We start from the raw sequence: 57671 nt of genomic DNA, 5'->3' as shown, positions 1-57671 counted from the left end.
CCTGCCGTGAACCGATCTCGCGCGCAAGCGTTCGACTAAAGCCCTCAAGGCCCGCTTTAGTCGCGGCATAGTTAGACTGTCCAGCATTACCCATCTTGGCGACTACTGAGCTGATATTGATAATACGGCCACGGCGCGCTTTCATCATACCGCGAACCGCACGTTTGCTCATCCGGTATACCGAAGTCAGGTTCGTGTCGATGACACTCTCCCAATCTTCATCTTTCATACGCATAAGCAGGCCGTCTTTGGTAATACCGGCATTATTGACGAGCACTTGTACTGCGCCGTAAACACTCTCAATCTCTTCAAATAACTTATCAATTTGCGCAGAATCACGAACATCTAACACCCGGCCGATGCCGCCCGAATCATGTAGATAATCATCAATAAGGGCCGCGCCCTTCTCAGTCGTTGCCGTGCCAATGACAAAGTGGCCTTCTTTAGCGAAGCGCTTGGCAACCGCCTTGCCTATCCCTCGGCTAGCACCAGAAACTAAAGTAATCGTGCGACTCATGATAATACCTCCATTAATTTATCAAGGCGGGCAGGCTTATCCGTTGGATAGCTCGTAATCGGCTGCGCTTGACGCTTGGCCAAATTACTCAGTACGTTACCGCTGCCACATTCAATTAGAATATTGATTTGTTTATCCGCGAGCTCTTGCATAGTCTTTGACCATAACACTGCTTCACTGAGCTGCTCAGTCAAAGCTTGCTTAATGCCGGATGAACTGGTTTCAACCCGTGCATGGCGATTTTGAATCACCGGAATCGTCGCTTGATCAAAACTAATAGCTGCTAAAGCTTCGGCTAACGCTTGACTGGCAGGCTCCATTAATGCGCAATGCGAAGGCACGCTTACCTTTAAAGGAATAGCCTTTTTACCTGTATTTTGTACTTTGTCGATAACTGCAGCAACCCCTAACGCATTGCCTGAAATCACCACTTGTCCTGGACTATTGAAATTTGCAGCGTTGACGATAGCGTCATCTACATGCTCAGTTGCTTGCTCACATAAGGTTTCAACTCGGCTATCTTCAAGACCCAATACCGCAGCCATAGCGGTATCGATACCTGCGACCGCTTCTTGCATTAACTGACCACGTTTATGTACCAGCTGTATTGCATCAGCGAAACTAAGCACTCCAGAAGCACACAGTGCACTGTATTCCCCAAGAGAATGTCCGGCCAAATAGTGAGGAGTGACATTAGCCTCAGTCAGCTTTTCTTGTAAGATACGCCAGATGGCAATACTCGCTGCTAATAGAGCGGGCTGAGTATACTGCGTCTGGTTTAGCTTTTCCTCATCTTGACAAATCGCCCATAGGTCCTCTCCCAGCGCGGTGCTGGCCTCAGCGAAAGTACCACGAATCTGTGGATAGATTTCGCTGAGCTCTGCGGTCATACCGACTGCTTGCGCACCTTGCCCAGGAAAGACAATTGCAATACGGGGCTTTGTTGTTATCGTATCAGGCGTTAATGCCATAGCCAATATTCCTTAGTGATTAAAAGCGCTTTTAACAATAAGCAATTATAATAAAAATTCTAGTTATCATAACTGGTTTTTAGCAGCTCATCGTCTGTCTTAGTAGCTTATTTATGATTAGCTCTCTTATGAATATCATAAACGTTAACAAACTATACACTGCTCTGCTTCATTATCATAGTTAACAACTGTACTCAGACTATTACGACTATCATGAGTCATCTCGATTTAAGATAATCTTTTAAGATAGGCTTAAATTAGATTGTAATCAAATAGTCTGTCGAATTTCAGATAACGAAAAGCCAAGCCACCACGCTATACAATATATGATAGCAAGATAACTTGGCTTTTTTACAACCTGTTCGTTCAATAGTAAATATCATTATTAATAATAGCTATTGTCATTATAGCCAGCTACTATATTTTAATGCGTTTACTTATTAAACAATAGATTAAGCGTCTTGAGCGACTTTGAACAACTGACGACCACGATAGAACCCGTCTTTAGTCATATGATGACGACGATGTTTCTCACCAGTAGTAGCATCTACGCTCAGCTCAGCCACTTCCATACGGTGGTGTGAACGGCGCATGTCACGACGAGAACGGCTTTTACGACTTTTTTGAACAGCCATGATATAGCTCCTATACTTAAAAAGGGGTAAGCTTAAAATTCAGCTTTAAACGATACTGACTTAAGCTTATGATCTATCAAACATCAACCACGAAAACTTAACACAGTACTAAATTAATGAGTTTGCTATCCATATAACCTGCCGATTAAATCTAACTAACTCTTTAATTAAGACAAGGTTAGCGAACAGCAGCGGCTTACTAGAATGCAATAAACGGGACATTATACGCGGGTTTGTCAGATTAATAAAGCCCTGTGACAAACTCTTCTATGACTAAGTATAAAAAAGGCTATTCAAAGATTATAGCTTGCCTTTTAGCGCCGATAAAGCAGCAAAAGGGTTTTCGCCTTCTTCCTCTTCTGGAATCTCTCCAAACTGCTCAACACTCATTTCACAATCGTCATGTTTTGGTGCTAAAGGCATCTTTAGCAGCAGCTCATCTTCAATAAGCTTCTTAAGCGGTAATAGCCGCTCAGGGGTCTGGTTATCAACTATTTCCTCAAGGAGCAAATAGTCTTGCTCTTCATCCATTGAGCTTGCCTGACTCTCATCATCCAACAGCGCAATATCATAATCATCTGTTAGAGCGGTAGCCACAGGTTGCAAACAGCGTTGACAAGTCAGCCACACCTCGCCTTTTATCTCAAAGGATAAATGCAAAACATTATTACGACGATACAGATGCGTGTGCAGTGGCAAATTAGCTTGTTGATGCTCATCCGTCAATGAAGCTGCTAAGCGCTCAAAGGACTTAGGATTAACCTCACCTTGCCATTCAAAGCCAGTATCTTCCCACTTAGTTAGAGAAATGTATTCAGGTATGCGCGCAAGAGATGACGCTTGATTATCATTAGTAGCAGCCTTTGATACAGAATTAGTTTGAGAAGGTGACATAAGCGGCCTCGCTGATCAAAATGGGGTATAATATTGCTTGCCATACTAACTGAAAGCGCAGCGGGACACTAGCGCAAGTATGTTACTGTATTTGCAGCATTAAAATTGCGATTTATTAGCGCTATCAACTGTTTTATTAGCCATCACTTTTTCGCCTTTTAGATCTTATTTTTACGGTTTGTTTATCTATATAATTATTTTTCTATGACATTGCCAATTTCTACAACTGACACTCATACTGATTTCTCTACTTTGTTGACTAACGATGACGCTAATACGCTATTAGCGGCGCTCAATAAATTAGCTGTGGACAACAGTCATAAGTCTGGCTTATGTAATAATAGTTTTGAGATTAATCTTGATGGCTTTGACGCTAATGATCTAAAGCAACTAGCAGACGATTATAAAGCCACTAAAGCTTTGATAACGCTATTTAATCAGATATTTATCGATCAGCAAGTACAACTGGTGCTTGGAGGCCATGAGCCTGAATATTTCCCAGCCCATAACGGTAATCTGGCTCGTATTGAGTTCGCACATGGTTTTTTTAATAGTGCTTTGCATGAGCTAAGCCATTGGTGTATCGCGGGCAAAGCTCGTCGGCAGCTTAGCGACTTCGGTTACTGGTACGCTGCAGACGGACGCAGTGAAGCTCAGCAGCGCGTATTTGAGCGCTTAGAGATCAAACCGCAAGCTTTGGAGTGCCTATTCACCTTAGCCTGTCAGCGGCCTTTTCAAGTCTCTCAGGACAATCTATTCGCTGAGTTTGATACCAGTCACAGCACTTTTGCTAGTGATGTTTATCAGCAAGCTCAAAGCTATATTATTCAGCCGCAAAGCTTACCTAGGGATGCTCAGACTTTATTACAGACACTTTTGAGCTTATTTGTTAAAAATAGTCCCTTAACTTATTAATAAGAATAACCGTTTAACGATTTCCCATCATTTGTAACGTCTCGCAACTACTATCTAAAACCCTTTTGATTTTATACTGAATATTAAATATTCATTTATTCTAAATAAGTGAAAATGATAATAAAAAACAACTATAAACTAGGAGCTACTATGCAAACGCTGTATATTCATCCTGACAATCCGCAACCTCGGCTTATAGAACAAGCCGCTGCTATGCTGCGTGATGATAAGCTGATCATCTATCCAACCGACACAAGCTATGCGTTTGGCTGTCGTTTAGGTGCTAAAGATGCTTTAGAAAAGTTAAAACACATACGCGCGCTTGATGATAAGCATCAATTCACTTTATTATGCCGTGACCTAAGCGAGATTGCCACTTACGCCACAGTTGATAATATCCAATTCAAACAGCTCAAGGCACACACCCCTGCTCCGATAACTTTTATTTTAAACGCCACCAAAGATGTTCCTAAGAAACTAGCACACGCGAAGAAAAAAACCATTGGTATTCGCGTACCAAGCAACCCTATCGCACAAGCATTACTGGAAGCGATGGATGAGCCTATCTTGACTAGCTCACTTATTTTACCTGATCGTGACGACATCTTAGATGACCCTTTCGATATCGAAGAGCTATTAGACAATCAAGTTGATGGTTTGATTAATGCCGGTATTAAAACCACTAAGTTGACCACTATTGTTGACATGACAAGTAGTCAACCTGAGGTCATCAGACAAGGCGCAGCTGACGTGAGTGACTTACTCCTTTGAACCATATAAGCTCAAATGATTAAGCACAAAAAAGCGCCAATCAATTGGCGCTTTTTTTATAAAATTCAGATTGCCTATAGATTAGTCACGATCAACTAATTCTACATAAGCCATAGGGGCATTATCACCATCACGGTGACCGCATTTAACAATACGTAAATAACCACCTGGGCGCGCTTGGTAACGAGGACCTAGCGTGCTAAATAGTTTACCTACCATAGCTTTGCTACGCATACGGCTAAATGCCAAGCGGCGATTAGCAACGCTATCTTCTTTTGCTAAAGTGATTAATGGCTCGGCAACGCGGCGCAATTCTTTAGCTTTAGGTAAAGTTGTTTTGATCAGTTCATGCTCAAATAATGAGTTAGTCATGTTCTGGAACATTGCTTTACGATGACTGCCGGTACGACCCAGCTTGACTCCACTCTTACGATGGCGCATAGTCAAATATCCTTAATGTTTAACGGCTGCGATAAGAGAAGCGATCATCAACCCGCAGGTCAGCTGGTGGCCAGTTATCTAGGCGCATACCAAGCTCTAAATCTTTAGACGCAAGAACGTCTTTGATTTCGGTTAATGACTTCTTACCAAGATTTGGGGTTTTTAGAAGTTCAGTCTCTGAACGCTGTACCAAATCACCGATATAGTAAATGTTTTCAGCTTTTAAGCAGTTGGCTGAGCGAACCGTTAGTTCAAGATCGTCCACAGGGCGTAATAGCACCGGGTCAACCTCTTCTTTTTCTTTCACAGGCTCAGGCGCTTCTTCAGCTTCTAAATCAACAAAGATAGAAATCTGTTGTTGTAAAATAGTGGCCGCTTTACGAATTGCTTCTTCTGGATCAATAGTGCCATTGGTTTCAAGCTCAATGATAAGACGATCAAGATCGGTACGCTGTTCAACACGAGCGTTCTCTACTTGATAAGCAACACGTAGCACAGGGCTAAAGCTTGCATCAAGCTTCAAGCGGCCAATTGCTTTAGTATCACCATCTTCACGGCGCTGATTTGCTGGCTCATATCCACGACCCATCACTACGCGCAGACGCATCTTAAGATGACCGCGCTCACTCAATGTACCCAATACTAAATCTGGATTAATAATGTCTACATTGTGCGGCAAGTCAATATCTGCAGCAGTAATGGTGCCTGGACCTTGTTTATCCAAGGTCAAGAATACTTCATTTTGGTCATGAAGCGTCAATGCCAAGCCTTTTAAATTCAAAAGCAAGTCAAGCACGTCTTCCTGCAGACCCTCTAAAGTTGAGTATTCATGGTCAACACCATCAATCTCAGCTTCAATGACTGCAGCACCAGGTAATGAAGATAACAAGATGCGACGCAGGGCATTCCCTAAAGTATGACCAAAGCCGCGTTCTAACGGTTCGAGCGTGACTTTCGCAATCGTCTCGTTAACCGTATCCACATTAATGGCGTTCGGCGTTAGAAACTCAGTTGCATTTAGCATCATGATGTCACCTCGATTTGTTTATCTGGGTTAATTAACGTTAATGGCCCAATGCTATAGACATAACATTGAGCAGTACGTTACTTACTTAGAGTATAGCTCAACGATCAAGCTTTCGTTGATTTCAGCAGGTAGATCAATACGATCTGGAGCATGTTTGAACGTGCCCTGTAGTTTGCTGTTATCAACATCAAGCCATTCTGGAATGCCACGTTGTGACGCTAGTTCAATAGCGTTTTTAATACGTAGCTGTTCGCGAGACTTCTCTTGAATAGCAATGACATCACCATCTTGCAACTGGATTGATGGAATGTTCACACGAACAAACTCATCACGGCCAGCTCTTTTTACCATAACAGTGCGATGGCTGACTAGCTGACGTGCTTCAGCGCGAGTTGAGCCAAAGCCCATGCGGTATACCACGTTATCCAAACGACTCTCAAGCATAGCTAGTAGGTTTTCACCCGTAGCACCGCGCTTACGCGCCGCTTCTTTGTAGTAGTTGGCAAACTGACGCTCTAGTACACCATAGATACGCTTAACTTTTTGTTTTTCGCGTAGCTGTAGAGAATACTCTGAGCTTTTGTTACGGCTAACGCCGTGCTGACCAGGTGGACGACCAGCTTTCTTTGTTTTAACATCATACGGCTTAACACCAGACTTAAGGCCTAAGTCAGTGCCTTCGCGACGTGATAATTTGAGTTTTGGTCCAATATAACGGGCCATTGTTCTGTCTCCTTTAAGCTCTTATTATTAAAAGCTTCGTCTCTAATATTAGACGCGGCGCTTTTTCGGCGCACGGCAACCATTGTGTGGGATTGGGGTTACATCAGAGATGCTGTTAATTTTATAACCCAATGCACCTAGTGCTCTTACCGCAGACTCACGACCCGGTCCTGGTCCTTTGACCAAAACATCGACATTCTTAACACCATATTCTTGAGCCGCTTTACCAGCGACTTCAGCTGCAACCTGAGCTGCAAATGGTGTAGATTTACGTGAACCACGGAAGCCTTGTCCACCTGAAGTGGCCCAAGCCAATGCATTACCTTGACGATCGGTAATCGTTACAATGGTGTTATTAAAAGACGCATGGATATGGGCAACGCCCTCCGATACTGAACGACGAGTCACCTTTTTGCGACTACGAGTGTCTTTAGCCATCTTTTAGCTTCCTAAGTTAATTATCTTTTGAGAGGGCGTGTCGGACCCTTACGAGTACGAGCGTTGTTTTTGGTATTTTGACCACGAACAGGCAAGTTACGACGATGACGGATGCCACGGTAACAACCTAGATCAACCAAACGCTTGATATTCATTGACACTTCACGACGAAGATCACCTTCAGTCATGTATTCTGCAACTTGTGCACGGATAGCATCTAACTGTGTATCATCTAACTGACTGACTTTAGTAGTAGGGGCAATGCCAACTGCTTCTAAGATTTTCTGAGCAGTGGTACGACCTACACCGAAGATGTAAGTTAGTGAAATAACAGCATGCTTATTATCCGGAATGTTTACGCCGGCAATACGAGCCATTGATTTCTCTCCATTAAAGAAAAATATGCATTATTTATCATAAATAGTGCATTTTTTCAGATTTGTTGCTGTTAACACCAAACTTCTATTTTTTCTACTTTAAAAATTTTATTGTCTTTAACAGACAATAAAATAGCATTAAAACGAAAGTAATAAAAGTTTATGGTATGAACTACGGCAAGTGGCGGATGATATCGCATCCGCCACTTTTTTTCAAGTATTAATTTAATAAACTGTTTAGGCCTAGAGCCATAACAAGCTATCAATTAACCTTGGCGTTGCTTATGGCGCGGCTCTGCTGTGCAGATAACATGTACACGACCTTTACGGCGTACAATTTTGCAGCTACCACAAATCTTTTTTACTGAGGCTTGAACTTTCATGGAATGCTCCTTGAATAATCACCGCACTCGCTTATGGCTGAGTGGGCGATTGAATTAACGTCTGATCATGGTATTGATGGGTCATCAAATGCGCTTGAATTTGCGAGATGAAGTCCATTACCACAACCACCATAATCAGTAGCGACGTACCACCAAGTTGGAACGGCACACCAAATGAGGATTGAACGACCATCGGCATCAAACAAATAACCGTCATGTACATCGCGCCTATGAAGGTCAGTCGATTTAAGACGTGGTCAAGATAACGCTGAGTTTGTTGTCCGGGGCGAATACCTGGAATATACGCACCACTACGTTTAAGGTTTTCAGCAACCTCGCGTGGACTAAAAACCAATGCCGTATAAAAATAGCAGAAGAAGATAATCATCGCGCCGAATAGAACTAGATAGAGCGGTTGTCCAGGAGACAACACTAAAGCTATATTCTGTAATATCTTTTGGGTAAAAGTAGGATCAGCGGATTGACCAACCCACTGCCCTAAACTCGCTGGAAACAGTAATAAGGAGCTGGCAAAAATAGCGGGAATAACCCCTGCCATATTTAGCTTAAGCGGCAAATGCGACTGCTGCTGAGCATAAATTTTGCGACCTTGTTGCTGTTTTTGCGCGTAGTTTACGGGGACACGGCGCTGCGCACGTTCGATATAAACGATACCCGCAGTTACCGCGATACCTAATACTACAAAGATAAAAAGTACAATCAAGTTCATCTGACCTTGATTGACCTGTTCGATCGATTGCGAAATCATACCTGGTGTACCGGCGACAATACTCGCAAAAATGAGCATTGAAATACCGTTACCTACGCCGCGTTCTGTAATTTGCTCACCAAGCCACATTAAGAACATAGCGCCTGCAACCAATGAGGTCACAGCAGGAATGTAAAAGGTCAAACCGCTAGATAAAGTCAGATTCTGACTGATCAGGCCGGCGCACATCCCTAATGACTGCACTAGTGCTAAAGCAAGCGTCCCTTGACGGGTATACTTGTTCAGCGTGCGTCGACCTGCCTCCCCCTCTTTTTTGAGGGCTTCAAGCGAGGGTACGACGGCGGACATCATCTGTACAATAATTGACGCTGAGATGTACGGCATGATACCTAGTGCCATAATCGACATACGCTCAAGCGCTCCACCTGAGAACATATTGAACATGCTCAAAATAGTGTTTTCGTTACGCGAGAACAGATCTGCCAAATTAACGGGGTTAATACCCGGTACCGGAATATGCGACCCTAAACGATAAACAATCAATGCGCCGATCAAAAATAACAAACGCGTCCAAAGCTCATCATACTTACGTATAAAAGCAAAAGGATTGAGCGGAATACCACTTGAGGTCATTGATTGTTTTGACACGTTACTACTCCTCGATGCTACCACCAGCAGCTTCGATTGCTTGCTTAGCGCCTTTCGTTACTTTGATACCTTTAAAAGTATAAGCTTTAGTAACTTCGCCTGATAGCATAACACGGGCACGTTTCATGTCGTGACGGATAAGATTAGCTGCTTTTAGAGTCTCTAAGCTAACCACATCGCCTTCAACTTTATTCAGCTCAGACAAACGTACCTCAGCGGTAGTCATTGCCATTTTACTGGTAAAGCCAAATTTAGGTAGACGGCGATATAAAGGCATTTGACCACCTTCAAATCCTGAACGAATGCTAGAACCTGAACGTGATTTTTGACCTTTAACACCGCGGCCACCTGTCTTACCAAGACCTGAACCGATACCACGACCACGACGCTGGGCGGTTTTTTTCGCGCCAACACCTGGTGATAATTCGTTTAATCTAAGTCCCATTACGCTTCCTCCACTTTTACCATGTAGTTGACGCGATTAACCATACCACGGGTTGAAGGCGTATCTTCAACTTCTACAGTATGATTAATACGGCGTAAACCCAATCCTTTCAAGCTCGCTTTGTGGCTCTTGAGGCGATGGGCACCTGATTTAAATTGAGTGACTTTCATTTTTTTCATCGTAACTCACCTAGTCTAAGTTAACCCAAGATTTCGTCTACAGATTTACCACGTTTCGCTGCCATCTTTTCTGGAGTTGACATATCACGTAAACCGTTAAATGTCGCGCGAACGACGTTAGCAGTATTGGTAGAACCATAACATTTAGTCAAAACATCTTTGACACCAGCAACTTCTAATACCGCACGCATTGCGCCACCAGCGATAACGCCAGTACCTTCAGATGCAGGCTGCATAAAGACTTTACTTGCACCATGACGTGCTTTGATCGGATGATATAAGGTAGCTTCGTTCAGCTCAACCGTAATCATATTGCGTTTTGCTGCTTCTAAAGCTTTTTGGATAGCAGCAGGCACTTCGCGGGCTTTACCACGACCGAAACCAACGCGACCATTACCATCACCCACTACTGTCAAAGCAGTGAAAGAGAAGATACGACCACCTTTAACCACTTTTGCAACGCGATCAACGGTAACTAGGCGTTCTACTAAACCATCGCTTTGTTCATTTTTATCATTTCTATCGTTTCTAGCCATGATTAAAACTCCAATCCATTTTCGCGAGCAGCTTCAGCTAAAGCTTTTACTCGACCATGATATTTAAAACCACTACGGTCAAAAGCAACTTTAGTGATACCAGCTGCTTTTGCGCGTTCTGCGATCATTTGTCCTACAGACGTCGCTGCATCAGCGTTACCAGTCGCGCCTGAACGCAAGCTGCTGTCTAAGGTAGATGCCTGAGCGATCACTTCACCACCGTTCGGAGAGATAATCTGGGCATAAATGTGCTTTGGTGTGCGGTTCACCGTTAGACGATTAACGCCTAAATGACGGATATGTGCACGGGTTTTCTTAGCTCGACGCAGACGAGCTGCTTTTTTATCAAACATGTCCTCTCACCTTATTTTTTCTTGGCTTCTTTGCGAATCACCTGTTCGTCACTATAACGAATACCTTTACCTTTGTAAGGCTCTGGTGGACGGAAACCACGGATATTAGCCGCTGCTTGACCAAGCTGCTGTTTATTGTTTGATTTCAAAACAATTTCAGTTTGCGTTGGTGTTTCAGCTGACACGCTTTCAGGCAATGTATATTCTACTGGATGTGAATAACCTACGTTTAAGGTTATTTTATCGCCAGCAGCTTGTGCGCGATAACCAACACCGATTAGCTGAAGGCGCTTCTCGAACCCTTCACTAACGCCAGTAACATGATTGTTAAGCAAGGCGCGAACGGTGCCAGTGTGCATCATGGCTTCTTTTGAGTCGACTGTAGGTGAGAGAATGATAGCATCATCTTCCTGTTTCAGCTCGACCAATTCATGCAGGTGTAAAGACAAAGTACCGTTTTTGCCTTTCACTTCGACCTGCCGATCGTTCAAAGTAACACTTACGCCGCTAGGCAGTGTCACTGGGGCTTTAGCCACACGAGACATAGGAATATTCCTTAAAAAAATTAAAACTTCTATTAGTCAGCCTTAATAAAACCCAAATAATTATGGATCTTTATTATAGCGAAAAAACTAACAGGCCAAAAAGCGTGTTAGTTTATCATAATTGACCCAATTTAGCACCTATCAATTTAATAAAATTATTAGGTTCTAAAGTTAATCTTAGACTTATAGTCTGTTATGTGAAAAGCAACTACATACAAATAACTATAAGTCTAATAAGGTCTAAACAGACTTCATTGCTTTATTACTTAATGCATTGCACGCTAAAAAAGCGTAAAAAATGCTGATTAAGCAACAAAGGCAACGATTTCACCACCGATACCAGCAGCGCGGGCAGCACGATCACTCATGATACCTTGACTGGTTGATACGATAGCAACACCCATACCTTGCTTAACAGTAGGGATGTTATCTTTACCGCGATGCTGGCGTAGACCAGGACGGCTATAACGTTGAATCGTTTCGATGACAGCTTTGCCTTCGAAGTATTTTAGCTCAATAGTTAATGTCGCTTTGTTGTTCGCTTCTTCGCTAACTTCAGCGCTGGCCACATAACCTTCGCTAACCAATAGATCAGCGATAGATTTACGTAGTTTTGAGCTTGGCATAGCTACGGACACTTTATTAGCCATTTGTGCGTTACGAATACGGGTTAGCATATCCCCAACAGTATCTTGCATACTCATGTGATTACTCCTTACCAGCTTGCTTTACGAACACCAGGCACATCGCCTTGCATGACACGCTCACGCAGAATATTGCGTGATAAGCCAAACTTACGGAAATAGCCATGAGGACGACCAGTGATAGCACAACGGTTACGTAGACGTACTGGCGATGAGTTGCGTGGTAGGGCTTGTAGCTCTAACATCGCGTCCATACGCTCTTCGTCACTTGCGTTGATGTCACTGATAGTTTCTTTTAGCTTCACACGCTTTTCAGCGTATTTAGCAACCATTTTTTCGCGCTTTAATTCGCGGTTGATCATGCTCTTCTTTGCCATAACGTCTTTACCTTATTTAAATGGGAAGCCGAATGCTTTGAGTAACGCACGACCTTCTTCATCAGATTGAGCTGACGTAGTAATTGTCACATCCATACCACGGATACGATCAATCTTATCAAAATCTACTTCTGGGAATACGATTTGCTCTTTAATACCCAATGAGTAGTTACCACGTCCGTCAAAAGCCTTAGGTGAAAAACCACGGAAGTCACGAATACGAGGAATCGCAATAGCAATGAGACGATCTAAAAATTCGTACATTTGCTCACCGCGAAGCGTTACTTTACAGCCAATTGGCCACTCTTCACGAATTTTGAAACCAGCAACTGATTTGCGTGCTTTGGTAACCACAGGCTTCTGACCAGCAATAGCGGTCATATCTGCTACGGCACCTTCAAGTAATTTCTTATCTTGTGATGCGCCGCCGACACCCATGTTTAATGTGACTTTAGTGATTTTAGGCACTTGCATCACATTTTCTACACCGATTTCTTTTTGAATCTGTTGCTTGAGTTCATTGTTATATAAAGCTTTTAATCTTGCCATTACTATTACACCCTTAGTGTCTTACGCAGTCGCCACTACTTCACCATTTGAGCGATAAACGCGTTGTTTAACGCCTTCATCATTCGTCTGATAAGTAATACGGTCTGCTTTTTGGGTTTGCGCATTTAAGATTGCGACATTTGAAATATGCAAAAAGGCTTCTTGCTTAACGATACCGCCTTCAACACCAGTCGCCTGATTTGGCTTTTGATGTTTGGTGACGATGTTAATGCCTTCAACTTTGATGCGATCGTTTTTAACAGCTTGTACAGTACCTTGCTTGCCTTTGTCTTTACCAGCAATCACGATAACTGTATCGCCTTTACGTAATTTAGCCATGGGTTACCTCACAATACTTCTGGTGCTAGGGATACAATTTTCATAAACTGATCACCACGTAGTTCACGAGTTACCGGTCCAAAAATACGAGTTGCAATAGGTGCTTTATTTTGATTGAGCAATACCGCAGCATTGTCATCAAAACGAATCACTGAACCATCAGGGCGACGAACGCCTTTTTTGGTACGTACAACTACCGCATTCATCACGTCGCCTTTTTTAACACGACCACGAGGAATAGCTTCTTTAACCGTTATCTTAATGATATCGCCGACAGATGCATAACGACGATGAGAACCACCCAGTACTTTAATGCACTGAACTCTTCTTGCACCGCTATTGTCTGCAACTTCCAGCATAGATTCGACCTGAATCATAGCGTTACTCCACACGTATGAGCAATAAAAGCCAGTTGCTGCCGCTAGCACAGTATGAGTAAGCGGCAGGTTTATACTAGTAGCCGCATTTTACTCATAGGTGTGTGATAAACGCTCGGCGCAATCAGCATCCCTAAAAAGGCGGATATTTTAACAGCTTCTGACTTTCAATGCAATTTACTTAAATTTTTTCTACAGTTTCAACCACGTCAACTAAAGTCCAAGACTTCGTTTTTGAGATTGGACGCGTTTCTTTGATGCGGACAAGGTCGCCTTGTTGGCAAACATTGTTCTCATCGTGGGCTTTGATTTTAGTAGAACGACGAAGCTGCTTGCCATACAAAGGATGACGAACCAGACGCTCAATCAAAACCGTGATGGACTTATCCATCTTGTTGCTGACAACACGACCAGTTAGGACGCTAGCATTGGTAGTTGCTTGATTGTTATCGCTCATGAGTCGCCTCGTTGTTTCTCGTTGATCAAAGTCTGAAGCTGAGCAATCGTACGACGATTGCCTCTGACTTCATGGGTATTCCCCAACTGACCGGTTGCTTTAGCCATACGAATACGGAAAGCATCAAGTTGCTTTTCATCAAGTAACTGGGTCAGTTCTTCTAATGATTTATCACGTAATTCACTGATCTTCATTACATTATCGTCCGCTTAACAATGGTAGTTTTAAAGGGCAGTTTTGCTGCTGCAAGCGTTAAGGCATCGCGAGCAAGCTCTTCTGAAACCCCTTCGATTTCATATAGCACTTTACCAGGTTTGATTTCGCAGACCCAATACTCGACAGGACCTTTACCTTTACCCATACGTACTTCGAGAGGCTTATTAGTAATCGGCTTGTCTGGGAATACACGAATCCAAATCTTACCGCCACGCTTAATCTTACGGGTGATGGTACGACGTGCTGCTTCAATTTGACGGGCAGTCATACGACCACGAGTCAACGATTTTAGACCAATTTGTCCGAATGCAACGGTGCTTCCACGATGAGCGAGCCCTGTGTTACGACCTTTGTGCATTTTACGAAACTTGGTACGTTTTGGCTGTAACATAGTTTAACCTCTGTCTGAGTTTCGACGGTTTCCGTTTCCGCGACCACGGCGTTTTGGCGCACGAGTCTGCTCTTCTTTGACCGGATTATAAACACTGTTCATACCGTCAAGGATTTCACCGCGGAAGATCCAAACTTTTACACCGATAGTGCCGTAAGTGGTTTCCGCACGTACTGATGCATAATCAATGTCAGCACGTAGTGTATGCAAGGGCACACGACCTTCACGGTACCATTCAGTACGAGCAATCTCAGCGCCGCCTAAACGACCAGAGAGCTCAACTTTGATACCTTTAGCACCAGAACGCATGCTGTTTTGTACCGCGCGCTTCATAGCACGGCGGAACATTACACGGCGCTCAAGCTGGCTACCGATACCATCTGCTACCAGACGGGCATCAAGATCAGGCGAGGTGATTTCTTCAATGTTGACCTGAGCAGGTACGCCCATAATTTTGGTCAATTCTTTTTGAAGTCTTTCGATATCTTCGCCTTTCTTACCGATAACGATACCAGGACGCGCAGTAGCGATGGTGATCTTAGCGGCGCCAGTAGGACGCTCGATCGTGATGTTGCTGATCATAGCGTTATCTAGCTTTTTACGTAGATATTCACGAACTTGAATGTCATTGATGAGGTATTCTGAGTATTGCTTTGGATCAGCATACCAGTTTGCGTTATGCTTTTTGACAACACCAAGACGAATTCCGATTGGATGTACTTTCTGACCCATAGCTTATTCTCCTACCTTTATAGTGATATGACAGGTACGCTTACTGATACGATCAGCGCGACCTTTAGCACGTGGTAGGATACGCTTTAGCGTAATGCCTTCATCAACGTAGATAGTCGCGACTTTTAGGTCATCGATATCTAAGCCGTGATTATGTTCGGCATTGGCGATGGCTGAGTTAAGGCATTTCTTAACGAACACAGCGCCTTTTTTATTGCTATACGTTAGGATATCCAAAGCACGCTCAATCGGCTTGCCACGAACTTCATCAGCAACGAGTCTAACTTTTTGTGCCGAGATGGCGGCACCGCGTAATTTTGCAGTTACTTCCATGGTAAGCACCTTATCTTTTTGCTTTTCTGTCAATGCCGTGACCACGATACGTACGAGTCGGGGCAAATTCACCTAGTTTATGACCAACCATCTGCTCGCTGATAATGACAGGTACGTGAGTACGGCCATTATGAACAGATAACGTTAAGCCAACCATTTGGGGCAGAATCATCGAGCGACGCGACCATGTTTTAATGGGCTTGCGTGAGTTGGTGTCAATTGCAGTCTCAACTTTGGCAAACAAATGCGCATCAATGAATGGACCTTTTTTCAATGAACGAGGCATGAAATTCTTCCTTATTTCTTCTTGGCGCGGCGGCGACGGATGATCATATTGTCAGTACGCTTATTATGACGCGTTTTAAGTCCTTTAGACTTCTGACCCCAAGGGCTAGTTGGATGGCGACCTTTAACACGACCTTCACCACCACCATGTGGGTGATCAACCGGGTTCATAGCGACACCGCGGACAGAAGGACGAACACCACGCCAACGTGAGGCACCGGCTTTACCAAGTGACTTCAAGTTGTTTTCAGTGTTTGATACTTCACCGATAACCGCACGACACTCAACGTGTACACGGCGAGTCTCGCCTGAACGTAGACGTAGAATGGCGTAAATACCATCACGACCTAGTAATTGTACGCTTGCACCCGCTGAACGAGCCATCTGTGCGCCTTTACCGATTTTAAGCTCGATATTATGGATCACAGTACCCAAAGGGATGTTTTTAAGCGGCATACAGTTACCTGGGCGAATCGGAGCAGTATCGCCCGATATTACAGCATCACCAACTTTTTGCTTCTTAGCAGCAATGATATAACGGCGTTCGCCATCAGCATACTTAAGTAGAGCAATATGAGCAGTACGGTTAGGATCGTATTCGATACGCTCGACCGTGGCTGGAATATTATCTTTAGTACGTTTGAAGTCAATGATACGATAATGATGCTTGTGACCGCCGCCAATATGACGAGTGGTTATGCGACCATTGTTATTACGACCACCTGACTTACCTTTTGATTCGACAAGTGCTGCATAAGGACGACCTTTATAAAGGTGTGGATGCACCACTTTTTCAACAAAACGACGGCCTGGTGATGTTGGCTTTGCTTTTACGATAGGCATGAGTGTAATCCTTATTCGTTGTTCGCTGTTTCACTAGTAGAATCAGTCGTGTTTGCGACTTCTTCACCAGCATCAGCCATTTGTACATCTTGACCAGCTTTTAAGGTAACATAGGCTTTTTTGAAGTCATTACGACGGCCGATGCTTCTACCAAAACGCTTTGTCTTACCTTTAACATTCAAAGTGTTCACCTTAGTGACTTCAACACCTTCAAACATCAACTCAACTGCTTTTTTGATTTCAAGCTTAGTGGCATTAGAATCAACTTTGAATACTTGCACACCAAATGAATCACCAAGCATTTGAGATTTTTCTGAGAATACAGGCCCTCTTAAGACCTGATAAAGTCTTGCGTTATTCATGCTAGTGCTTCCTCAAATTGTTTCGCAGCTTCAACTGACATGATGACTTTGTCAAAGGCGATCAGGCTCACTGGATCCACTTCAGATGTACCTAGTACATTGACGTGTGGAATGTTGCGAGCGGCTAAATATAAATTCTCGTCAACTTCTTTGGTGACGATTAATGCACGAGGTGCATCTAATTCATTTAGCTTTGCGATCAGCTCTTTGGTCTTAGGTGCAGAAACACTTATCTCTTCAACCAAAATCAAACGCTCTTGGCGAATGAGTTCAGCTAGGATGCACTGCATAGCACCGCGGTACATTTTGCGGTTAACTTTTTGTGACCAGTCTTGTGGTTTCGCGGCAAATGCACGACCACCAGAACGCCAGATTGGGCTACGAATAGAGCCTGCACGAGCGCGACCAGTACCTTTTTGGCGCCATGGCTTAATGCCACCGCCAGAAACTTCGGCACGGGTTTTTTGCGCACGTGTACCTTGGCGAGCACCAGCTAAATAAGCGGTGACGACTTGATGCACTAATGCTTCGTTGAATTCACGACCAAAAGCCGTATCAGAAAGCTCAACCGCCGCACCTGTAACTGTTTTTAAATCCACGTTAATCCCCTTGCTTAGGCTTTGACTGACGGACGTACGATGACGTCGCCACCGGTGGCACCAGGGATGGCACCCTTGATGACAAGTAACCCTTTTTCAGCATCAACCGAGACCACTTCTAGGCCCTGAACGGTGACGCGCTTGTTACCCATCTGACCTGGCATCTTTTTGCCTTTAAATACTTTACCTGGTGACTGGTTTTGACCAGTAGAACCAAGGGCACGATGAGAGACTGAGTTACCATGAGTGGCGTCTTGCATGCTAAAGTTATGACGCTTTACGCCGCCTTGAAAGCCTTTACCTTTACTCTGTCCTGTGACATCAACAATCTGACCTTGTTCGAACAAGTCAGCTAGGATCTCACCACCAATCTCACGACCTTCAAGATCGCTATCATTAGTACGAAATTCCCAAACACCACGGCCCGCTTTAACGTTAGCTTTTGCGAAGTGACCTTTTTGAGCTGCAGTTACGCGGCTGTCACGACGAGTGCCTGTGGTGATTTGAATGGCTTGATAACCATCTACGTCATTACTTTTTACTTGAGTAATGCGGTTTGCATCGACCTCAATCACAGTAACAGGGATAGAAACACCTGCTTCTGTGAAGATTCGGGTCATGCCGCATTTTTTACCGACTAAACCGATCGCCATTTTAAACCTCTTTATATCTTCTATTAATGGATTGGGCGTTGTTGCGTATTAACCCAAAGCAATTTGGACGTCAACACCTGCCGCTAAATCTAACTTCATTAACGCGTCCACAGTTTTGTCAGTAGGCTGAACGATATCAACCATACGCTTGTGAGTACGGATTTCGTACTGATCACGAGCGTCTTTGTTGACGTGTGGCGAGGTTAAAACGTCGAAGCGCTCAATGCGAGTCGGCAACGGTACAGGACCACAAACTTGCGCACCGGTGCGCTTTGCTGTATCAACAATCTCTTGTGCCGATTGATCAATCAAACGATGATCAAAAGACTTAAGACGGATACGGATTCTCTGGTTAGCCATGCCAGCAAGCTCCTAATATGTGCTTTGTTCATTCTTGCGCTGCAAGTGGATAAACATAAGCCGTTTGGTTAAAGATCTACTTTAAGCGGCTTCCCATTCTGTCTCAGAATTGTCTCTTGAAGAGAACCAGCAGCGTGCTAAAAGCAAAATAATTTAAAGCCCCACCGATTCTTCCAGTTATCGGAAAATCAGCAAAGCCATAATGAAATAGTGCTAGAAACGATGCTCTAGCTGTCATAGCGCCCACTGTTTTATGGCGGCGCATATATAATTCAGTGGTGTGTATTATACACACCTTGTCGCTCATTGCAAGGCTAATCTCTATTAATCTCTAGCTTATTCTGCATTGCGAGTAGCTCAATAAGCGGGCTATCGGGTCGATTTTTTACCTGATATGCTTATTTTAATCGCTACTTTTAAAGTTAGTCCAAAACGATATCGTACTGCTCTTGAGTATATAAATTCTCCACCTCAAAGGTAATAACGCGACCTAATAGGTATTCTAAATCAGCAACAGTATCAGCCTCTGTGGTTAATAACAAATCTATCACTGCCGCATGCGCGACAACGATAAACTTCTTCGGTGAGTTGTAGGTGCGCGCGCAGCGCATAATCTCGCGAAATATCTCAAAGCAGACGGTCTCAGCGGTTTTGACAAACCCGCGTCCCTCGCAAGTAGCACACGGCTCACACAGCTGTTGGCCTAATGACTCACGCGTGCGCTTGCGGGTCATCTCAACTAAACCCAGCTCACTGACTTGGGTGATATTAGTTTTGGCATAATCTTCGGTCAATTGCTGTTGCAGGCTACTTAGGACATCATCTTTATGCTCTTGCTCAAGCATGTCGATAAAGTCGAGAATAATAATACCGCCTAAGTTACGTAGACGCAGTTGGCGTGCTATGGCGTGCGTCGCTTCAAGGTTAGTTTTATAAACCGTATCTTCAAGCGATCTACCACCAACGAAGGAGCCAGTATTGACATCGATAGTGGTCATCGCCTCAGTTTGATCGATAATCAGATAGCCGCCTGATTTTAGATTCACCCGGCGTTTGAGAGCATCGCTTAGATCATCTTCAACACGATGTACGTCAAATAAGGCGGGCTCAGCGGTATAATGGGTAATGCGGTCATAAACAAAAGGCACAAACTCTTTGGCAAAATGACGCAGTTGCGCGTAGATTTGCGCGTTATCAATAATGACCTTTTCGGTATCAATATGGACTAAATCACGAATGGAGCGCAGCGGCAACGACAGCTCTTGATAAATCAGCTCTGAGCTTTGATGATGGCTCATTTCTTGCCGGCGAGCACCAATAGTACGCCATAGCTGCAACAGATAGTAGATATCTTCTTCAAGCTTATTTACCGGGACGCGCTCAGCGGCAGTACGAGCGATCAGTCCACCTTGCAGGTTGACCGTTTGCATCAGACAAGTCAGCTCAGTCTTTAGGCGGCTGCGCTCCTCCTCGCCATCGATACGCTGGGAGATGCCGATATGATCGCTGGATGGCAAATACACCAAATAGCGCGACGGCAAAGAGATATTGGTGGTAAGGCGCGCGCCTTTACTGCCTAGCTGATCTTTAGTGACTTGCACTAAAATACGCTGACCTTCGTGCAGGCGATGTTGAATGAGGTTTTGGCTAGCTGCTGAGACAATTTCGGTGGTTTTGACTTCTGTACTTTCAGCGCTTATCACCGGTGGCGTTGCAGCGAGTGTCGACACTAAGCTTTCAGCTTTGTCTTGTTGCATCTTAAGCGTGCTAGTCGTTTGGTTATCACTCGCTTGTGGATTTGCCTTCTGGCTAGGCTCGCCTTGACTGACAGGTCTAGGGGGGCGCTGCATGTCATTGACGTGCAAAAAAGCAGTACGCGATTGGCCAATGTCGACAAAAGCAGCCTGCATGCCAGGTAGCACCCGTACCACTGTCCCTAAATAGATGTTGCCAACTAAGCCAAGTTTATGATGGCGCTCAATGTAGATCTCACTGAGTACCCCATTATCCATAACTGCTACGCGCGATTCCATCGGACTAACATTTATCAGCAGCTCTTCAGACATAATGCCTCTTCTTATATGGTCTTATATGACACAGCTTTATTGACAGTGACTCTCTTTAAAGATTTATAGTGTAGCAAATAGCACACTCTTCTGCCCACTACCCTGCCGTATCATTATGTGAGTTTGCTTCTCTTAGCTGACTTGCAGCTCGTCAATCAAGGCTAAGGTTTGTGCCAAAGGTAGGCCTACCACATTAGTATAACTGCCATTGATACGGGTGACCCAAGCGGCTGCCAATCCTTGTATAGCATAGCCACCCGCTTTGTCTGCTGGCTCACCGCTATCCCAATAGCTATTCATCATCGCGCTAGTCAATGGAATAAAGCTGACATCGGTACTCTCCATAATTTGTCGCTTGGCTACGATCTGCCACTGCGCTTCATCTCTGCCTGCATTAATGAGCTGCACTTTGACCGCGCGCACTGCCGTCCAGACTTGATGAGTGCTACCTGACATCTGCTGCCACATGCTATGAGCATGAGCGCGATCGACAGGCTTGACCAAAACTGTTCTGCCATCGGCTAGCACGCCAATGGTATCTGCGGTCAAAACAATAGCCGTATGCATGCTTGAAAAGTCCACACGCTCAGCACTAGCTGCTAGCTGTAAATTCAACTGCTCAATAGCCGCATGAGACTTATCTTTGACCATACGTTCTATATAAGGGGTTGGCAGCTCATCAGTAAGGGGTGTTTCATCGATATCGACACTCATGGTGTTAAAGCTTAATTGAGCCAAAGCTAGTAGCTCATGACGACGCGGCGAGCCGGACGCTAAAATGATATTAGACATAATATGCTTACAGATTTATTAATAAAGGCGAGGATTTATGCATTCCCAAAAGCTTATAGTTAAGCTCAGTCTGTAAACCAATAACTAAGCTTAACGAGCAAATTTGCGTAAAGCTAAGAGTACCAATGGCCAGCTAATGATACTTAACACTAATGAAAAAGCAGACTGAGCGACAAAAGTGCTTTGAGTTATTATCTGTAATAGCCACAGGGTCAATTGAAATATAAATAAGCTCAAACCAGCGATCATCCAAGCGCTAAGAGTATTTAGCTGCTTAAGATAGATACTGATAAGTTTAATCGTAAAAGCGACTACAACAGCGGCAAAAGCCTGCTGCCCAAGGAGGCTATCGGTCAATAAATCAGCGATAAGACCCACAGCAAAGGCAAGAAAAACACCAGCATAGCGTGGCTGGAATAATAGCCAAAAAATAAGCACCATTACCATAAATAAAGGTCGTAGCGTTGCCAAGTATTGGTTTAGAGGATAGACGCTAAGCGATGAAGCGACTATAAAGCTCAACACTATGGCGCTTATTAATAGCCCAGTAGGGTGTTCAGAGTCCGGATACGCCATAAGTGCTACCTGTGCGAAAACTTAGCGATGATTACTGATAGGTTTGCTAAGCATGGATGAAAACACTTAAAAATTGATAACTGAGTTATGATTAGAAGTGATACTTATACAACTCTAAACTGGTTGACTGGTTAATTACTAGCTGCCTTACGAATCGGTCGCTCTTTATCCTGCAGCACTAAGACGTAGGCATTGTCGACAAAATTGGCCGCCGGCGTCACCTTGATGCTCTTAAAGTTATCCGCTTGCGTGTCTTCGATATGCGCAATCGTACCGACGCGGTAGCCTGCTGGAATGCGGCCGCCAAGGCCTGATGATATCAGCACATCACCAACGCGCACGTCTGAGGTTTTAAACACGTAGTTTAGACTCAAAGAGGTAGGCAAACCTACACCAGTAACGATAGCGCGCTGGCCGGTGCGCTTGACCGTCACAGCCACTGATTGCTGCTCATCACTAATGAGTAATACGCGGCTGGTATTAGGATAGACATTAATGACTTGCCCTAATATGCCATGCTCATCGATGACGGTTTGTGCCACTTGGACGCCATCACGCTCGCCTTTGTTAATCACCACGATTTGCTTGAGCAGGTTAGTATCGGTGCCAATAACTTGCGCCAGATTGAGATCGAATTGCTCAGGCCTTGTGGTCGATAAAATACCTTGCAATCGCGCATTTTGTGCCAAGATATAATCTTGCTGTTGTAGCTTGGCCTGCGCATGTAGCAATTGCGACTTGAGTTGCACGTTTTCGCGGCGCAGCGACTCTTTTGATTGTAAGCGGCCGCTCGCCCAGTGTTTGGCATAACTTGGTAATATTGCTGACTGGTAAATCGGCTGCATAGAGGCGTGGCTAGTATCGCGTATCGGCTTAAACCATTCTGGGTTTTTACTATCGAACCACATCAAAACCAAAGCCACTATCAGAGCGATAGCAGTGATGCGTAATGACAAAGGCTGACGAGCAAAAATACTTGGAGTCATATAAGATCTAGCTTCTCTAAAGAATATAAAGTTCTAAGCGCTTAATACAGTCTTGCACTAATAGTGGCCTTGAGCTGATAACAATAAAGGCCGTCTTAATGACCGCCTTTATCAATAAATCTAATGATGGTTGCTTATTTATTCAGGCGTTTAGACAAAGATCATATTCAAGCTTTTATTATTAATAAAATCAAGCGCCATACCGCCGCCGCGACTGACACAAGTTAGCGGATCTTCAGCGACCGTCACTGGTAAACCAGTCTCTCTAGAGACGAGTTTATCTAAATCGCGTAGCAAAGCGCCGCCGCCAGTCAAGACGATACCGCGCTCAGCGATATCCGAAGATAATTCAGGCGGCGTCTGCTCAAGCGCGGCTTTTACCGCACTGACGATACCGCTCAAAGGATCACTTAACGCCTTTTGAATCTCTTGCGAATTGATCGTAAAGGTCTTTGGCACCCCTTCAGCCATACTACGGCCACGAACCTCTACTTCTAGCTGCTCTTCTTCATTGAGCGCTGAACCGACTTCAGTCTTGATGCGCTCGGCAGTTGTTTCACCGATAACGCAGCCGTGAGTACGGCGTACATGAGTGATGATCGCTTCATCAAAGATATCACCGCCAATACGGATAGATTCGGCATAAACACAGCCAGATAGTGCAATAACCGCAATCTCAGTGGTGCCGCCGCCGATATCAACCACCATAGAGCCGCTCGCTTCATGGACTGGCATGCCTGCGCCAATAGCGGCCGCCATCGGTTCTTCTAACAATAACACTTTGCTTGCGCCCGCTGAGGATACCGCTTCGCGAATCGCTTTGCGCTCTACTAGCGTTGACTTACAGGGTACACAAACCACCACGTTAGGCTGAGCCAAAAAGCGCTTGGCCTTTACTTTGGTAATAAAATGCTTGAGCATTTTTTGTGTCACCTCAAAATCAGCGATGACACCATCTTTTAAGGGTCTAATAGCGGTAATATTAGCCGGTGTTCGACCGAGCATTTGCTTAGCATCGATACCTACGGCGGCAACCGTCGGATTTTGGGTGCGATTGCTGCGCAAAGCAACGACCGTCGGTTCATCGAGTACTACCCCTTTATTAGGGATAAAAATTAAGGTGTTGGCAGTGCCAAGATCAATGGCGATGTTACTTGATAAAAATCCAAACAGGTTCATGACTATTATATCCAGCGTCTTACAAATGAAGGCAAATGAGGCGAATGAAGCGGCTAAGGCGTACTTGTTGGCGTTGCAAGCTCAGCTTTTACCGCCTATGGTAATCAAAGATTACCTATGCAACAAGAGGGCCCTAAACTACAAAGGTGAAAGTGGGCTAAATTATACCGATTTGAGATAGAAAAAACATGGGTATTTATAGGGATGAAGCAATAAATAACATCTTAAATGCTAGAATTTGTTACAAAAACTAAAGCGATGCCGTTCATAATTGCTGTCACTAAGATACAAGGTATCACCTCTGCATGCTAGCTTTTATTATGACGCTATACTCATAACAACAGATTCATAGATGAAATGGACTTTCATTCAGATATGATGAAATAACAGTAGCAATAATGACCATAATAATAGAAATAAAGATCCGGTTTAGTACCAAGTCGTCAATACATTGTGGTCAATTGGTGGCTAATATACACCTCTACTCTGTAAACTTAGGCTAGATGCTTTATAATAACAATCATATGACTATCACTCATCAGCTACCCCTTTAAGTTTTTGAATTTTAAACTTTTGCATACTGGTAAGCTTCTCTTATTTGAGCTTCTATTATTAATAAGACTTATCAAGGGGCTGCACCCCTATCTACTATTTTACTTTCTGTTGGAGAAATTATGTCACAGCAAGCACCCGACAAAACCTCTATTGATCACGACCATGTGAGCCGTGAAGAGATTTTAGACATCGCCACCTTAGCACGTTTAGGAGTGGATAAAGACACCGCTGGTAGCTACGCTGAAGATATCAGTAAGGTTTTGGGGTTAATGAAAACTTTAGGCCGCGTTGATACCACAGGCGTTACGGCTTTATCTAATATTCATGAAGTCTGCCAAGAGCTGCGTAGCGATGTCGCCAAGCACGATATCGACCGCGAGCGTAACCAATCGGTGGCGCCTGCAGTTGAAGAAGGTCTGTATCTCGTACCGCAAGTGATTGAATAACTTTCTAGACACCAGCTTATTACGCCCTTCTACTTTTATTTCTCATTTCGCTTTATATCCATTAGCTTCATAACTATAACGGACGACACCTTATGTCTGAGATGCATCTCTTATCTACCGAGCAGCTGATTACAGGCTTGCAGGACAAACAATTCAGCAGCGCGGAATTAACCGAACACTATATCAAACGTATAGAAAGCTTAGATAATAAAATTAATAGCTTCATTACTACTACCTTTGACAGCGCTCGTGCGCAAGCAAGCGCTGCTGACGAGCTACGCGCGCAAGGCGATAAGCGTCCACTACTGGGTGTGCCGATGGCGCATAAAGATATCTTTTGTACCCAAGGCGTGCTCACCACTTGCGGCTCAAAGATGCTGCATAACTTTGTCTCGCCTTACGACGCGACTATCGTTAGCAATATCCGCGAGGCGGGAATGATTAATCTAGGTAAGCTCAATATGGATGAGTTCGCGATGGGCTCAGACAACAGCAGCTCTTATTATGGCAAGGTACAAAACCCTTGGAACTTAGAGCGCGTCCCTGGCGGGTCATCTGGTGGTAGTGCAGCAGCAGTAGCAGCAGGCTTTGTGCCTATGGCAACGGCTAGCGATACCGGCGGCTCTATTCGCCAGCCGGCATCATTTTGTGGTCTAACCGGTATCAAGCCGACTTATGGCCGAGTCTCGCGTTTTGGCATGATTGCTTATGCGTCGAGTCTCGATCAGGCCGGCACTATGGGCCGCAGCGCTCAAGACTGCGCTTATTTGTTGCAGCCGATGGTCAGCCACGATTCGCGAGACGCAACTTCAGTCCTACATGACATCCCAGATTATGTACAAGATATCAAGGATGCCGAAGCGGCTGCTGGCGACAAACCTTTTGCTGGACTACGGATCGGTGTCGCGAAGGAATACTTCACCGAAGGCTTGAATAAAGAGGTCGAACAAACCGTACGCGCTGCCCTAAAACAATACGAAGAGCTAGGCGCGACGATTGTAGAGGTTAACATTACCAATCCTGATATCACACTAGCGACTTATTATATGCTTGCCCCTGCTGAGGCTTCCTCCAACTTGTCACGTTTCGATGGCGTGCGCTTTGGCTATCGCTGCGCGGATCCAAAGGATCTGACTGACCTCTATACGCGTACGCGTTCTGAAGGTTTTGGCCCTGAGGTGCAGCGCCGTATCTTGACTGGCACTTATGCGCTATCAGCAGGGTACTTTGATGCTTACTATATCAAAGCACAAAAAGTACGTCGTATGATCGTTGAAGACTTCGATAAAGCCTTTGCTAATTGCGATGTTATTGCCAGTCCAACCGCACCGACCGCTGCATATAAGCTCAGTGATAATCTAGATCCAGCCGCTATGTATCTAGGCGACGTCTATACTATCGGGGTCAACTTGGCAGGCCTGCCCGCGCTTAGCCAACCAGTAGGTCTAACCTCTGAGGGGTTACCGGTAGGTCTACAGCTCATTGGTCAGTATTGGCAAGAAAGTAAACTGCTTAGCACCGCGCATCTCTTCCAACAACATACCGATCACCATTTACAGCACTCGCTTATCGCGAAGGAAAACGTATAAGCTATCTGTAGACGATTGAAGCACTTACTGTATAAGACTACTTGATCTCGCACGAGTAACAACTGGACTCTAATAAGGATATAAGATGACTGTTATCGATATGTTGCAACAAGACCACAGCTTAGATAATGAGCAAGCAACGAGCTTGCAAGCTAAGCTGAAAGAGTTAGAGGCATTCTTTGATAAAAACTTTGAAGACAGTCCAAAATTTTTTCAAGCTTTTTATAGTAAGTTTGAAAAGACGATTGCCCCTTATGGTTTTGAAGAAGGCGATGCAAAGCAAGCTGAGCCTTTGGTAAGTCATCTGTATCTTCAAGGCGATTTTAAGATCTTGGTAAGCTATATTATCCCCGCCTATTATCAAAGCGGCGGAGATAGTGAGACTTTCTCAGACACTTATACCCAACTGATGAATAGTTATTAAAGTGCATTGATCAAACAGAGCTAGCGTAACTATGCTAATTGTCCAAGCAGCACTTTTATAGTGCCTAAAATATACTTGGCGCTAGCTTGATTAGGATAAGCAAGATTAAGCGATTATCAATACTGCTATTGTCGCTAGCTTTCGTAAACATGGATTACTTTTTTAGCATACCGCTGTTTTATTTTAAATTTTTGATAGGATTTTATGATGGAAATGACAGAGTTTGCAACTCGTAAAGAGCTGCTTGTCGACGGCTATGAAGTCGTCATTGGTATTGAGATTCACTGTCAGCTCAATACCGATAGTAAAATATTCTCCAGCGCCCCCACTGACTTTGGTAATGAACCAAACACCCAAGCCAGTATCGTTGATTTAGGCCTACCTGGCGTATTGCCTGTACTGAATACTGGTGTCGTCGACCGCGCCTTGAAGTTCGGTATCGGCGTCGATGCAGAATTAGGACTATTTAACACCTTTGATCGTAAGAACTACTTTTACCCCGATTTACCTAAAGGGTATCAAATCACGCAAATGGCAAACCCTATCGTCGGCAAAGGCTATATCGATGTGGTAGTCAATGAAGGTGAAAAGGGTGAGTATCCCAAGCGTATGGGTATCACTCGCGCGCATTTGGAAGAAGATGCCGGCAAATCTGTCCATGATGCGGTCGATGGTATGACGGGTGTCGATCTTAACCGCGCTGGCACACCGCTCATTGAGATTGTGTCTGAGCCGGATATGCGCTCAGCGGCCGAAGCTTTGGCTTATATCAAAGCCATCCATCAGCTAGTGACTTGGCTTGGTATCTCAGACGCCATCATGGCAGAAGGCTCGTTCCGCTGCGATTGTAACGTGTCGGTGCGTCAGCCAGGCGGTGAGCTTGGCACTCGTACTGAGCTAAAGAACCTAAACTCGTTTCGCTCTATCGAGCGCGCTATCACTCGCGAAATCGAGCGTCAAATCGATATTGTCGAGGACGGCGGTAAAGTCGTGCAAGCCACCATGCTCTATGATCTTGAAAAAGATGAAACCCGCGTCATGCGTACCAAAGAAGATGCCAACGACTATCGCTACTTCCCCGATCCTGACTTGCTGCCTGTGCGTATCGAACAAGCCACTGTCGATGCGATAAAAGCGGCAATGCCTGAGCTACCTGTCGCGCGTCGTGCGCGGTTTGAGAACGAGCTTGAGCTGTCTGAATACGATGCGCGTATCTTGACCGGTAGCCGTCAGATTGCTGATTACTTTGAAGCCGTCGTCGCTGAGGTCGGTCAAGACAATGCCAAGACTGCGGCGAACTGGGTCATGGGCGATTTGCTCGGCGCACTCAATAAAGATGATACGGATATTACTGACTCCCCTATCAGCGCTAAGCAGCTAGCAGGACTGCTTGCCAGACTGTTCGATGATACCTTGTCGGGTAAACTCGCTAAAAAGGTCTTTAGTGCCTTGTACGCACGTGAAGGTGGCGCTGGCGACGACGCGGCGGATATTATCATTAAAGACAAAGGTCTCAAGCAAGAAACCGATACCGGCGCAATTAAAGCCATAGTTGAAGAAGTCATCGCTAATAATCAAGCAATGGTCGATGAATACAAAGGCGGTAAAGAAAAAGCCTTTAACGGCCTAGTTGGACAAGTCATGAAAGCCAGCCGTGGTAGCGCTAATCCGCAGCAAGTGAATCAGATCTTAAAAGAGCTGTTGGGTTAGGCTTTATCAGAGCATAATGACTGTTATAAGCGCAATTAGAGGGTAATCATGAGCCGTAACAATTAGCTCTTGCAATCTAAAGAAATTTGGGTAGAATAGCAGTCATTCGGGGCGTAGCGCAGTCTGGTAGCGCACTACACTGGGGGTGTAGTGGTCGCAGGTTCAAATCCTGCCGTTCCGACCAAACACAATATTAGGGCTGACCGTCATTGACCGTCAGCCCTTTATTTTGGGCAATTTCAAGCAATAACACATACATGACAGTCCATCTTAGTGCATGGCAATCCATGTAAAAATGCGGTATATTTTGCGGTATAAATTATACCGTTATGGAAATATACCGTCATGCCTTTAACCGATAGTCAAATCAAACGCCTTAAGCCTTCCGATGCTTGCACCCCTAGCCGACCTGACAAATATAGTGACGGTAATAACTTACGCCTATGGGTTCGTAGCACTGGTAGTAAGGTATGGGTAAGTGACTATAAATACGCTGATAAACGCCAAAGCCTTACCATTGGTAAATATCCAATAATGAGCCTTGCTGAAGCTCGCCAGCGTAACCAACAGATAAAAGAGTTAATCGCGCAAGGTATCAACCCTAAACACGATAAGAAACGCTTACAAGCCGATACTGACGGTACCAAAACATTTGACGCTATAGCACAACGCTGGCATAACGATCGCAAATCTCACATTGCTCTTAAGACCTATAGCCGTGATTACTCACAGTACCAGCGCGATATTAAACCCATTATTGGTCACATGAACATAGATGACATAACCTCTCCTGATATTCTGGCCATTGGTAAAGCAGTAGAAGCACGAGGCGCTACTGATATGGCACGTAGAGCAATACGCCAAGCAGGGCAGATATTCAAACAAGCCAGACGTGAGGGTCTGATAACTCACAACCCAGCTAATGACTTAACCGAAGCCTTAAAACCGCATAAGGTGAAAAATCACCCACGCATAACCAGTCAACAACTACCTAAGCTATTAAAAGATATTGATGCGTACGGCGGTCATTTATTAGTAAAACTAGGCTTTTGGGTAATGTGTTATACGTTTGTGCGGACACAAGAGCTACGAATGATGGAGTGGGCAGAGATAGACTACAAAGCCAAAGTATGGCGCATACCAGCCGACAAGATGAAAATGGATAGACCACATCTAGTACCGCTTGCACCTCAAGTAATGGCTATCTTAGAACAGATTAAACAACTAGGCATTTCGAACCAGTACGTTTTTTTCAATATCGAGAGGCACCAACCTTATAGTGAAAATGCTTTTAGCAATGCGTTGAAGCGTATGGGTTATAAAGGAATAATGACAGGGCACGGCTTCCGTGGGCTGGCCAGCACTACATTACATGAACGAAACTTCATGCACGAGGCAATAGAGCTACAGCTGGCACATGAGAAGGAAAATAAGATCAGCAAAGCTTATAACGGAGCGCAGCACCTACCTTATAGAGTAGACATGATGAAGAAATGGGCAAACTTTATTAATGACATCTATGAAGGAAAAGATGCTAAAACCGTTTATACCAACTTCACACCAAAATTAAAACAAGAAGATTTTTTATAGTATTTTAAAAACGACTATGTAAAGCTAGGAGTAATTTATCCGACCTACAGTAACCACACCCTTATACTGTCACTGCCTTGCATCCATTTTAATTTAAGGGTGTGAGGGTGTAAATGTGAGTGACCAAGCTAAAAGTATTACCATGGAAGATTTAAATAAAGATATATGTATGACTATGGCAAACAGCTTGCGTTTTCCACTAAATGAAATAGTGGCATGGGCTATATTTGGTGATAGCAATTTTTCTCTGCCTGAAAATTCATTGATCTATTCGAACTACGCTGATCTACACATAGACAGCACCAAAATTAATCCAGAGCATTTAGAGCTAATGAGCTCTATTGAGGAAAGCGTAATAAAATGTATAGACCAGAATAAAGATAGTGTTAATTTTTCGACAATAGATAGTTCTTACGAAGGCATAAACAGTATCTTAGATAGGTTTTTATCAGCTAAATATCAAGAACTTGATTCATTAATTCATCAGAAAAATAGTGCTTTCAAAGACTCCTCTATTCGTTGGGCAGTTCTAATAATAGCGTACAGAGAAATGGCAATATTCGCGTTCAAGAATGGTAGCTATTACGTGGCGATGCAATTGAATGAGTTTTGTAAAGATTGTCAATCACAAATCATGTTTAAAAATATTAAATTTATTGATGAACATAAGAAAAAACTATCTGATAGCAATAGAAAAGCAGCTAATAAAAGATGGCAGCCACGTAGAGAAGAAAAAAAGAAGCGTAAAGAACAATATCTTCAGATAATGAAAGAGAAAGGCTTCAGTACCTATACTGATGCAGCTACGTATATAAAGCAAAATATTGAGACGGGCAAAAAGCCTTCGTTCCCTACTGTATGTCGTTTGTTGAGTGAAGCTGATAAAGGGGATTTTTCTTAATATATTGTCGTATGCATGCATCAAACACTCTATGCATGCATCAAACACTCTATGCATGCATGAGTATTCAGCAATTCCAGCCTACCTAATAAGATGACCTATGTAAGCCGTAGCATACTGTTACGGCTCAATAAACTACATAAGGTTATTGATATGAAGCAACATACAGATATAGACACTTCCATTATCACTATCGCTGATAACACTCCTAGCAGCACCGAAGCCACAAAGCAGACTACTTCTATTAAGCACTTGCCACCGCAAGGCATGAGCCGTGCCAACCAACTTATACCATTCTTGCCATTTGGTAGTAGTACCTTATGGGCATGGTCACGTGATGGACGCTTCCCAGCACCAGTCAAACTATCCCCTACCATGACGGCATGGCGCAATGCTGATGTCATCCACTGGTTAAATAATCAAACCACCTCTACTGATAGCGAGGTTTGAGCCATGAAAACACCAAAACTAAAAAAAAGGACTTACAGACAGTTAATACTTGACCATATGCAGGCAGGTCAATCTATCTCAAACATGGAGGCTTTCGCTCAATATGGTATGACCTGCTTTCTTCAACGTGTAAGTGACTTGCGTGCTTCAGGGGTACCTATTCAAGATGAATTCATTAGCCGTAACGGAAGGTGCTTTAAAAGGTACTGGATTGCTGAATCTGATAGGCCGACAAATAATGAGGTGAAAAAATGAACTTATATAATGAACTTATAAATTGTTTGAAGGCGCATAGGATTAGTTTTAAGTTATTGTCAGCATTACCCATATCCTTAGCAAGTATTTTTATTGTTTTGATTATTCCAAACTGTCAGCAACCACCACGGCAACTAAAAACTGAGAGGCTTGATAGCAGTTTGGCCAACCATTCTAATATTTTAGAACGGCAAGAGGAAGTAATATGAGAAGCAAGCTAAGACAGGTAGGCATTCGTGAAAAAGCCCGCCGGATCAGGGCGGGCTCATCTAATACCTTAATTGACTATTTTCTGACAGGTACTATTCAACTAACCAAGTTAGTCAGTCTTAATAATAACATATTACGCGCCAGCGTTGTTATAGGGAGGGAGTGATGCACTATTACACATTTCACCCAAAAGACTATATGAGTAAAACCAACTTCCTTGAACCTATGGAGGACTTGGCTTATCGCAGAATGTTGGACTATCAATACCTAAATGAGTGTCCACTGCCTAAAGATATTGACGAGATAGCAATGCTTATTAATATGCGAACGCATAGCGAAAGCATTGCGACTGTATTGCGTTATTTCTTTGAGCTGGCTGATGACGGTTATGTGAATGACAGAGCTGAGAAAGAGATCGCTAAATATCAGACAAAATCAGATAAAGCGCGTAAATCTGCTAACGTTAGATGGAGAAGTAAAGGCGTTACGGCTAGTAATGGCAAGGCTTCAAGCGATAGTGATTCGAACGCAATGCGAATGCATAGCGAAGGCAATGCTAACCATAAACCATCAACTACTAACCAAGAACCATTAACCAGCTTACCGTTTGATGATTTTTGGAATGCTTACGATTATAAGAAAGGCGGTTTAGCAAAACCAAAGGCTAAGTGGCTATCGCTTAGTATTGAGACACAAAAGTTAATCATGGCTCATATTCCCAGCTATGTTAAGTCAACACCTATCAAGAGCTATCGTAAGCACCCTATGACTTACTTAAATAATGAGGGCTGGCTTGATGAGATCACAGAGTCTCACAACACTGATGCAGAGCAAACCAGTAGTGCTCGTCCTCACAGTAACCGTAGTGACTCGTTCGACTCACAGCCACAGGCCAAGAGCTTAAGCCGTGAGGAGCAGATAGCAGCAAACAAAGCGAGCATGGAAAAAGCGGGGTTGAATGTATGAGCTTTTATAACATGGATATAGAAAAGGCGCTATTAGCTTCGCTCATGAGCATAGAGAAATCTTTAGAGCATGTTGTCAGCAAGATTGATGCTAACGACTTTGCAGCAAGCAAGCACGAGATAATATTTATAGCGATCAACGCATTAGATAAAGAGGGTCTGCCATACGATACGGTTATGGTTCACGATTGGTTAGTGAATAATGGGTACGGTGATAACGTTTCTGATGGTTATCTTGCCGAGATATTGAGCACAAGCCCAGCTACATTATTTAACCTTGTGGCCTACGCTGATCGCATACTTGAACTGTCAAAGTATCGAGCTGTTAATCGGGTTCTCCTACAAGCGCAGGATGAATTGAAGCAAGCTGATACGCGCCTTGATGACAAGGTGAACGCTATTGTTGAGCAGTTAACAGCTATTATCGATACAAATAAAAGTGGTAGCGGTGCGCGATCTGTTGGCTCATTGATGGACGACTTTTTTATTAATCTACAAGCGGTAAGCAAGGGTGAAGTTGTACCATTCTCACCCACTGGCTTCAATGCACTAGATGAACGATCACCAATACAAAATGGCGACCTTGTCGTCGTGGGAGCACGTCCCTCGATGGGTAAGACTACGTTTGCGCAAACCATATTGCAAAGCATGGTTCAGAACGGGTTCTATAAAGACAGTCAAGGAAACCATAAACGTAAGGCTGGCGTATTCTTCAGCGTGGAAATGACAGACGAATCTGTTATGCAAAGGTTTATGTCTTCAATGTCTAACGTTGAGCTATCAAAAGTTAGAAGCGGAATGGGTATGGATGTCGATGACTGGGCGAAATTAAACAACACAGTTAGGGATTACAGCAAAGATTACCCCTTGTTCATTGAATCTGAGTCTCTAATGACTTACCAGCAAATGCGAACTACACTGAATAAGATTCGCAACTCTTATGGTGAAATAGGCGTGATTATGATTGATTATCTACAGATTATGGGAGGGGTTGATGGCAAAGATCGGGTGAATGCACTTGGTGAAGTCACAAGACACTTGAAAGCGTTCGGTAAAGATTTTAATTGCCCCGTCATACTTTTGTCACAGTTAAACCGCAGCTTAGAGAGTAGGCCTAACAAGCGGCCTATTATGAGCGACTTGAGGGAGTCAGGCGCAATCGAGCAAGAAGCCGATGTGATTATGTTTTTATATCGTGATGAGGTTTATAACGAAAAATCAAAAGATAGGGGCATAGCGGAGGTGATTATTGCCAAGAACCGACAAGGCCAAGTTGGAACGGTTCGATTAGGTTTTGAGGGTAGGTACTCACGCTTTACTAACCATATGCCAATGATGAACGATCTTGATGCAATCCCTGAGTTTGGCAGCAACTCTTAGCTGGCAAGTAGGTATTGTTATCATAACGAACCCTAATAATATTAAAGAGGTGTATGTTAAGCATATGCCTTTTTTTGTGCCTAATAATATATCTATCAGCATACAAACTTATCGATAATTAAACCCTAATCCAAATTTCGATTACCCCTATTAAGTGGCATTACTTACTAACTTAAACACAAAATATTTGGAAGCAAAATGATGGAAACAAGCGAATTTGGAAATAAAAAACGCCTTTTCAAAATATTGGAAACATCGCAATCGCCTGACACGTAACAGATACAGCGGAATCAGGGAAGGGAAATGGAAACACAAGGAAGCAGAAAAAAGGAGCTTGTTCACCTAGATAAATAATACCCCTAAGACGCGCTTTTCTCCCCTAAAAAACCTCACCTACGCATGCTCACCCAACTTCGTATCAAGCATCAAACGAATAAATTTCTTAAACTGATCAGGGTTAGATAGTAAGTGCATGGTCATACCTTCGTAGGCTTCTTGGCTTTCAAATAATGCATCCATCGCCGCATCAGGATAACCGCCGAGCATAATCTGATCGGTACTGTTATTACTAAACTGCTTTACCACGATCTCATTTTCAGTCACTTTATCCCAAATCGTGTTTTGAAAGTTGATCATGTCCTTATCGGTAAAGTCCTCGCCAGCGAACACCTCATTTAATCGATTAATGACCTTTGATAACAGCTCTTCTTTCTGATCCTTTGGCTTTGCTGTACCGCCACCGCCGCCAGCTTCTAACTCACCACTACCCTCCTTTAGCTTTAGATCCTGCTGGTGCAGCTTTGAGACGCGGTAATGACTCATAGCGATGTTGGTTAGATCAATATCATCCTCATTATTCACACTTTCGCGTAATAATGGCCGCAGGTTACGGGCGTATAAGCTCAGCTTTTCCAGCTCTTTAGAGTCATAGTCCACGATTTGCGACATAAACTCATACTGACGGGTGAATGTACCTAAGTCCTTTTTAAAGATCTCTAGTGCATCTTGATCAGCCTTAAAGCCTTTATAGTCGTTCTCGGCATTGGTCATCAGCACCACATCACCTGTCGCTTTGGTACGCTCAAGCATTTCCTTGGCATGCTGGGCTTGCTCGCGTGCTTGGCTGTAGCGCTTCTGCCAACGTTCGACCGCTGGCTTGCAGATATTGCTAATGGCGGCATTAGACTTGTTCTTGCTGTAGAAAGCGTCAACAAACTGCTCAACCTCATGCCATAAGAAAATACCGCTGGCGCGTAGCTTCTCATACAGGTCATACACCTGATCGGGGTCAGACACATCCACTAAAGTGGCGGTCTCATAGTATGGCTGGAAGGCATCAAGGATGTCTTGGGGATCATTAAAGAAGTCGAGCACAAAGGTACCGCTCTCAGCTTTACCCTTATAGGTACGGTTCAGCCGTGAGAGGGTCTGTACGCAGTCCACGCCTGTCAGCTTCTTATCGACGTACATGGCGCATAGTTTCGGCTGGTCAAAGCCTGTCTGGAACTTATTGGCCACCAGCATCACTTGATAGTCATCACTATCAAAAGCTTTACGCATATCACGGCCTTTGAGACCGATATTCATATTATGCTCGGTGAACTTCTCGCCAAGTAGTGCGCCACTATCAGGGTCATTATCGTTAAAGGTGACTTCCCCTGAGAAGGCAACCATAGCATTAATACCGCGATAGCCACTATCTGCAATATAGTTATCAAAGGCCAGCTTGTAACGTACCGCTTCTTTACGTGAGCCTGTCACGACCATGGCTTTGGCTTGGCCGCCGAGTAAGCCTTTGATGTTGTCGTTAAAGTGCTCAATGATGATCTTCACTTTCTGCGCGATATTGTGCTCATGAAGGCGCACCCAGCTACTCAGCTTAATCTTAGCGCGGCGAGCATCGACCTCATCGTCATCGCTAGCCAGCTTTTGAGTGAGCTGATACATCACTTTGTAGTTGGTGTAGTTCTTTAGCACATCTAAGATAAAACCCTCTTCAATCGCTTGGCGCATAGAATAGACATGATAAGCGGCTGGTAGGTTATCGCTAGAGGCTGGCAAGTCAGGGTTAGGCAAGCGTCCAAACAGCTCGATGGTTTTCGGCTTCGGCGTGGCGGTAAAGGCATAGTAGCTTAGATTCGGGCTGCTACGGCGTGCGGCTAATGTGGCGTCCATCGCCTGATTGATGACATCTTCACTAGAGAGCGGCTTATCATCATTCGCGTTACTCTCTATATCACCTGAGACCAGCACTTCTTTGAGCTGGCGTGCGGTAGAGCCTGTCTGTGAGGAATGCGCTTCATCGGCAATGATGGCATAGCGGCGCGATTTTAAGACGCTAGAATCTTCAATCGCTTTGAGCACAAACGGAAAGGTTTGGATAGTGACGATAATAATCGGCTGGGAGTTGACCAATGCTTCGGCAAGCTGCTCAGACTTTGAGCCGTCACCTTCTTTACGGTTTATTTTGCCGACTACGCCATCGGCATGTTCAAACTGATAGATAGTATCTTGTAGTTGGTCGTCCAGTACGGTGCGATCAGTGATAACGATAACTGAGTCAAACTGCTTATCGCCGTCGCTGTTGTATAAGGTGGAGAGCAGATGCGCTGTCCATGCGATAGAGTTAGACTTACCTGAGCCTGCGCTGTGCTGAATGAGATACTTTTGACCTGCGCCCTCAGTAATGGCGGCATTGACTAGCTTGGTCACCACGTCCCATTGATGATAGCGCGGGAACATCATGGTCTCGCGTTTGGACTTGCGCCCGATCGCGTCCTCTTCCTCTTCGATCTGCAAGTGCATAAAGTGACCGAGGATGGCCAGCAAGTTATCAGGCGTCAGCACTTCATTCCATAGGTAATCGGTGGCATAACGGCTGCTATCGGCTGGCACGTCATTACCCGCACCGCCCTCGCTGGTGCCTTTATTGAACGGTAAGAAGTAAGTGCTATCACCTGCCAGCTTCGTGGTCATATAGACTTCATATTGACTGACAGCGAAATGTACCAGTGCGCCACGCTTAAAGGTCAGCAGCGGCTCAGGTTTTTTGGTATCAGGGTCTTTCGGCAGGCGGGTCTTCTTATACTGAGTAATGGCATTTTGTACCGCTTGCTTAAACTCCGACTTTAGCTCCATTGTAGTGACAGGCAAGCCATTGACGAATAGCACGATATCGATACGGTTACGCTTAGCGACTTTGTCATTAGCGTCAGCGCCGTCTTTAAGACTGGTATAAGGGCTATACACTACTTCAGGTACGACGCGGCAGATATTGGCCTCATAGCGTGCCATGGTCTCAGGGTTCAAGCTATGCTCAGGCTTAAACTGACAAAGTGAGAAGCGCGCGTTACGAATCTTTAGACCATGACGCAATACACCTAAGGTGCCATAGGTACGCGACGCTCTATCGGTGGCTTGCGCGTCCGCCTTGTTGAGCTGCTTAACTAAGGCGGCGATAAAGTGGCGCTCAGAGTCGATAGGAAAGGTGCGGCAGAACTTCTTCCACTCTTGTGGCTGGGTGGTCTGTACAAAGTCCAGCACGTCTTGCTCATATAGCGCAGTCTCAGCCTGATAGCCGCTAGGGTTGCCCAACTGCCAGCCTTGCGCTTGCATTTGAGTGACGATATCGGCTTGGAAGACAGATTCGTAGGTGGTGTCGGTCATGTTAAGTCCGTTTATAGTTATTATAATGCTCTGAATAATCTCATTGCCCTGTAAATATTTTATCGTTCAAAACCAACTCTTTTAAGAATGCCATTTTGTAATTCAAATAACCCACTAGGCTTACCTATAATATTGCTTCCGGTAGAGTTTTCATAATCTATAGCTTCATTCAGTAATTTAAAAATTCTTTTACCAGAATAAACAAAGCCATGTGTTCCAAAAAAACTATTATATGCATGTGTTAAAGAGAGTGTCTGATGAGCATTTTTAGTAAAGATACGATCATCGAAAGCTGCTTTGAAAACTTCTTTTTCAAAGTAATCTTGCTTAAACTTACCACTACCAATCATTGCTATAGTATTTCTTCTAATAATAGCCTTTTTGACTACTGCTCCTAGAACAGGATCTTTAACTATCTCATATTTGTATAAATAATACTTTCTATCTTGTGGACATTGGATTCCTAGGATGAACTCAGCTTCATAAGCGCTAAAGTACCTTCCCATAGAGGTATGTTTTCTAGCCTTATCTAAAACTGCCTTAATTGAGTGTTCTACCACTTCTGAAATATAGTCAGCGTTAATCAATGAGTTCAAATGTTTCGGCAAAAACATGCTGTCGTCATAATCTCCATTTCTTAATTGCTTACTTCCTTCACAGCTCATTGCGAGAATGTATTTACCATTCCTATAGGATGGATATAATTCAGACAAATGATTTTTTATAGAATTAATCATATGTTGAGCCACTAATGTGCTTCCAGCAAATGCTATTGCACAAACAGCATCATTCTTAGATTTATGATAATAATCATTGAACCATTCGCCACTGAAGCTTAAATCTTGCATCTTAATAGGTATTTCAATAACTTTTTTGAAACCGTTGACCATTACGACATTGTTTTGAGTTATGTTGCTATCACTAGCAAAATAAATACTTTCCTGCTCAAAATCACCGTAACTATATCCAGCTATTACTAATGTCATAACATTCCCATAACTAAACTAAATTTATTTTAGGTTATCAACGTCTGGCGCAACCCAGCCCCTCGCATCAATCTTACCCGTAACAGCAGCAGATATTAAAGCGGTGCGGCGTTCTTGCATGAGTTGGGCGGTTTATTCGGCTTCATTAAAAAACGTAATCCAAGTTTTACGGCTCATCGCACATCTGCTTAAAGCTTTTACCAAATAACGCTTTATTCAGTTTTTGCTGATTTTTAAATACCACTTCAGAGTCAGCATGATAGACCTGCTCATTGACGCAATTACCAAAGCCAAAAGTAACCAAGTTTATCTTGGCGTACTTAGTAGGGTTGCTGGCTTTTTCTTCCTGATAGCGCTTGGTAGCCAAACTGCGGTAATAATTGCCACCATCGTCTGTGATATCTGCTTGCTCTTGAATTTGCTCTTCAACAAACTGCTTCCATCTATTTTGCACAGCCGTTTCATTCTCTAATAACGGCTCAATATAAGTTTTACACATTTGCGGGCTTTGCTTGAGTGCCTCACTGGGATTTAGATATCCCAAAATCGTCAATTTATTTTGTTTATATTCGCCGTCAATAGACTTGACCAACTCTTGCTTATAACCTTTTGCGTCAGGCACCACATCAAGTCGTTCAATATTATTCTTAACTTTTATATATTCTTCAGTAAGCTTGTCTAAGTCTTTCATCGATAACTTGTCTAGTGCATCAATATCCATCGGTGGAAAAAAGCTTTCTAGATTTGATTTGGTTAAGCTTTCTAATACTAAATGTGAATTCTTGATTTGCTTAGCGGTATATTTTTTACTATCAAAGTCACCTTTCATACTGCAAAAATCATCTTGCCATTTATAGGTCTGTGCTTGGGCGATGGTGGTCACGGCCATTGATGCCAATAGAGCTGCTACGGTAACTGCTTTCATCATATAACTCCTTTTATTGATTTTCTTGTTTATCAAACGCAATATGCGCTTAATCTCTATTTACAGCTACTCAGACGCCCGCCAACCCCTCACATCAATCTTACCCGTGACAGCCGCAGATATTAAAGCGGTGCGGCGTTCTTGCATGAGTTGAATGGCTTGTTCGGCATGGTTAGTTAAATCAGAGAGCTTATAAAGCAATCTATGTAGCTCTTCAATCACAGCATTTTGTTCAGAGTACGGAGGTAACAAAACTGGTAAGTTATTTAGTCCTCCTAGCGATAGTGCTGGCTGCGCAGTAACGTTAACACCATCATCCATAGCACCTTCATTTTTTAGATGCTGAAGAAGAAATTTTATATATTCTGTGTTACAAATATCACTATCCAGAGTCAGCTTTAATGAATTTCCTGAGACAACACTTCTTTTTGTAAGCTTAGGAAGAATTGAGGACATACCAAAACGCGCTCCTATTTTAGCTATGATTATATCTCCAGCCTTAGCTTCACTTCTTGAAATTGTATTAAAATGACTTAGTGTTATATTTTTTAATTTACTTTCATCGATTATTCCTGTTGTAGCAAAATTACTTTCTATGACAAAAATATCTCCGTCATCAACAAAGTGAATAGACTTCAAATTACTTCCAAACGGTCCATCGACAAATGCATTAGACTGTTTTGCCTTTATATGCTTTAAACTACATACTCTCCAATGCTCAGGCACTTCCCCCAACCACTCAACACCTGAATCTTTCATCGGTGCATCAGGGTTTAAGCCTTTGGTCACCGCATGACTAATCACTGCTTGGCGCTTTTCTTTTAATAGTTGGATAAGGGTTTGTTGTTTTTCGATTAGGGTATCGATTTTGGCAGTTTCATGGTCAAGGAAATTGGCGATTTTGACTTGTTCATCTAGTGGAGGTGACGCATATGAGAATTCTACGAAAGTACCCTGATACAAATGAACTATCGTACTTCCTGTTTTATGATAATCAACAAACTTTTTAAATACGCTCGACTCTAACAACCAAAAATAAAACTCTGTAATAAAACTATTTCGCAAAGGACGTACTACAAAAACACCACTATTAAGAGTAGCCTTTTCATCGTCTCTAAGCCCTTGGACTAATGCAATCTTACCTATAGTTCCATCTTTAGTAAGAAGAAGGTCACCGTTTTGCAGTTGAATATATGGGTCTTGCTCATAGCGCTCTAAATCACAGTGGTAGCAATCCTTCCAAGAAATTACAGAGCTTTTAAAATCACTACCAGTTACTAGATAAGGCCCTACATCTGTAAAGTCATCTGTTTTTAGGCCATGCCAACCAACTCTAGCTTTTACATAAGCCTCATACTTAACTTTAGTAAGACTCCAGTGTGATGGATATTCTCTAACCCACATTAATTCAGAATCTAGGTACTCACTATATTTATCTTGTACCATTACGAATGCACCTCACCCAATAACTGCATAATCTCACGACTGACCGCATCCAAATCCGCATCAATCTCAGCAAGCGGACGCGGTGGCTCATAGACATAGAAATGACGGTTAAACGGTATCTCAAAGCCCACGATGCCAATCTCTTCATCAATCACATCGGTCTTGTCACTATTGATCCACGCATCAGGCACATGTGGCTGTACTTCACGGGCAAAGTAGCTTTCAATCAGTTCAGTGGTCGTCACGTTAGGATTCAGCGGTACGTTTTCATAATCGCGTAAATCGCTGTCAGTTTGGAACTCTACAATTTTGGCTGGCTTGTCTGAATTGGCTGGTTTATAGCTAAACGCACCATAGAGCGGGTTAGCAACCTTGACCGCTTTTTTGATGACGGGTTCGGCGTCAGGATTTTTCCAAGTGATGGCATCCATCAGCTGCTTTTTCTCTTTGGCGTCCAAATTCACATCAGCGTCTTTTAACGCTTGCTTAATTACTTTTTCAAACTCATTGTAATCATCAAATTGACTGCTACCGATCACCGCTTGCAAGGCTTTGGCTTTATTCATGATCTCAAGCTGATCTTGCCAAAGCTTGGCATCGAGCACATCTTTAATTTGCTTTTCTTTTAGCTCAGAGAAGTCGGCTTTAATCATGGCACGCGCTTCTAAGGTGACCGCTGATAAGTCGCCATATCTGTCAGTCGTCCACTCACTACCAAATGCCTCATACAGCGCTGGCATGACCATATCAAACGGTTTGGGTGCATAACGCAAGGTTTCGATGGCATCATCAGATAACTGAGCAGACAGACGTAGCGGGCGCTCAATCGTGATGCGACGATAGCCAAACTCATGAGTGGCAAATATCTTACTGGCAAAGGTTTTGGCAGGTTCGGCTTTAGGATTGGCAGACTGACGGCCACGGTTAGACTTCACCTCCTCAGGCTTATCGAGCACACGCGCATCAACCACCTCAAAGTCACCAAAGCTGCGGATAATGGTTTTGATATCATCATCGCTCATCTCATTACGCTTTGAGCCAAGTGATTTACGCATCTTGCTGTATAGGTTACTGCCGTCGATCAGTTGCACCTTGCCACGGCGCGCGGCTGCTTTTTTATTGCTTAATACCCAGACATAGGTCGCGATACCCGTGTTATAGAACATATCGGTAGGCAGGGCGATGATAGCCTCTAGTAGATCAGCCTCAAGGATATAACGACGGATCTCACTCTCGCCGCTTCCTGCACCTCCTGTAAACAATGGCGAGCCATTTAAGATGATACCGATACGGCTGCCCTGATTGCTATTGACTGTCGATTGCTCATCACTCTGCTCGTTACTAACGATCGGACGCATCTTGCTTAATAAGTGCATCAGGAACAATAGCGAACCATCAGACACCCGCGGCAAGCCCGCCCCAAAGCGACCGTCAAAGCCTTTTTGCTCGTGCTCGTCTTTAATCTCGCCTGATATCTTTTTCCAGTCCACCCCAAACGGCGGATTCGACAGCATATAATCAAACTGCTCACCTGCCAGCTGATCACTGGATAAGGTATTGCCCAGCTTAATATTATTCACCTCTTGCCCTTTGATCAGCATATCGGCTTTACAGATGGCATAAGACTCAGGGTTTAGCTCTTGCCCATAGGTACGCATCACGGCGTCAGGGTTTAGCTCTAGCACGTATTCCATACCTGATGACAGGAAGCCGCCCGTCCCCGCTGTCGGGTCATATATGGTGCGAATAATGCCGTCTTTGGTCAGCGCGTCATCATCTTCCATAAACACCAGTGAGGTAGTTAGACGGACGATATCGCGCGGGGTAAAGTGTTCCCCTGCAGTCTCGTTAGAACTCTCAGCAAAGCGGCGGATTAACTCTTCAAACACAAAGCCCATTTCATGGTTAGATATCTTCTCAGGGCTAAGATCAGTAGTGGCGAACATCCGCACCACTTTATATAACAGGTTGGCATCAGCCAATTGACCGACAAACTCTTCAAATTTGAAATGCTCGAATATCTCACGCGCGTCTTTAGAGAAAGATTGCACGTAAGTATTGAGGTTATCCTTAATATCGCTTTGACCCATCTTGCTCAGATCCATTGGCGAGGTATTGTAGAACGGTCGCTTGCTGGCACGAATGATGAACTTCTCTTGCGCTTCCTCTGGCAGACCCATATCAGCGATACGCTCACTCTCAGCCACCACAGCAGCTTTAGTCTCTTCTAATACGCACTCTAGGCGACGTAGTAGTGTAAATGGCAAGATGATGCGGCCGTATTGAGATTGCTTAAAGTCACCACGTAATAGATCAGCGACAGACCAGATGAAAGCCGCTGTTTGAGAGAAGTTTTTGGTCATGAGTTCGTCTTATTGTTTGTTGGGCAAGGATATGAGTTGTAGATTGTCTATCAGAGATGAGGCAATACTCATCTTAGACAAAATACAACCATCATAAGGGTATTCGACATTACTCGGCAAGTCTGAATATGCACTATAGGGATAAAAAAATGGGTTTAGTGGTATAAAAACCCACTAATAAAAACCCGCTCAATGGCGGGTTGGGTGGTCGAGTAAGCTGGGTTCTAGGTCGCTTTAGGATTGTTATGAGGCGGCTAATCTGCGGTAGTGTTTATTCAGTTGCTGCGTGGTAATAGCATCAATTTCTTCTTGGTAGCTTTTATAAGCACCTAATTCATATTCCACTAAGTCAACATCAACACCTAGCATTTGCAACTTCTTAATATCTCTAAATCTGTTGTATTCAGTCTCAACATGGCGCATAGCATGATCTTTAATATAATCTGTATATCCATTGAATACTGGGTAGCCGTTTAGATCTAACAGCTTGTCCAATTGTTCATGTAAGTCTTTCATTGTTAGATTCTTGCCCATGAGCGCCGATGACTCAGCGAATAGCAAAAATTGCTCTGAGAGCAAATACATGCGATAAAGCTCATTCTCCGTTAGATAGTTTTTGCCTGTTTGCGCTTCTTGTTTGCTTGGCCATAAATCCTTAAAACTAACCAAGCCCATGTTGTCTTCTTTATAGTTAGCACGATCCATGATCAGCTTAGATGATGTCATCTTAGTAACAGCATGATGAAATTTGTCTTGGAGTAAGGCGTAAAAGGTACGGACTTCTTGTGAGCTTGGCTCATAATCTGATGCTGAAATTTTGAAGCACTCACGAACTTGAGCGAAGACGTTCTTTTCATCGGCGCGAAGCTCTCGAATTTTCGCAGCAAGCTGGTTTAGCTTGGCTGGATCATCGCGCAATAGCGCTTCATTTACGACATAGCCATCTTGAATGTAAGTGTGTAGAACTTGGGTTGCCCACTTGCGGAACTGTGTTGCTTTTTTTGAGTTGACACGGTAGCCAACAGCGATGATGGCATCAAGATTGTAATGCTTAGTGTTATAGTTTTTTCCATCTAAAGCAGTTACCGAGTATTCCTCGATAGCTGCTTTTTGGTCAAGCTCATCATCTTTAAATATATTCTTAAGATGTAAAGCTATATTGTCTGTAGAGCAGTCAAATAGCGTTGCCATCCCTTTTTGTGTGATCCAAATAGTATCGCCTATGAGTGATAAGTCTACACTCTCATCTTCAGAAATTTGATAGGGTATTAAGTCGGACATAATAAGCCTCAAGTTATAACTGCGGTGAAATGATAACTATCATTATAGCAGTCAACAAAAAACTGTTTTAGCAAATATTAAATTACTTATTTCTAGCTGAGTTAATACAATAAAAAACCCACCGTGGGGTGGGTTTGGAAGCTTACTGTACTGGAATTTCAGTGCACTCCTCTATAGAAATCTCTCGCAGCCTACTAATAACACTATCATACACTTTGTCATCATTTCTTTTATCAACAGCCCATACAATCAGTACAATGGTTTGACTTCGTACCTCGGCTTTGGTCTCTTCTAATACGCACTCTAGGCGGCGAAGTAGCGTAAATGGCAAAATAATGCGGCCGTATTGGGATTGCTTAAAGTCACCACGTAATAGATCAGCGACAAACCAGATGAAAGCCGCTGTTTGAGAGAAGTTTTTGGTTGTTGAGCAGGGATCAATGCTTGGGATTATATGACAGGCTTAAAAATTGGCTAACACGTACTGCGACGGATTACATCGACTTATGACGGCTTATAAAATTCATTGTATGATAGTAGGGTATATAAAGGCCAGTATGAAAGCAGAATTCAGGGTCATATTGAATTAAAGAATTCTTGTTAAGAGTAGATGATTTTTTTGGAAGCCAGAAGTCAGGAGGAAAAATCCCTTTTTTAGAGCTTTATTTAAAAGCAAAAAAACTTATAAACATAAGAAAAATTGTAAATAAAAGTGACAATAACCCAATCTTGATTATCTATACTGCCTAATCGATCCTTGTTATTTTTATATAATAATGGCCGCTAAGCCCAAAGTGACTTTTGCAAATTGCGGTATATTTTGCGGTATATTTTTACCTTTTAAAAACTCAATCCTTTTATATAAAGGCTTTAAAGATATAGTTTACCTCCTGCCGTTCCGACCAAACATAGTAGTTAGACAGAAAAGCCAATCATTGTTTTCAATGGTTGGCTTTTTTTATGCAAGATATTAAAAAGAAGCCTTAGTAATAGCACTCAGCTCTTCATTAATAATAAAAGTTTTCGCGCGGATACCGCTAAAGCCAAACGATTCTAAACGCTCAGTATGCTTAGCAAGGTATCTATTAGCGTCTTCTAAATTATCAAACACATAAATACCGCCCGCTTCTTGCGTGTCTTCGTTTTCTGTCCATAGCTTATAGACTAAGCCTTTCTCTGTAGCGATGTCTTCAGCAAGCTCTTTCATTTGCTTGTAGAACTCATCACCGAAAGGGCCCGTATATGGAAAGTCCATCTGTAAAAGGTATTTCATAGTTTTTTCCTATTGTTTATTAGTTACTTTTTAACATTATACTATTCATTAAATTATAGGCAATGTACGCCTTGTATCAACAAAACCAATTACAGCGTAACTCCTATAGACTTTTCGCTAACGAGCGGTTAGGTTAACTATTCAATTAATAAATTAGACTTCTTCAATGTTCGAGCCTACCGCTCAACTCTTATCAAACGCTACCCTCGATAGCGATAATACTCCATGGGAAGCTTACCGCCATCCTTACGTAAGGGATTTGGCTTTTGTACTCGCCTGCCCTAACGTCTTAACACACTGGATTGATTTTTCGCCTGATCAAATTACCCATCAAATCGCTGTTCATAGTAGTGAGTTTTGGTTGGCGCAATATCGAGCTTACCAGCAGCGTTTAGAAGAGCTTGATAACACAACCGCTTATCAACAGCTAACGCGTTATCTATTATCGCGGCCTAGTCCGAATCGTTTAGGCTTTCACTTTGAAGGCTTGCTATCGTTTTGGTTAGAGGACGGTTATAAGCGTGGATTACATCCTTATGAGACGCTAGCAAGTAATATTCAGCTATACAACGATAAGCAAACCGTAGGCGAGCTGGATTTGATTCTTTATAACCACTACGAGCAGCAGACTGAGCATTGGGAATTAGCGATTAAATTCTTTATGGGCTCATATCCGTTCGCGCCCGAGAATTGGGTGGGAATCAACTCCAACGATAATCTAGAGCGTAAAATGACTTATATGCAAAATAAGCAGTTTCGTAGCATTTGGGTAGATACTGAGAGTCATGGACGGGTCAAAATTGATAAGCGTTATGGGGTGATTAAAGGACGCTTCTTTTTGCCTATTAATTATACTAATTTCACTTATGCTGATTGGTTAGAGCCGACATTCCCTATGCATAAATGGTGCGATATAAACGATGAGACTAATCTTTCTAAGCTAGATAAAAGCGCATTACGGCAAGCGCAGTATATAGAATGGTTCACTAAGCGCGGCTTTTATGACGATCGCCAGTCGTTATCTAGTATGCCACTATGGTCAGCAGAGCAGCCGCCTAAAGCAGGGTTGTATTTTATAGAAGACCGTCCGTTAGTGATTTATCCTTATGTCAGCACTAGTAGCTAAGCTGGTTTATTCTACCAAGCATAACGCCCATATAAGCTAATTTCACTACGCTTAGCTTTTTCGGAATCTAAGTCATCAGTGAGCACTTTTACACCGCCATAGCGGCTATCTAAAGACAATCCAAGTGCCCGCGTCTGCGGCTCAACCAATGCAGTAAGCATAAAGGGATAGCGATGATTATTGAGCAGATAACCTGCAGATAGCTGATACAAGTCTTGCACCTCATTGACTTGTCCATGTGCGCCAAGCTGCCAATTATTATCTAACTGATGCATAAGGCTACCCTCAACCCGCCATGGTAGCGTCTGCGTGACATCCTTCGTCTCAAGCTGACCTTCTAGACTATATAGCGGTCGACCATTAACATCATAATCAAGCGCATAGCGAGTCCTCGGCATCTCCTTCCAGCGCATACGCCCAAGAACATCATAGCCACGAATATTTAGCTGCGTTTTTTCTGAGAGGTTACCGGTTAGATTCAAATCAATTGAGTAACCGTAACCTGACGGCTCGGCAGGGTTCCAACCTAGATTTTCCTCCCCTAGCGCTGGCTCGTCGTAGTAGTAATCAAGATAAGCATCTGCTTTATCAATAGTATCTCGAATATTATTGAGCTCACTATCTGCTAAAACCCGATTGCTTAAATTCCCTATGACCTTACCGTCTAAAGCATGTAACCCTTGCCAGATATTAGCTTGGGTCGTTAACTGCCAACCAGGAGCTATAGATTGGGTAAAACCAATGTTGGCCCCTACTCTTTCATTATGCTTAGCCTCCAAAAATAGCGGATAAGATTTACTTGCGGTTGGATTTTGCTTGTTCTCGTACTGCCAGTAGACTTCTGCCGTCTCTTCACTAAACTCCATTAGATAGTCATAACGCCAAGCTAGTCCATAGCTGATCGCACTATTTACTGGTTGTATATCTAGCGCCAGTCGGCCCTGTGCATAGGCATGCTCGCCTGACTCTAAAGGCGCATCCCAATCATCGATAAAAGCGGCAATTGGCTGAGCAGGGCTATCTGCTGTCGCCATAACCTCAAACTCTACTTTGGGCCTTTGTGTTGGTAATTGGCTAGCAAAAAGATTAGTAGGCAGAAAAGTTGGTGCTCTACTCTCTGACAAACTAGACTCTTGCGCGATAGCAGAAAACGATAAGCTCGACCCTAAACATATCAATATAATAGAAGTAATAGAACTATCGGGTCGACAACCAGTTAACGGTGGCCAAGTTGCACGTAAAGCTATAAGTAATCTTGATGAGATCATGGACGTTCCATAGATGACAAGCGATAGAATTTGGAGAGCAAAAAAAAGAGACAGGCCTTACCGTCTCTTTTTATATCTTCAATCATTACATAAATTTCAAAACCCTTGAGGGATCATATCGAATCTATACTCTTATAAAACAATTAAACTGTTATCAGTAAACTTAGCCGTGATTTTACCGTCATTATCCATCAGATCGCCAAAGTCTTTACCATCAACGATGATATCACCAAGCTTGCCGTTAGCATCGGTAATAAAATCGCTATCCTCATCGACATTTAGGGTGATAGAGGCATTATTTTGCTTAACGATAAACTGAGTGCTGACGACGTCATAATCGTTATTCAAAGTCGACTTACCAGTAACAAATAGAGTCTTACTATCCACGCTGGCAGTTAAGCCCTTAAGCTCAACAGCATTGCGAGCTGTACGTTCAAGCTGCGCTTGGAAGTCAAGTGGAATCGTTAACTGATCATTTTTTGCGACATCGCCTTTGATAGCTAGTAATACTTTCATACCTACAAAACTGCTAGCACTCTCTACAATATTACCCGTGTTATCCACAGCGATAAACTTCTTGATATCATCGGCATTAGCAATAGCATTGAGGGTAAGTATGACATTAGTCGCCGGTTTTTCCTTAATCATCTGACCAGTCAGATCAATCTTATAAGGTATAGTACGTACTGCTAGGGTACCGTCGGCAAGCTCTTTGCTAATGTCCATGACTTCAATGGCAAAGTTTCTCGCTTCGATCACGCTATCATTGGCTTCTAGTTTCAGCTTAGTTAAAGTAATCACGCCTTTTTCGAGAGTGACACCCGCCGCATTGGCTTCAGCAAAATCAAACTCATCATTGAAAGTCACTTTTTCGCTAAACTGGCCATTGACAGTAGCGCCCTTGGTCGTTGAGCTCAATAGTACCGCTTCTGTACCAGTACCAATTTTGATACTATCGAAACCAAGACTACCCTTAAAATTATCAGTGCTAGTATTTGAGCTCAAGGCATTTTGATAACCATCGAAACTTAGGTCAAAAGTATCTTCAACCGAAACTACTTTTTCAAACTCACCCGTTTGCGAGTTATAGTCATACTCATAATCCTCAATCTCTACCTCAGTGGTTCCTGTTAAAGCAAACTGACCATCGCTATTCAAAGTCGCTAAGAAACCTGCTGCTGGTACAAGAGAGATATTACCTAAAGCCACCTCGAACTCTTCATCATTAGCTAGCGCTATGATGTTTGCGGCCGTTAATCTCGAGAGATTATTCTCTTGCATATAATAAAAAAGATCGTTTGGCACCTCTAAAGCATAGCCAAGTCGATCGTCTTGTTGGTCTGTGATTATAGCACTGGCACCTTCATAAGCTTCAGTGACGGCTTGATTATCACTAACAAACAGTTTAGCAGTACGTATCATCTCTTTGGCTTGCTCAAGATCAGATAGACTATTATCGACAGGGGGCTGAGTTGGAATACCGGGCGTGCCTGAGCTGTTATTAGTAGATGTGTTGCTATCATTATCATCACTGCAAGCGCTGAGTGCTAGAGTAGTGGCTAAGGCTAGTACCGAAAGTTTAAAAAATTTCATTGCAACATCCTTTATGTCAGACGCCTTTATTAGAGACTATTCTGTTTCAGATTATTTTATATTCCGCACTACAAGTAATACTAACAATTTTTATAGAAACGGAATAAAGAAACTAAAGTTCACTCTTAGTTAACAGGATATTACAACTAACGGTGATATTAGTCTACAAGTTTTTGAGAATATGTAATTTTTCTTTGCAATGGCAATTACACCACTTCACTCTGATAGTCAGTACTGATACTCAATGATTCAGACTCGGTGAGTGCTAATCAGTAGTTCTCAACGACCTGCATGATTTCGTACCTAAGCATATCAGCGCTCGGCATACGCTCAGCATGGAAGCGGACGATAGCGATACCTGCGCTGGCAAGCGCTTTGTCTTTTTTATCATCGGCTTTTTGCCGCGATTTACTGCTATGGGTCCAGTCATCCAGTTCGATAGCGACTAAAGTAGTTTGCGCGTCGATATCGGTAATCACATAATCAACACTTTGACGGCAGATACGGTTGAACCAAAAGCTGCGCTCGCTCGCCTCTTCAGAATTAGCTTCGATAATACGGGACAGCTGGACTTGGACGAAGATATGATATTCAGGGAGGGCGTTTTTGAGCTTATTAAAGAAGATGACTTCGGTATCGGTCATGATAGGCATAGTGGTGAAAGGCCAAATCGCCAAATCATCACCGCGCACCGGCGCAGGATCCGGCTCTGCTCTTTTTGAGTTTGACTGATGTTTTATAACGACTATCAGGCCTAAAAACCCGATAGCAGCGAGCAAAAATACAATGCCAAGTGACATAGATATACCTTATAAATTTGAGGCGACCGCCCAGCCTTTGTAGGCTGATAAGTCATACAGTAGTAAATAGAAAAACAGCCGCTATCGTATACAAGCTTATTTTAATCAGCAACCTGTAAAATAAAAAACACGACAATATATGTCGTGTTTTGAGCTAAAAATAGATGCTAGCCAAAAAGTAAGTGCCTACCAGTATTTGACCCAAGCACCACTCGTATCTACTTTGGGGTCATTGTTGATCTTATCTTTTAGCGCCAGTGCTGCAACTTTGCCGCGCTCAGGACCAACGACGACGCGGACGCCGCGACTGGTCTTACTCGTTGTCACTTGATATCCGGCATCTTTAAATTTCTTAGCGACTCTTTCGGCAGCTTCTTCATCGCTAGCCAGCGACACTTGCACCCCAAAGCTGCCTTTTGCATCGGTCTCTTTGACTTCCTTACGCGCCTCTACCAAGCGCTGCTGGGCATCACGTTTTGCCTGTGCCTGCGCTTTTTCTTGCTCACGCTTGCGCTCCGCTTCTGCCGCTTCACGTTCTAGACGCTGGATCTGTTTGCGAGAAGGAATCGTAATCGTCTGACCTAATTGTAGGGCAGCGGATGGTGAAGTATTATTGGCCTGTGCCAAAGCTTCGACAGGCACATTGTACTGACGCGCTAGTTTGATTAAGCCGTCACCGGACTTGACCTTATATTCGCTCGGTGAGCTCGGTGGTTCAGACTTGGCTGCTTGTGCTTTTTGCTCAGCCGCCTTCTGTTCAGCGGCTTTTTGTGCTGCCGCTCTTTGCTCAGCGGCTTTGCGTTCGGCTTGTTCTTTAGCCGCCGCTTTTTCTCGCGCCTCAGCTTCTGCTTTTTGCTTAGCGGCGCGCTGCTGCTCTTGCTCAGCGACTCTTTTTGCCTCGGCTGCTCGCCGCTTGTCTTCTTCAGCGCGACTGTCCGTACTAGCGGATGTCGCTGTAGTCGTAGCTGGTTGCGACTGTACCGTAGGAGTGTCTGGGGTAATTGGCGTCTCTTGTGTCGACTCTTCTTCGGCAGCTGCAGGCGTAGCATTATCAATATAACGTTGGTTTTCCGCTCGCGCTTTGGCTAGAGCTTGTGCCTCTGCAGATTCTTGCTCAGCCAAAAACTGTTCCGCACGCTTTTCCTGTTCCGCCACTCGAATGGCCCGCTCTTTTTGCTTTTGAGCCAATAGCTTTTTTTCAGTTTCAATATCTGTCGTCAACGGGGTTATAGGCTGTTGCTCATCAGTACTTTTCTCAACAATCGCTGGTGTCGCAACTGTATTATCATTTGTTCCAATCTGTTGCACCATGGCATACAGCATTACGCTACCGCCAATAATCATGCCTATGCCCAATAAGGCTTGTCTAGAAAAATTCATCCGTTTCATTTCCTCAGTTGGTAACAATAATCACTTAACACCTTTAGACCCTTAGGCGCACAGCTTATAGTGCAAACTTACCTGATAAATCAATACCGTTTTTACTATAAATGATTTAGCCTCCACTTATAAAGCCTATGACTATCATGGCAAAGCGCTTTGATTATAAAACAATTTTTTCATATTGTCTGCTATCGTGCTACTTCAATAGGCTACCAAAAGCTTAGCTATAATTATCACTAAATACAATCAGGAAATTAAAAGTATTTATCGGCGGATTTTGACAACTTTACTTTATGAAAAGTTCTACTCTAGCGTTATATTAACTCTATGGCTAAAGCTGAAAGCGTCTCCCCAATGGTATGGAAAGAGCCGCAAACTAATAGAAGATCTTGTGGCTGACTGTCCAAAATAATAGCTTTTGCCGCTTGTGGTAGACTCTCGAAAGTATGGATGTTATCTTGAGGAATATGAGCGCTCATCGCTGCTACTAATTGCTCAACGCTTGCCGCTCTTGGATAATCTATCTCAGCGATAAACCACTCAGATATTGGCAAATCGGCCTGAGTGAGACGTTTGATAACCAGCTCGATATCCTTATCCGCTAGCATAGAAAACACTATCTTAATCGTCGCCGTTTTATTATTGGCTTGTTGCCTATGCTGTTGCCAAAGCGCTAATAACTGCGCAAGCATGAAATCAACGCCATGCTCATTATGGGCGACATCGAATAGCCAGTGCCGATCAGCTATCTGCCGATAGTCAAAGCGTCCTGCTAGCTTGACGCTGCTTAAGGCTTGCTTGATAGCGTCAATGCCGATATCGAGCGGACTGGCTAGCACGGCTGATACTGCATTGGCAGTATTGGTCAGTGATAGCTTTGGACGCGGTAATTGTAGCGTCACTGCTGCATTACTATATTGCCAAGTGGGCTTAACGTTGGTATTTTTTTTATCCTCGCTGTTATTGTTGACTTCACAGTTAGCCTCTACTTCACGGTAATAAAAGTCCTGCCCGACTTGATAACAAGTCACGTTATGCTGCTCAATAAGTTTTACAATGCTGTCGGGCATTTCAGTAGCACCATAAATCAAGGGAATACCCTCGCGTAAAATACCGGCTTTTTCACGGCCAATCGTCTCAATATTATCGCCTAACCAATCTACGTGATCGATACCGATATTGGTAATCACCGCCAGATCAGGATCGATGATATTGACCACATCTAAGCGCCCGCCTAAGCCAACTTCTAACACCCAAACCTCGCAGTCAGCTTCAGAGAAGATCAAAAGTGCAGCTAAAGTCGTCATCTCAAAAAAGGATAAAGTTAATCCGCATTGCAGCCTTGCGACCTCAACCTGATGAAAAGCGGCGATTAAGGTCTCATCGCTAACCATCTCGCCATTAATACGTACGCGCTCGTTAAATTCAATTAAGTGCGGCGACTGATAGAGCGCGGTCTTATAACCCGCAGCTTGACATAGCTCGCTAATCATCGCAGTCGTTGAACCTTTGCCATTGGTGCCTGCCACCGTAAAAATGTAGGTATCTTCTTTGGCCGACTGGACGACTCCTAAACGCTCAGCGACAGGCAGCACTCTGGAGAGTCCCATATCTATCGCCGAGACATGAATCTGCTGCATATAATCTAGCCATTCAGTCAGGCTAGAGTCGTTAGTAGGCGTACTCGCCTGAATAGTCATAGAAGAGGAATCCATAAACAACCTATCTCAAAAATGGGCAAAAAGAGAAGTATAATAGTAATTATATTTGCCTCAAAGTGTATAGCAAAACTAGGCAAAACCATAGTTCAAAACGACAACCCAAAACCAAAAAATAGCATTTACCGCTATTCACGGTAAATGCTATTAAAGAAGCTTTTAGTTTAGCTCAAAGCAATACTAAATCTTTGTTTAAGCGTCAACATTAGGCTGATGACAGAGCTTGGCAAGTAAGCGATAAATGGTGTCTATCATTTGATGACGATGCACCACTTCATCAACAACGCCGTGCTCCAGCAAAAACTCAGCACGTTGAAATGGTTCTTCTAAGGTCTCGCGGACGGTTTGTTCAATGACCCGCTTACCGGCGAAACCTATCATCGCTTTTGGTTCAGCTAGATGGATATCACCGAGCATCGCAAGCGATGCCGTAACGCCGCCATAAACGGGATTGGTCAACACCACGATATAAGGAATACCGGCTAGACGCAGGCGCTCAACAGCAGCTGCGGTACGCGCCATTTGCATCAAGGACAGTAGCCCTTCTTGCATACGCGCGCCGCCAGAGGCAGCAAAACAAACTAAGGGTTTACGCTCTGCTAAGGACTTCTCCGCCGCTTGTACAAAACGATCACCGACTACCGACCCCATCGAGCCGCCCATAAACTGAAAGTCAAAAGCGCACGCTACCACTTCAAGATTGCGTAATTTACCGTATAGCACAATAAGCGCTTCGCTCTCTCCAGTCTTGGTTTGGGCTTGAGTCATACGCTCTGGATAAGGCTTGCTATCGACAAAGCCTAAGGGATCTTTTGCCACAAACTCTTGCCCAATCTCGCCATCGACTTGCTCCAAAAACCATTGCAAGCGTTCGCGAGCCGTCATCGCGAGATGATGATCGCAGTGCGGACAGACATAGCAGTTAAAGATAAGCGCAGTGTTAGTGATCATCGACAGGCAATTTGGGCACTTGGTTGAAGGCTCAGTCTCAACTGCTGTTAGTTGTGGGGTGAGCTGCTGCTTTATGCCGGGTACAGGACGATTAAACCACGATTGGCCAGCTGTATCGGTACTGGGTTTGGCACTATCCTCTGATATCCCAGGTTTTTTTATAGTTTCAGTCATATTATTCGCCATTATCAAAAGGTTATCAGGCACGTTTACTCATAACCGTTTATAGTGTTATGGATTACTACTTATGCATCATTGCAGATATGGTCTTAGTTTACACACGTAAACTAAAATTAGCAAAGCTATTAAACCCATTGCTATTAGCGGTTATTAACGATAGCTTGCTCGAGCCGATAGAATATCAAACCCTAAATAGCGGTAATACTACAAACTGTCTAAAGCATCTCTTAGCTCATCCATCTTAGCCATAATACGCTGCTGCGCTTCGGCTACCGCCTCACTATCATTAGCATCAATATCGGCAAAGTTCTGCACTAACGCACTTCCAACAATCACACCATCCGCGTGCTCACCAATGGTTTTGGCAGAAGCACCATCACGAATACCAAAACCAACACAGACCGGCAGCTCGGTTTCCGCTTTGATCGCTTGTACTTGCTGCGCCACATCAGCTGTATTAAGCGTTGCCGAACCGGTGACGCCTTTGAGCGACACGTAGTAAATATAACCGCCACAATGAGTCAAGACTTGCTCACGGCGCTCAGGCAAAGTGGTCGGTGATAATAAGAAGATCTCATTCATCGCATGCTCGGATAAATGCTGAGTAAAGCTGCCCGCCTCTGCTGGTGGCAAATCCACCATCAAGATACCATCGACGCCCGACTGCTCACATAAAGCGACAAAGTTATCATAACCAATGATTTCAACGGGATTGAGGTAGCCCATCAGAATAATAGGCGTCTGTGTATCTTGCTTACGAAATTCGCTTACCATATTTAGCGCATCACGGGTACTGGTACCAGCAGCTAAAGCGCGCTCGCCTGCTAGGGCAACGGTTGGGCCATCCGCCATAGGATCAGAAAACGGCAAGCCAACCTCAATCATATCCGCGCCGTGTTTGACTAAGTCATGCAGCAAACCGACAAAGTTACTAGGATTTGGATCGCCTGCCATCACGTAGGGAATTAGCGCTTTTTTGTTTTGTGATTTTAACGTTTTAAAGGTGCTTTCAATTCGGGTCATAATTTTCTCTAGTTATTATTTAATAAAACAAGAGGCTATTATTAGCCTCTGTTGATCATCTTATTGAATACTACAACTCAATGCCTTCTGCGCTCATCACCGAATGCAGATCTTTATCGCCGCGGCCTGACATATTGACGACGATGGTTTGCTCAGAGGTCATGGTTTTGGCTAGCTTGAGCGCATAAGCACAAGCGTGCGCAGTCTCAAGAGCTGGGATAATGCCTTCTTTACGGGTAACTTCATGGAAGCCTTCTAACGCTTCTTTATCGGTACAGCCGACGTATTCGACCCGGTTCATGTCTTTTAGGAAACTATGCTCAGGGCCAACGCCAGGATAATCAAGTCCAGCAGAGATCGAATGCGTCTCTTGGATTTGACCTTCATCATCCGCCATTAAGTAGGTACGGTTACCATGCAACACCCCAATACGACCCGCCGCTAGTGGCGCAGAATGACGACCTGTATCGATACCATCACCCGTCGCTTCAACACCATACATCTTCACGTCGGTATCATTTAAAAAGTCAAAGAACAGACCAATAGCGTTCGAGCCACCACCGACACAAG

Annotated in this window: 66 protein-coding genes and 1 tRNA gene (2 of these 67 cut by a window edge); 14 read left to right on the top strand and 53 right to left on the bottom strand. The window is 43.7% G+C overall.

Annotated features, from left to right (window positions below; all coding sequences use genetic code 11):
- The 4 genes from fabG to ACS8FD_RS04880 form a co-directional block, all read right to left on the bottom strand.
- Window positions 1–523: the 5' portion of a 3-oxoacyl-ACP reductase FabG gene (gene fabG, locus ACS8FD_RS04895; RefSeq protein WP_439274739.1), read on the bottom strand. It extends 212 nt beyond the left edge of the window; 523 of the gene's 735 nt are visible here — the first part of the coding sequence; it begins with the start codon at window positions 521–523; its stop codon lies beyond the left edge, outside the window.
- Complete coding sequence (gene fabD / locus ACS8FD_RS04890) at window positions 514–1488, bottom strand: ACP S-malonyltransferase (protein WP_439274710.1); 975 nt, start codon at window positions 1486–1488, stop codon at window positions 514–516. Before fabD ends, fabG begins: the two co-directional genes overlap by 10 nt.
- 452 nt (window positions 1489–1940) lie before the next feature.
- Entirely contained in the window at window positions 1941–2123 is a 183-nt protein-coding gene (gene rpmF, locus ACS8FD_RS04885; RefSeq protein WP_025644354.1) for a 50S ribosomal protein L32, read from the bottom strand.
- A gap of 300 nt (window positions 2124–2423) precedes the next feature.
- On the bottom strand, window positions 2424–3017 hold the full coding sequence (locus tag ACS8FD_RS04880) for a YceD family protein (RefSeq protein WP_439274709.1): 594 nt from the start codon (window positions 3015–3017) through the stop codon (window positions 2424–2426).
- Window positions 3018–3221: 204 nt separating this feature from the next.
- On the opposite strand from ACS8FD_RS04880, the gene ACS8FD_RS04875 reads away from it, so the two are divergent.
- Window positions 3222–3932, top strand: coding sequence for an elongation factor P hydroxylase (locus ACS8FD_RS04875; protein ID WP_439274708.1), 711 nt, complete (start codon window positions 3222–3224; stop codon window positions 3930–3932).
- 150 nt (window positions 3933–4082) lie between these two features.
- The gene (locus tag ACS8FD_RS04870) at window positions 4083–4703 is read left to right on the top strand and encodes an L-threonylcarbamoyladenylate synthase (protein WP_439274707.1); all 621 of its coding nucleotides are present in this window, start codon (window positions 4083–4085) and stop codon (window positions 4701–4703) included.
- An 81-nt stretch (window positions 4704–4784) separates the two neighbouring features.
- On the opposite strand, the gene rplQ is transcribed toward ACS8FD_RS04870, so the two are convergent.
- From rplQ to ACS8FD_RS04705, 33 genes are all read right to left on the bottom strand, one after another.
- Entirely contained in the window at window positions 4785–5144 is a 360-nt protein-coding gene (gene rplQ / locus ACS8FD_RS04865) for a 50S ribosomal protein L17 (RefSeq protein WP_439244100.1), read from the bottom strand.
- Between the two features lie 19 nt (window positions 5145–5163).
- Window positions 5164–6171, bottom strand: a complete 1008-nt coding sequence (locus ACS8FD_RS04860; protein ID WP_439244099.1) for a DNA-directed RNA polymerase subunit alpha — start codon at window positions 6169–6171, stop codon at window positions 5164–5166.
- Window positions 6172–6252: 81 nt separating this feature from the next.
- A complete protein-coding gene (rpsD, locus tag ACS8FD_RS04855) occupies window positions 6253–6894 on the bottom strand; it encodes a 30S ribosomal protein S4 (RefSeq protein WP_439244097.1) in 642 nt (213 codons plus the stop codon).
- 48 nt (window positions 6895–6942) lie between these two features.
- On the bottom strand, window positions 6943–7332 hold the full coding sequence (gene rpsK / locus ACS8FD_RS04850; protein ID WP_025644368.1) for a 30S ribosomal protein S11: 390 nt from the start codon (window positions 7330–7332) through the stop codon (window positions 6943–6945).
- A gap of 20 nt (window positions 7333–7352) precedes the next feature.
- Entirely contained in the window at window positions 7353–7709 is a 357-nt protein-coding gene (gene rpsM, locus ACS8FD_RS04845) for a 30S ribosomal protein S13 (protein ID WP_149490921.1), read from the bottom strand.
- 266 nt (window positions 7710–7975) lie between these two features.
- Entirely contained in the window at window positions 7976–8092 is a 117-nt protein-coding gene (gene rpmJ, locus ACS8FD_RS04840) for a 50S ribosomal protein L36 (protein WP_025644371.1), read from the bottom strand.
- Between the two features lie 31 nt (window positions 8093–8123).
- On the bottom strand, window positions 8124–9455 hold the full coding sequence (secY, locus tag ACS8FD_RS04835; protein WP_439274738.1) for a preprotein translocase subunit SecY: 1332 nt from the start codon (window positions 9453–9455) through the stop codon (window positions 8124–8126).
- A 19-nt stretch (window positions 9456–9474) separates the two neighbouring features.
- Complete coding sequence (gene rplO / locus ACS8FD_RS04830; RefSeq protein WP_439244095.1) at window positions 9475–9915, bottom strand: 50S ribosomal protein L15; 441 nt, start codon at window positions 9913–9915, stop codon at window positions 9475–9477.
- Complete coding sequence (rpmD, locus tag ACS8FD_RS04825) at window positions 9915–10094, bottom strand: 50S ribosomal protein L30 (protein WP_010196714.1); 180 nt, start codon at window positions 10092–10094, stop codon at window positions 9915–9917. The genes rplO and rpmD overlap by 1 nt, the downstream gene beginning before the upstream one ends.
- Window positions 10095–10114: 20 nt before the next feature.
- Window positions 10115–10630 (bottom strand): 30S ribosomal protein S5, encoded by a 516-nt coding sequence (gene rpsE / locus ACS8FD_RS04820; RefSeq protein WP_439244093.1) that lies wholly within the window; start codon window positions 10628–10630, stop codon window positions 10115–10117.
- Window positions 10631–10632: 2 nt separating this feature from the next.
- Window positions 10633–10983 (bottom strand): 50S ribosomal protein L18, encoded by a 351-nt coding sequence (gene rplR, locus ACS8FD_RS04815; RefSeq protein WP_025644381.1) that lies wholly within the window; start codon window positions 10981–10983, stop codon window positions 10633–10635.
- Window positions 10984–10994: 11 nt separating this feature from the next.
- On the bottom strand, window positions 10995–11528 hold the full coding sequence (gene rplF, locus ACS8FD_RS04810; protein WP_439274706.1) for a 50S ribosomal protein L6: 534 nt from the start codon (window positions 11526–11528) through the stop codon (window positions 10995–10997).
- Window positions 11529–11833: 305 nt separating this feature from the next.
- Entirely contained in the window at window positions 11834–12232 is a 399-nt protein-coding gene (gene rpsH, locus ACS8FD_RS04805) for a 30S ribosomal protein S8 (protein ID WP_025644385.1), read from the bottom strand.
- Window positions 12233–12243: 11 nt separating this feature from the next.
- The gene (rpsN, locus tag ACS8FD_RS04800; protein ID WP_299040099.1) at window positions 12244–12549 is read right to left on the bottom strand and encodes a 30S ribosomal protein S14; all 306 of its coding nucleotides are present in this window, start codon (window positions 12547–12549) and stop codon (window positions 12244–12246) included.
- A 12-nt stretch (window positions 12550–12561) separates the two neighbouring features.
- A complete protein-coding gene (gene rplE / locus ACS8FD_RS04795) occupies window positions 12562–13098 on the bottom strand; it encodes a 50S ribosomal protein L5 (protein WP_439274705.1) in 537 nt (178 codons plus the stop codon).
- A 21-nt stretch (window positions 13099–13119) separates the two neighbouring features.
- On the bottom strand, window positions 13120–13437 hold the full coding sequence (rplX, locus tag ACS8FD_RS04790) for a 50S ribosomal protein L24 (RefSeq protein ID WP_317200609.1): 318 nt from the start codon (window positions 13435–13437) through the stop codon (window positions 13120–13122).
- 8 nt (window positions 13438–13445) lie between these two features.
- Complete coding sequence (gene rplN / locus ACS8FD_RS04785; RefSeq protein ID WP_317200662.1) at window positions 13446–13814, bottom strand: 50S ribosomal protein L14; 369 nt, start codon at window positions 13812–13814, stop codon at window positions 13446–13448.
- A gap of 181 nt (window positions 13815–13995) precedes the next feature.
- A complete protein-coding gene (gene rpsQ, locus ACS8FD_RS04780; RefSeq protein ID WP_025644394.1) occupies window positions 13996–14271 on the bottom strand; it encodes a 30S ribosomal protein S17 in 276 nt (91 codons plus the stop codon).
- On the bottom strand, window positions 14268–14465 hold the full coding sequence (rpmC, locus tag ACS8FD_RS04775) for a 50S ribosomal protein L29 (RefSeq protein ID WP_110923946.1): 198 nt from the start codon (window positions 14463–14465) through the stop codon (window positions 14268–14270). Before rpmC ends, rpsQ begins: the two co-directional genes overlap by 4 nt.
- Entirely contained in the window at window positions 14465–14878 is a 414-nt protein-coding gene (gene rplP / locus ACS8FD_RS04770; protein WP_025644399.1) for a 50S ribosomal protein L16, read from the bottom strand. Before rplP ends, rpmC begins: the two co-directional genes overlap by 1 nt.
- Before the next feature lie 3 nt (window positions 14879–14881).
- Window positions 14882–15610 carry a 30S ribosomal protein S3 gene (gene rpsC / locus ACS8FD_RS04765; RefSeq protein ID WP_439244087.1) on the bottom strand — a complete coding sequence of 243 codons (729 nt, stop codon included), beginning with the start codon at window positions 15608–15610 and terminating at the stop codon, window positions 14882–14884.
- A 3-nt stretch (window positions 15611–15613) separates the two neighbouring features.
- Entirely contained in the window at window positions 15614–15943 is a 330-nt protein-coding gene (rplV, locus tag ACS8FD_RS04760; protein ID WP_025644408.1) for a 50S ribosomal protein L22, read from the bottom strand.
- A 10-nt stretch (window positions 15944–15953) separates the two neighbouring features.
- On the bottom strand, window positions 15954–16229 hold the full coding sequence (rpsS, locus tag ACS8FD_RS04755) for a 30S ribosomal protein S19 (protein ID WP_439244085.1): 276 nt from the start codon (window positions 16227–16229) through the stop codon (window positions 15954–15956).
- Between the two features lie 11 nt (window positions 16230–16240).
- Window positions 16241–17071: a 50S ribosomal protein L2 gene (gene rplB, locus ACS8FD_RS04750; protein WP_439274704.1), complete on the bottom strand. Its 831-nt coding sequence runs from the start codon at window positions 17069–17071 to the stop codon at window positions 16241–16243.
- Window positions 17072–17082: 11 nt separating this feature from the next.
- The gene (gene rplW / locus ACS8FD_RS04745) at window positions 17083–17433 is read right to left on the bottom strand and encodes a 50S ribosomal protein L23 (RefSeq protein ID WP_025644414.1); all 351 of its coding nucleotides are present in this window, start codon (window positions 17431–17433) and stop codon (window positions 17083–17085) included.
- On the bottom strand, window positions 17430–18032 hold the full coding sequence (gene rplD, locus ACS8FD_RS04740; RefSeq protein WP_025644417.1) for a 50S ribosomal protein L4: 603 nt from the start codon (window positions 18030–18032) through the stop codon (window positions 17430–17432). Before rplD ends, rplW begins: the two co-directional genes overlap by 4 nt.
- Before the next feature lie 14 nt (window positions 18033–18046).
- Entirely contained in the window at window positions 18047–18685 is a 639-nt protein-coding gene (gene rplC / locus ACS8FD_RS04735) for a 50S ribosomal protein L3 (protein WP_439274703.1), read from the bottom strand.
- Window positions 18686–18733: 48 nt separating this feature from the next.
- Window positions 18734–19045 (bottom strand): 30S ribosomal protein S10, encoded by a 312-nt coding sequence (rpsJ, locus tag ACS8FD_RS04730; RefSeq protein WP_025644420.1) that lies wholly within the window; start codon window positions 19043–19045, stop codon window positions 18734–18736.
- Between the two features lie 422 nt (window positions 19046–19467).
- Window positions 19468–21111 carry an Rne/Rng family ribonuclease gene (locus tag ACS8FD_RS04725; protein ID WP_439274702.1) on the bottom strand — a complete coding sequence of 548 codons (1644 nt, stop codon included), beginning with the start codon at window positions 21109–21111 and terminating at the stop codon, window positions 19468–19470.
- Between the two features lie 132 nt (window positions 21112–21243).
- Entirely contained in the window at window positions 21244–21903 is a 660-nt protein-coding gene (locus ACS8FD_RS04720; RefSeq protein WP_439274701.1) for a Maf family protein, read from the bottom strand.
- Between the two features lie 90 nt (window positions 21904–21993).
- The gene (mreD, locus tag ACS8FD_RS04715; RefSeq protein ID WP_439274700.1) at window positions 21994–22479 is read right to left on the bottom strand and encodes a rod shape-determining protein MreD; all 486 of its coding nucleotides are present in this window, start codon (window positions 22477–22479) and stop codon (window positions 21994–21996) included.
- A 131-nt stretch (window positions 22480–22610) separates the two neighbouring features.
- Window positions 22611–23465 (bottom strand): rod shape-determining protein MreC, encoded by an 855-nt coding sequence (gene mreC / locus ACS8FD_RS04710; protein ID WP_439274699.1) that lies wholly within the window; start codon window positions 23463–23465, stop codon window positions 22611–22613.
- A 150-nt stretch (window positions 23466–23615) separates the two neighbouring features.
- Window positions 23616–24653 carry a rod shape-determining protein gene (locus ACS8FD_RS04705; RefSeq protein WP_025644429.1) on the bottom strand — a complete coding sequence of 346 codons (1038 nt, stop codon included), beginning with the start codon at window positions 24651–24653 and terminating at the stop codon, window positions 23616–23618.
- A 665-nt stretch (window positions 24654–25318) separates the two neighbouring features.
- Between ACS8FD_RS04705 and gatC the strand changes: the two genes are divergently transcribed.
- From gatC to ACS8FD_RS04650, 11 genes are all read left to right on the top strand, one after another.
- Window positions 25319–25645: an Asp-tRNA(Asn)/Glu-tRNA(Gln) amidotransferase subunit GatC gene (gene gatC / locus ACS8FD_RS04700; protein ID WP_439274698.1), complete on the top strand. Its 327-nt coding sequence runs from the start codon at window positions 25319–25321 to the stop codon at window positions 25643–25645.
- Window positions 25646–25737: 92 nt separating this feature from the next.
- Window positions 25738–27234, top strand: a complete 1497-nt coding sequence (gene gatA / locus ACS8FD_RS04695) for an Asp-tRNA(Asn)/Glu-tRNA(Gln) amidotransferase subunit GatA (RefSeq protein ID WP_439274697.1) — start codon at window positions 25738–25740, stop codon at window positions 27232–27234.
- An 85-nt stretch (window positions 27235–27319) separates the two neighbouring features.
- Window positions 27320–27658, top strand: coding sequence for a hypothetical protein (locus tag ACS8FD_RS04690; RefSeq protein ID WP_439274696.1), 339 nt, complete (start codon window positions 27320–27322; stop codon window positions 27656–27658).
- Between the two features lie 204 nt (window positions 27659–27862).
- Window positions 27863–29368 carry an Asp-tRNA(Asn)/Glu-tRNA(Gln) amidotransferase subunit GatB gene (gene gatB, locus ACS8FD_RS04685; RefSeq protein WP_439274695.1) on the top strand — a complete coding sequence of 502 codons (1506 nt, stop codon included), beginning with the start codon at window positions 27863–27865 and terminating at the stop codon, window positions 29366–29368.
- 107 nt (window positions 29369–29475) lie between these two features.
- A tRNA-Pro gene (locus ACS8FD_RS04680) sits at window positions 29476–29552 on the top strand.
- A gap of 161 nt (window positions 29553–29713) precedes the next feature.
- Window positions 29714–30958 carry a tyrosine-type recombinase/integrase gene (locus ACS8FD_RS04675; RefSeq protein ID WP_439274694.1) on the top strand — a complete coding sequence of 415 codons (1245 nt, stop codon included), beginning with the start codon at window positions 29714–29716 and terminating at the stop codon, window positions 30956–30958.
- 115 nt (window positions 30959–31073) lie between these two features.
- On the top strand, window positions 31074–31859 hold the full coding sequence (locus ACS8FD_RS04670) for a hypothetical protein (RefSeq protein WP_439274693.1): 786 nt from the start codon (window positions 31074–31076) through the stop codon (window positions 31857–31859).
- A 153-nt stretch (window positions 31860–32012) separates the two neighbouring features.
- Window positions 32013–32309 carry a helix-turn-helix transcriptional regulator gene (locus ACS8FD_RS04665; RefSeq protein ID WP_439274692.1) on the top strand — a complete coding sequence of 99 codons (297 nt, stop codon included), beginning with the start codon at window positions 32013–32015 and terminating at the stop codon, window positions 32307–32309.
- A 3-nt stretch (window positions 32310–32312) separates the two neighbouring features.
- A complete protein-coding gene (locus ACS8FD_RS04660) occupies window positions 32313–32564 on the top strand; it encodes a helix-turn-helix domain-containing protein (RefSeq protein ID WP_439274691.1) in 252 nt (83 codons plus the stop codon).
- A 375-nt stretch (window positions 32565–32939) separates the two neighbouring features.
- Window positions 32940–33740 (top strand): YdaU family protein, encoded by an 801-nt coding sequence (locus tag ACS8FD_RS04655; RefSeq protein ID WP_439274690.1) that lies wholly within the window; start codon window positions 32940–32942, stop codon window positions 33738–33740.
- Window positions 33737–35119, top strand: a complete 1383-nt coding sequence (locus ACS8FD_RS04650) for a replicative DNA helicase (RefSeq protein ID WP_439274689.1) — start codon at window positions 33737–33739, stop codon at window positions 35117–35119. Before ACS8FD_RS04655 ends, ACS8FD_RS04650 begins: the two co-directional genes overlap by 4 nt.
- Before the next feature lie 393 nt (window positions 35120–35512).
- Here ACS8FD_RS04650 and ACS8FD_RS04645 read toward each other — a convergent pair whose 3' ends face one another.
- From ACS8FD_RS04645 to ACS8FD_RS04610, 8 genes are all read right to left on the bottom strand, one after another.
- Window positions 35513–38785, bottom strand: a complete 3273-nt coding sequence (locus ACS8FD_RS04645; protein ID WP_439274688.1) for a type I restriction endonuclease subunit R — start codon at window positions 38783–38785, stop codon at window positions 35513–35515.
- 59 nt (window positions 38786–38844) lie between these two features.
- A complete protein-coding gene (locus ACS8FD_RS04640; protein ID WP_439274687.1) occupies window positions 38845–39771 on the bottom strand; it encodes a hypothetical protein in 927 nt (308 codons plus the stop codon).
- A 166-nt stretch (window positions 39772–39937) separates the two neighbouring features.
- Window positions 39938–40699, bottom strand: a complete 762-nt coding sequence (locus ACS8FD_RS04635; RefSeq protein ID WP_439274686.1) for a hypothetical protein — start codon at window positions 40697–40699, stop codon at window positions 39938–39940.
- A 63-nt stretch (window positions 40700–40762) separates the two neighbouring features.
- Complete coding sequence (locus ACS8FD_RS04630) at window positions 40763–42142, bottom strand: restriction endonuclease subunit S (protein ID WP_439274685.1); 1380 nt, start codon at window positions 42140–42142, stop codon at window positions 40763–40765.
- Complete coding sequence (locus ACS8FD_RS04625) at window positions 42142–44505, bottom strand: type I restriction-modification system subunit M (RefSeq protein WP_439274684.1); 2364 nt, start codon at window positions 44503–44505, stop codon at window positions 42142–42144. Before ACS8FD_RS04625 ends, ACS8FD_RS04630 begins: the two co-directional genes overlap by 1 nt.
- 243 nt (window positions 44506–44748) lie before the next feature.
- Complete coding sequence (gene rhuM, locus ACS8FD_RS04620; RefSeq protein WP_439274683.1) at window positions 44749–45786, bottom strand: RhuM family protein; 1038 nt, start codon at window positions 45784–45786, stop codon at window positions 44749–44751.
- Between the two features lie 142 nt (window positions 45787–45928).
- A complete protein-coding gene (locus ACS8FD_RS04615; RefSeq protein WP_439274737.1) occupies window positions 45929–46228 on the bottom strand; it encodes a type I restriction-modification system subunit M N-terminal domain-containing protein in 300 nt (99 codons plus the stop codon).
- Window positions 46229–46756: 528 nt separating this feature from the next.
- The gene (locus ACS8FD_RS04610) at window positions 46757–47059 is read right to left on the bottom strand and encodes a monooxygenase (protein ID WP_439274682.1); all 303 of its coding nucleotides are present in this window, start codon (window positions 47057–47059) and stop codon (window positions 46757–46759) included.
- A 166-nt stretch (window positions 47060–47225) separates the two neighbouring features.
- Here ACS8FD_RS04610 and ACS8FD_RS04605 point away from each other — a divergent pair, with 166 nt between their 5' ends.
- Entirely contained in the window at window positions 47226–48185 is a 960-nt protein-coding gene (locus ACS8FD_RS04605) for a DUF1853 family protein (protein ID WP_439274681.1), read from the top strand.
- An 11-nt stretch (window positions 48186–48196) separates the two neighbouring features.
- On the opposite strand, the gene ACS8FD_RS04600 is transcribed toward ACS8FD_RS04605, so the two are convergent.
- From ACS8FD_RS04600 to trpB, 8 genes are all read right to left on the bottom strand, one after another.
- Complete coding sequence (locus ACS8FD_RS04600) at window positions 48197–49309, bottom strand: hypothetical protein (RefSeq protein WP_439274680.1); 1113 nt, start codon at window positions 49307–49309, stop codon at window positions 48197–48199.
- Window positions 49310–49585: 276 nt separating this feature from the next.
- Window positions 49586–51046 carry a hypothetical protein gene (locus ACS8FD_RS04595; RefSeq protein WP_439274679.1) on the bottom strand — a complete coding sequence of 487 codons (1461 nt, stop codon included), beginning with the start codon at window positions 51044–51046 and terminating at the stop codon, window positions 49586–49588.
- 269 nt (window positions 51047–51315) lie between these two features.
- A complete protein-coding gene (locus ACS8FD_RS04590) occupies window positions 51316–51846 on the bottom strand; it encodes a DUF2726 domain-containing protein (RefSeq protein WP_439274678.1) in 531 nt (176 codons plus the stop codon).
- Window positions 51847–52032: 186 nt separating this feature from the next.
- The gene (locus tag ACS8FD_RS04585) at window positions 52033–53226 is read right to left on the bottom strand and encodes an SPOR and LysM peptidoglycan-binding domain-containing protein (protein ID WP_439274677.1); all 1194 of its coding nucleotides are present in this window, start codon (window positions 53224–53226) and stop codon (window positions 52033–52035) included.
- Window positions 53227–53543: 317 nt separating this feature from the next.
- Complete coding sequence (gene folC, locus ACS8FD_RS04580) at window positions 53544–54944, bottom strand: bifunctional tetrahydrofolate synthase/dihydrofolate synthase (protein WP_439274676.1); 1401 nt, start codon at window positions 54942–54944, stop codon at window positions 53544–53546.
- A 195-nt stretch (window positions 54945–55139) separates the two neighbouring features.
- Window positions 55140–56084 (bottom strand): acetyl-CoA carboxylase, carboxyltransferase subunit beta, encoded by a 945-nt coding sequence (gene accD / locus ACS8FD_RS04575; protein WP_439274736.1) that lies wholly within the window; start codon window positions 56082–56084, stop codon window positions 55140–55142.
- A 198-nt stretch (window positions 56085–56282) separates the two neighbouring features.
- Window positions 56283–57101 (bottom strand): tryptophan synthase subunit alpha, encoded by an 819-nt coding sequence (gene trpA / locus ACS8FD_RS04570; protein ID WP_439274675.1) that lies wholly within the window; start codon window positions 57099–57101, stop codon window positions 56283–56285.
- A gap of 70 nt (window positions 57102–57171) precedes the next feature.
- Window positions 57172–57671 carry the 3' end of a tryptophan synthase subunit beta gene (gene trpB / locus ACS8FD_RS04565; protein WP_439274674.1) on the bottom strand. The gene runs 766 nt beyond the window's last position, so only the last 500 of its 1266 coding nucleotides appear in the window; its start codon lies off the right edge, out of view; it ends in the stop codon at window positions 57172–57174.

Source organism: Psychrobacter sp. 1U2 (genome assembly GCF_051847575.1).
This window is presented reverse-complemented; position numbering and strand designations above follow the sequence as displayed.

Coding starts and splice junctions, on each gene's coding strand:
- fabD (WP_439274710.1), bottom strand. CDS start 1,488: ATGGCATTAACGCCTGATACGATAACAACAAAGCCCCGTATTGCAATT.
- rpmF (WP_025644354.1), bottom strand. CDS start 2,123: ATGGCTGTTCAAAAAAGTCGTAAAAGCCGTTCTCGTCGTGACATGCGC.
- ACS8FD_RS04880 (WP_439274709.1), bottom strand. CDS start 3,017: ATGTCACCTTCTCAAACTAATTCTGTATCAAAGGCTGCTACTAATGAT.
- ACS8FD_RS04875 (WP_439274708.1), top strand. CDS start 3,222: ATGACATTGCCAATTTCTACAACTGACACTCATACTGATTTCTCTACT.
- ACS8FD_RS04870 (WP_439274707.1), top strand. CDS start 4,083: ATGCAAACGCTGTATATTCATCCTGACAATCCGCAACCTCGGCTTATA.
- rplQ (WP_439244100.1), bottom strand. CDS start 5,144: ATGCGCCATCGTAAGAGTGGAGTCAAGCTGGGTCGTACCGGCAGTCAT.
- ACS8FD_RS04860 (WP_439244099.1), bottom strand. CDS start 6,171: ATGATGCTAAATGCAACTGAGTTTCTAACGCCGAACGCCATTAATGTG.
- rpsD (WP_439244097.1), bottom strand. CDS start 6,894: ATGGCCCGTTATATTGGACCAAAACTCAAATTATCACGTCGCGAAGGC.
- rpsK (WP_025644368.1), bottom strand. CDS start 7,332: ATGGCTAAAGACACTCGTAGTCGCAAAAAGGTGACTCGTCGTTCAGTA.
- rpsM (WP_149490921.1), bottom strand. CDS start 7,709: ATGGCTCGTATTGCCGGCGTAAACATTCCGGATAATAAGCATGCTGTT.
- rpmJ (WP_025644371.1), bottom strand. CDS start 8,092: ATGAAAGTTCAAGCCTCAGTAAAAAAGATTTGTGGTAGCTGCAAAATT.
- secY (WP_439274738.1), bottom strand. CDS start 9,455: ATGACCTCAAGTGGTATTCCGCTCAATCCTTTTGCTTTTATACGTAAG.
- rplO (WP_439244095.1), bottom strand. CDS start 9,915: ATGGGACTTAGATTAAACGAATTATCACCAGGTGTTGGCGCGAAAAAA.
- rpmD (WP_010196714.1), bottom strand. CDS start 10,094: ATGAAAAAAATGAAAGTCACTCAATTTAAATCAGGTGCCCATCGCCTC.
- rpsE (WP_439244093.1), bottom strand. CDS start 10,630: ATGGCTAGAAACGATAGAAATGATAAAAATGAACAAAGCGATGGTTTA.
- rplR (WP_025644381.1), bottom strand. CDS start 10,983: ATGTTTGATAAAAAAGCAGCTCGTCTGCGTCGAGCTAAGAAAACCCGT.
- rplF (WP_439274706.1), bottom strand. CDS start 11,528: ATGTCTCGTGTGGCTAAAGCCCCAGTGACACTGCCTAGCGGCGTAAGT.
- rpsH (WP_025644385.1), bottom strand. CDS start 12,232: ATGAGTATGCAAGATACTGTTGGGGATATGCTAACCCGTATTCGTAAC.
- rpsN (WP_299040099.1), bottom strand. CDS start 12,549: ATGGCAAAGAAGAGCATGATCAACCGCGAATTAAAGCGCGAAAAAATG.
- rplE (WP_439274705.1), bottom strand. CDS start 13,098: ATGGCAAGATTAAAAGCTTTATATAACAATGAACTCAAGCAACAGATT.
- rplX (WP_317200609.1), bottom strand. CDS start 13,437: ATGGCTAAATTACGTAAAGGCGATACAGTTATCGTGATTGCTGGTAAA.
- rplN (WP_317200662.1), bottom strand. CDS start 13,814: ATGATTCAGGTCGAATCTATGCTGGAAGTTGCAGACAATAGCGGTGCA.
- rpsQ (WP_025644394.1), bottom strand. CDS start 14,271: ATGAGCGATAACAATCAAGCAACTACCAATGCTAGCGTCCTAACTGGT.
- rpmC (WP_110923946.1), bottom strand. CDS start 14,465: ATGAAGATCAGTGAATTACGTGATAAATCATTAGAAGAACTGACCCAG.
- rplP (WP_025644399.1), bottom strand. CDS start 14,878: ATGTTACAGCCAAAACGTACCAAGTTTCGTAAAATGCACAAAGGTCGT.
- rpsC (WP_439244087.1), bottom strand. CDS start 15,610: ATGGGTCAGAAAGTACATCCAATCGGAATTCGTCTTGGTGTTGTCAAA.
- rplV (WP_025644408.1), bottom strand. CDS start 15,943: ATGGAAGTAACTGCAAAATTACGCGGTGCCGCCATCTCGGCACAAAAA.
- rpsS (WP_439244085.1), bottom strand. CDS start 16,229: ATGCCTCGTTCATTGAAAAAAGGTCCATTCATTGATGCGCATTTGTTT.
- rplB (WP_439274704.1), bottom strand. CDS start 17,071: ATGCCTATCGTAAAAGCAAAGCCAACATCACCAGGCCGTCGTTTTGTT.
- rplW (WP_025644414.1), bottom strand. CDS start 17,433: ATGAATAACGCAAGACTTTATCAGGTCTTAAGAGGGCCTGTATTCTCA.
- rplC (WP_439274703.1), bottom strand. CDS start 18,685: ATGGCGATCGGTTTAGTCGGTAAAAAATGCGGCATGACCCGAATCTTC.
- rpsJ (WP_025644420.1), bottom strand. CDS start 19,045: ATGGCTAACCAGAGAATCCGTATCCGTCTTAAGTCTTTTGATCATCGT.
- ACS8FD_RS04725 (WP_439274702.1), bottom strand. CDS start 21,111: ATGTCTGAAGAGCTGCTGATAAATGTTAGTCCGATGGAATCGCGCGTA.
- ACS8FD_RS04720 (WP_439274701.1), bottom strand. CDS start 21,903: ATGTCTAATATCATTTTAGCGTCCGGCTCGCCGCGTCGTCATGAGCTA.
- mreD (WP_439274700.1), bottom strand. CDS start 22,479: ATGGCGTATCCGGACTCTGAACACCCTACTGGGCTATTAATAAGCGCC.
- mreC (WP_439274699.1), bottom strand. CDS start 23,465: ATGACTCCAAGTATTTTTGCTCGTCAGCCTTTGTCATTACGCATCACT.
- gatC (WP_439274698.1), top strand. CDS start 25,319: ATGTCACAGCAAGCACCCGACAAAACCTCTATTGATCACGACCATGTG.
- gatA (WP_439274697.1), top strand. CDS start 25,738: ATGTCTGAGATGCATCTCTTATCTACCGAGCAGCTGATTACAGGCTTG.
- ACS8FD_RS04690 (WP_439274696.1), top strand. CDS start 27,320: ATGACTGTTATCGATATGTTGCAACAAGACCACAGCTTAGATAATGAG.
- gatB (WP_439274695.1), top strand. CDS start 27,863: ATGATGGAAATGACAGAGTTTGCAACTCGTAAAGAGCTGCTTGTCGAC.
- ACS8FD_RS04675 (WP_439274694.1), top strand. CDS start 29,714: ATGCCTTTAACCGATAGTCAAATCAAACGCCTTAAGCCTTCCGATGCT.
- ACS8FD_RS04665 (WP_439274692.1), top strand. CDS start 32,013: ATGAAGCAACATACAGATATAGACACTTCCATTATCACTATCGCTGAT.
- ACS8FD_RS04660 (WP_439274691.1), top strand. CDS start 32,313: ATGAAAACACCAAAACTAAAAAAAAGGACTTACAGACAGTTAATACTT.
- ACS8FD_RS04655 (WP_439274690.1), top strand. CDS start 32,940: ATGCACTATTACACATTTCACCCAAAAGACTATATGAGTAAAACCAAC.
- ACS8FD_RS04650 (WP_439274689.1), top strand. CDS start 33,737: ATGAGCTTTTATAACATGGATATAGAAAAGGCGCTATTAGCTTCGCTC.
- ACS8FD_RS04645 (WP_439274688.1), bottom strand. CDS start 38,785: ATGACCGACACCACCTACGAATCTGTCTTCCAAGCCGATATCGTCACT.
- ACS8FD_RS04640 (WP_439274687.1), bottom strand. CDS start 39,771: ATGACATTAGTAATAGCTGGATATAGTTACGGTGATTTTGAGCAGGAA.
- ACS8FD_RS04635 (WP_439274686.1), bottom strand. CDS start 40,699: ATGATGAAAGCAGTTACCGTAGCAGCTCTATTGGCATCAATGGCCGTG.
- ACS8FD_RS04630 (WP_439274685.1), bottom strand. CDS start 42,142: ATGGTACAAGATAAATATAGTGAGTACCTAGATTCTGAATTAATGTGG.
- ACS8FD_RS04625 (WP_439274684.1), bottom strand. CDS start 44,505: ATGACCAAAAACTTCTCTCAAACAGCGGCTTTCATCTGGTCTGTCGCT.
- rhuM (WP_439274683.1), bottom strand. CDS start 45,786: ATGTCCGACTTAATACCCTATCAAATTTCTGAAGATGAGAGTGTAGAC.
- ACS8FD_RS04610 (WP_439274682.1), bottom strand. CDS start 47,059: ATGAAATACCTTTTACAGATGGACTTTCCATATACGGGCCCTTTCGGT.
- ACS8FD_RS04605 (WP_439274681.1), top strand. CDS start 47,226: ATGTTCGAGCCTACCGCTCAACTCTTATCAAACGCTACCCTCGATAGC.
- ACS8FD_RS04595 (WP_439274679.1), bottom strand. CDS start 51,046: ATGAAATTTTTTAAACTTTCGGTACTAGCCTTAGCCACTACTCTAGCA.
- ACS8FD_RS04590 (WP_439274678.1), bottom strand. CDS start 51,846: ATGTCACTTGGCATTGTATTTTTGCTCGCTGCTATCGGGTTTTTAGGC.
- ACS8FD_RS04585 (WP_439274677.1), bottom strand. CDS start 53,226: ATGAATTTTTCTAGACAAGCCTTATTGGGCATAGGCATGATTATTGGC.
- folC (WP_439274676.1), bottom strand. CDS start 54,944: ATGGATTCCTCTTCTATGACTATTCAGGCGAGTACGCCTACTAACGAC.
- accD (WP_439274736.1), bottom strand. CDS start 56,084: ATGGCGAATAATATGACTGAAACTATAAAAAAACCTGGGATATCAGAG.
- trpA (WP_439274675.1), bottom strand. CDS start 57,101: ATGACCCGAATTGAAAGCACCTTTAAAACGTTAAAATCACAAAACAAA.